The organism is Pseudomonas sp. HY7a-MNA-CIBAN-0227, assembly GCF_040310325.1.
In the GTDB taxonomy this organism is placed as follows: domain Bacteria; phylum Pseudomonadota; class Gammaproteobacteria; order Pseudomonadales; family Pseudomonadaceae; genus Aquipseudomonas.
Genome location: NZ_JBEOPT010000001.1, coordinates 399,605 through 455,251, shown reverse-complemented (window position 1 = coordinate 455,251; position 55,647 = coordinate 399,605). Strand labels below are relative to the sequence as shown.

Annotated in this window: 50 protein-coding genes, 4 tRNA genes and 1 pseudogene (2 of these 55 only partly in view); 36 read left to right on the top strand and 19 right to left on the bottom strand. The window is 58.1% G+C overall.

All coding sequences use genetic code 11. From position 1 onward, the window contains the following. On the bottom strand, nt 1-512 hold the 5' portion of the coding sequence (locus AAEZ06_RS02100; protein WP_149410775.1) for a helix-turn-helix transcriptional regulator. Its footprint begins 199 nt before the window's first position; only the first 512 of its 711 coding nucleotides appear in the window; it begins with the start codon at nt 510-512; the stop codon falls past the left edge of the window. A gap of 435 nt (nt 513-947) precedes the next feature. Here AAEZ06_RS02100 and AAEZ06_RS02095 point away from each other — a divergent pair, with 435 nt between their 5' ends. Continuing rightward, entirely contained in the window at nt 948-1,724 is a 777-nt protein-coding gene (locus tag AAEZ06_RS02095; RefSeq protein WP_149410776.1) for a ferredoxin--NADP reductase, read from the top strand. A 42-nt stretch (nt 1,725-1,766) separates the two neighbouring features. Here AAEZ06_RS02095 and mscL read toward each other — a convergent pair whose 3' ends face one another. Next, nucleotides 1,767-2,183 (bottom strand): large-conductance mechanosensitive channel protein MscL, encoded by a 417-nt coding sequence (gene mscL, locus AAEZ06_RS02090; RefSeq protein WP_149410777.1) that lies wholly within the window; start codon nt 2,181-2,183, stop codon nt 1,767-1,769. Between the two features lie 286 nt (nt 2,184-2,469). Between mscL and katB the strand changes: the two genes are divergently transcribed. The 3 genes from katB (at nt 2,470) to radA (ending at nt 6,031) form a co-directional block, all read left to right on the top strand. Further along, nucleotides 2,470-4,011 (top strand): catalase KatB, encoded by a 1,542-nt coding sequence (katB, locus tag AAEZ06_RS02085; protein ID WP_149410778.1) that lies wholly within the window; start codon nt 2,470-2,472, stop codon nt 4,009-4,011. Nucleotides 4,012-4,088: 77 nt separating this feature from the next. Continuing rightward, on the top strand, nt 4,089-4,628 hold the full coding sequence (locus AAEZ06_RS02080) for an ankyrin repeat domain-containing protein (RefSeq protein ID WP_149410779.1): 540 nt from the start codon (nt 4,089-4,091) through the stop codon (nt 4,626-4,628). Nucleotides 4,629-4,663: 35 nt separating this feature from the next. After that, entirely contained in the window at nt 4,664-6,031 is a 1,368-nt protein-coding gene (gene radA, locus AAEZ06_RS02075; RefSeq protein ID WP_149410780.1) for a DNA repair protein RadA, read from the top strand. 26 nt (nt 6,032-6,057) lie between these two features. Here the strand turns inward: radA and AAEZ06_RS02070 are convergent, their stop codons facing one another. Further along, nucleotides 6,058-6,429, bottom strand: coding sequence for a PilZ domain-containing protein (locus AAEZ06_RS02070; protein ID WP_149410781.1), 372 nt, complete (start codon nt 6,427-6,429; stop codon nt 6,058-6,060). A 174-nt stretch (nt 6,430-6,603) separates the two neighbouring features. Here AAEZ06_RS02070 and AAEZ06_RS02065 point away from each other — a divergent pair, with 174 nt between their 5' ends. Genes AAEZ06_RS02065 through yjiA form a run of 3 tightly spaced genes read left to right on the top strand, consistent with a single transcriptional unit; the run spans nt 6,604 to nt 9,921 of the window. Next, on the top strand, nt 6,604-8,670 hold the full coding sequence (locus tag AAEZ06_RS02065) for a carbon starvation CstA family protein (protein ID WP_149410782.1): 2,067 nt from the start codon (nt 6,604-6,606) through the stop codon (nt 8,668-8,670). A 15-nt stretch (nt 8,671-8,685) separates the two neighbouring features. Then, nucleotides 8,686-8,883 carry a YbdD/YjiX family protein gene (locus AAEZ06_RS02060; RefSeq protein WP_003182142.1) on the top strand — a complete coding sequence of 66 codons (198 nt, stop codon included), beginning with the start codon at nt 8,686-8,688 and terminating at the stop codon, nt 8,881-8,883. 33 nt (nt 8,884-8,916) lie between these two features. Further along, on the top strand, nt 8,917-9,921 hold the full coding sequence (gene yjiA / locus AAEZ06_RS02055; protein ID WP_178114378.1) for a GTPase: 1,005 nt from the start codon (nt 8,917-8,919) through the stop codon (nt 9,919-9,921). A gap of 138 nt (nt 9,922-10,059) precedes the next feature. On the opposite strand, the gene glyA is transcribed toward yjiA, so the two are convergent. Together glyA and AAEZ06_RS02045 are read right to left on the bottom strand one after the other, a co-directional pair. Further along, entirely contained in the window at nt 10,060-11,313 is a 1,254-nt protein-coding gene (gene glyA, locus AAEZ06_RS02050; RefSeq protein ID WP_149410784.1) for a serine hydroxymethyltransferase, read from the bottom strand. Between the two features lie 148 nt (nt 11,314-11,461). Then, on the bottom strand, nt 11,462-15,313 hold the full coding sequence (locus AAEZ06_RS02045; RefSeq protein WP_350612647.1) for a bifunctional diguanylate cyclase/phosphodiesterase: 3,852 nt from the start codon (nt 15,311-15,313) through the stop codon (nt 11,462-11,464). Between the two features lie 285 nt (nt 15,314-15,598). Here AAEZ06_RS02045 and ettA point away from each other — a divergent pair, with 285 nt between their 5' ends. Together ettA and gdhA are read left to right on the top strand one after the other, a co-directional pair. Then, the gene (gene ettA, locus AAEZ06_RS02040) at nt 15,599-17,263 is read left to right on the top strand and encodes an energy-dependent translational throttle protein EttA (protein ID WP_133099999.1); all 1,665 of its coding nucleotides are present in this window, start codon (nt 15,599-15,601) and stop codon (nt 17,261-17,263) included. 256 nt (nt 17,264-17,519) lie between these two features. Further along, complete coding sequence (gdhA, locus tag AAEZ06_RS02035; protein ID WP_149410786.1) at nt 17,520-18,857, top strand: NADP-specific glutamate dehydrogenase; 1,338 nt, start codon at nt 17,520-17,522, stop codon at nt 18,855-18,857. Here the strand turns inward: gdhA and AAEZ06_RS02030 are convergent. From AAEZ06_RS02030 to AAEZ06_RS02005, 6 genes and pseudogenes are all read right to left on the bottom strand, one after another. Beyond that, nucleotides 18,854-19,351 (bottom strand): GreA/GreB family elongation factor, encoded by a 498-nt coding sequence (locus AAEZ06_RS02030; protein WP_149410787.1) that lies wholly within the window; start codon nt 19,349-19,351, stop codon nt 18,854-18,856. The two genes, gdhA and AAEZ06_RS02030, sit on opposite strands and share 4 nt — an antisense overlap. A 70-nt stretch (nt 19,352-19,421) precedes the next feature. Further along, nucleotides 19,422-19,778 (bottom strand): hypothetical protein, encoded by a 357-nt coding sequence (locus AAEZ06_RS02025; protein WP_350612644.1) that lies wholly within the window; start codon nt 19,776-19,778, stop codon nt 19,422-19,424. A gap of 342 nt (nt 19,779-20,120) precedes the next feature. Next, nucleotides 20,121-21,206, bottom strand: a complete 1,086-nt coding sequence (locus tag AAEZ06_RS02020) for a type I restriction endonuclease (protein ID WP_350612642.1) — start codon at nt 21,204-21,206, stop codon at nt 20,121-20,123. 242 nt (nt 21,207-21,448) lie between these two features. Further along, the gene (locus AAEZ06_RS02015; protein ID WP_149410790.1) at nt 21,449-21,754 is read right to left on the bottom strand and encodes a chorismate mutase; all 306 of its coding nucleotides are present in this window, start codon (nt 21,752-21,754) and stop codon (nt 21,449-21,451) included. Between the two features lie 31 nt (nt 21,755-21,785). Then, a pseudogene (locus AAEZ06_RS02010) lies at nt 21,786-23,639 on the bottom strand (Lnb N-terminal periplasmic domain-containing protein). Between the two features lie 93 nt (nt 23,640-23,732). Further along, a complete protein-coding gene (locus AAEZ06_RS02005; protein WP_133099993.1) occupies nt 23,733-24,221 on the bottom strand; it encodes a DUF3015 domain-containing protein in 489 nt (162 codons plus the stop codon). A gap of 267 nt (nt 24,222-24,488) precedes the next feature. On the opposite strand from AAEZ06_RS02005, the gene AAEZ06_RS02000 reads away from it, so the two are divergent. Continuing rightward, nucleotides 24,489-26,927, top strand: coding sequence for a Lon protease family protein (locus AAEZ06_RS02000; protein ID WP_149410792.1), 2,439 nt, complete (start codon nt 24,489-24,491; stop codon nt 26,925-26,927). A gap of 201 nt (nt 26,928-27,128) precedes the next feature. Then, nucleotides 27,129-27,470, top strand: coding sequence for a PA4575 family protein (locus AAEZ06_RS01995; RefSeq protein WP_133099991.1), 342 nt, complete (start codon nt 27,129-27,131; stop codon nt 27,468-27,470). A 9-nt stretch (nt 27,471-27,479) separates the two neighbouring features. Here AAEZ06_RS01995 and AAEZ06_RS01990 read toward each other — a convergent pair whose 3' ends face one another. Continuing rightward, entirely contained in the window at nt 27,480-29,315 is a 1,836-nt protein-coding gene (locus AAEZ06_RS01990; protein WP_149410793.1) for a hypothetical protein, read from the bottom strand. A 166-nt stretch (nt 29,316-29,481) separates the two neighbouring features. Between AAEZ06_RS01990 and AAEZ06_RS01985 the strand changes: the two genes are divergently transcribed. Both AAEZ06_RS01985 and bamJ read left to right on the top strand, forming a co-directional pair. Beyond that, on the top strand, nt 29,482-29,970 hold the full coding sequence (locus AAEZ06_RS01985; RefSeq protein WP_133099989.1) for a TIGR00645 family protein: 489 nt from the start codon (nt 29,482-29,484) through the stop codon (nt 29,968-29,970). Between the two features lie 156 nt (nt 29,971-30,126). Next, nucleotides 30,127-30,744 (top strand): BamJ family beta-barrel-assembly machinery protein, encoded by a 618-nt coding sequence (gene bamJ, locus AAEZ06_RS01980; RefSeq protein ID WP_149410794.1) that lies wholly within the window; start codon nt 30,127-30,129, stop codon nt 30,742-30,744. Between the two features lie 151 nt (nt 30,745-30,895). Here the strand turns inward: bamJ and AAEZ06_RS01975 are convergent, their stop codons facing one another. The 3 genes from AAEZ06_RS01975 to AAEZ06_RS01965 form a co-directional block, all read right to left on the bottom strand. Continuing rightward, nucleotides 30,896-31,153, bottom strand: coding sequence for a PA4570 family protein (locus tag AAEZ06_RS01975; protein ID WP_003194088.1), 258 nt, complete (start codon nt 31,151-31,153; stop codon nt 30,896-30,898). A 197-nt stretch (nt 31,154-31,350) separates the two neighbouring features. After that, nucleotides 31,351-31,692, bottom strand: a complete 342-nt coding sequence (locus AAEZ06_RS01970; protein WP_149410795.1) for a zinc ribbon domain-containing protein YjdM — start codon at nt 31,690-31,692, stop codon at nt 31,351-31,353. A gap of 114 nt (nt 31,693-31,806) precedes the next feature. After that, nucleotides 31,807-32,775: a polyprenyl synthetase family protein gene (locus AAEZ06_RS01965; RefSeq protein WP_133099986.1), complete on the bottom strand. Its 969-nt coding sequence runs from the start codon at nt 32,773-32,775 to the stop codon at nt 31,807-31,809. 240 nt (nt 32,776-33,015) lie between these two features. Here AAEZ06_RS01965 and rplU point away from each other — a divergent pair, with 240 nt between their 5' ends. The 5 genes from rplU to AAEZ06_RS01940 all read left to right on the top strand — a co-directional run bounded on the left by rplU (nt 33,016) and on the right by AAEZ06_RS01940 (nt 36,778). After that, a complete protein-coding gene (rplU, locus tag AAEZ06_RS01960; RefSeq protein ID WP_133099985.1) occupies nt 33,016-33,330 on the top strand; it encodes a 50S ribosomal protein L21 in 315 nt (104 codons plus the stop codon). A gap of 34 nt (nt 33,331-33,364) precedes the next feature. Then, nucleotides 33,365-33,640 carry a 50S ribosomal protein L27 gene (gene rpmA, locus AAEZ06_RS01955; protein WP_133099984.1) on the top strand — a complete coding sequence of 92 codons (276 nt, stop codon included), beginning with the start codon at nt 33,365-33,367 and terminating at the stop codon, nt 33,638-33,640. A gap of 192 nt (nt 33,641-33,832) precedes the next feature. Further along, nucleotides 33,833-35,056, top strand: a complete 1,224-nt coding sequence (gene cgtA, locus AAEZ06_RS01950; protein WP_149410796.1) for an Obg family GTPase CgtA — start codon at nt 33,833-33,835, stop codon at nt 35,054-35,056. A gap of 123 nt (nt 35,057-35,179) precedes the next feature. Then, nucleotides 35,180-36,298 carry a glutamate 5-kinase gene (proB, locus tag AAEZ06_RS01945; protein ID WP_149411056.1) on the top strand — a complete coding sequence of 373 codons (1,119 nt, stop codon included), beginning with the start codon at nt 35,180-35,182 and terminating at the stop codon, nt 36,296-36,298. Nucleotides 36,299-36,313: 15 nt separating this feature from the next. After that, nucleotides 36,314-36,778, top strand: a complete 465-nt coding sequence (locus AAEZ06_RS01940; protein WP_350612635.1) for a CreA family protein — start codon at nt 36,314-36,316, stop codon at nt 36,776-36,778. Between the two features lie 204 nt (nt 36,779-36,982). On the opposite strand, the gene rpsT is transcribed toward AAEZ06_RS01940, so the two are convergent. Next, nucleotides 36,983-37,261: a 30S ribosomal protein S20 gene (gene rpsT / locus AAEZ06_RS01935; RefSeq protein ID WP_065836169.1), complete on the bottom strand. Its 279-nt coding sequence runs from the start codon at nt 37,259-37,261 to the stop codon at nt 36,983-36,985. Between the two features lie 254 nt (nt 37,262-37,515). On the opposite strand from rpsT, the gene murJ reads away from it, so the two are divergent. The 6 genes from murJ to ispH all read left to right on the top strand — a co-directional run bounded on the left by murJ (nt 37,516) and on the right by ispH (nt 44,938). Beyond that, nucleotides 37,516-39,054: a murein biosynthesis integral membrane protein MurJ gene (gene murJ, locus AAEZ06_RS01930; RefSeq protein WP_149410798.1), complete on the top strand. Its 1,539-nt coding sequence runs from the start codon at nt 37,516-37,518 to the stop codon at nt 39,052-39,054. Nucleotides 39,055-39,172: 118 nt separating this feature from the next. Beyond that, complete coding sequence (gene ribF, locus AAEZ06_RS01925) at nt 39,173-40,111, top strand: bifunctional riboflavin kinase/FAD synthetase (RefSeq protein WP_178114379.1); 939 nt, start codon at nt 39,173-39,175, stop codon at nt 40,109-40,111. Between the two features lie 13 nt (nt 40,112-40,124). Further along, entirely contained in the window at nt 40,125-42,956 is a 2,832-nt protein-coding gene (gene ileS, locus AAEZ06_RS01920; protein WP_149410800.1) for an isoleucine--tRNA ligase, read from the top strand. Next, entirely contained in the window at nt 42,949-43,476 is a 528-nt protein-coding gene (lspA, locus tag AAEZ06_RS01915; protein ID WP_149410801.1) for a signal peptidase II, read from the top strand. The genes ileS and lspA overlap by 8 nt, the downstream gene beginning before the upstream one ends. A gap of 7 nt (nt 43,477-43,483) precedes the next feature. Further along, nucleotides 43,484-43,921 carry an FKBP-type peptidyl-prolyl cis-trans isomerase gene (fkpB, locus tag AAEZ06_RS01910; RefSeq protein ID WP_178114384.1) on the top strand — a complete coding sequence of 146 codons (438 nt, stop codon included), beginning with the start codon at nt 43,484-43,486 and terminating at the stop codon, nt 43,919-43,921. A 69-nt stretch (nt 43,922-43,990) separates the two neighbouring features. After that, nucleotides 43,991-44,938 carry a 4-hydroxy-3-methylbut-2-enyl diphosphate reductase gene (gene ispH, locus AAEZ06_RS01905; protein ID WP_149410803.1) on the top strand — a complete coding sequence of 316 codons (948 nt, stop codon included), beginning with the start codon at nt 43,991-43,993 and terminating at the stop codon, nt 44,936-44,938. Here ispH and AAEZ06_RS01900 read toward each other — a convergent pair. Continuing rightward, the gene (locus AAEZ06_RS01900) at nt 44,892-45,476 is read right to left on the bottom strand and encodes a GspH/FimT family pseudopilin (RefSeq protein WP_149410804.1); all 585 of its coding nucleotides are present in this window, start codon (nt 45,474-45,476) and stop codon (nt 44,892-44,894) included. The two genes, ispH and AAEZ06_RS01900, sit on opposite strands and share 47 nt — an antisense overlap. Before the next feature lie 250 nt (nt 45,477-45,726). Between AAEZ06_RS01900 and pilV the strand changes: the two genes are divergently transcribed. The 5 genes from pilV to thiO are packed head-to-tail and all read left to right on the top strand — an operon-like array spanning nt 45,727 to nt 49,011. Next, a complete protein-coding gene (pilV, locus tag AAEZ06_RS01895) occupies nt 45,727-46,212 on the top strand; it encodes a type IV pilus modification protein PilV (RefSeq protein ID WP_149410805.1) in 486 nt (161 codons plus the stop codon). Beyond that, complete coding sequence (locus tag AAEZ06_RS01890; RefSeq protein ID WP_350612630.1) at nt 46,209-46,916, top strand: prepilin-type N-terminal cleavage/methylation domain-containing protein; 708 nt, start codon at nt 46,209-46,211, stop codon at nt 46,914-46,916. Before pilV ends, AAEZ06_RS01890 begins: the two co-directional genes overlap by 4 nt. 25 nt (nt 46,917-46,941) lie before the next feature. Beyond that, nucleotides 46,942-47,439, top strand: a complete 498-nt coding sequence (locus AAEZ06_RS01885) for a pilus assembly PilX family protein (RefSeq protein ID WP_256666100.1) — start codon at nt 46,942-46,944, stop codon at nt 47,437-47,439. Nucleotides 47,440-47,451: 12 nt separating this feature from the next. Continuing rightward, nucleotides 47,452-47,853 (top strand): type IV pilin protein, encoded by a 402-nt coding sequence (locus tag AAEZ06_RS01880; RefSeq protein ID WP_149410808.1) that lies wholly within the window; start codon nt 47,452-47,454, stop codon nt 47,851-47,853. 57 nt (nt 47,854-47,910) lie between these two features. Continuing rightward, nucleotides 47,911-49,011 (top strand): glycine oxidase ThiO, encoded by a 1,101-nt coding sequence (gene thiO / locus AAEZ06_RS01875; RefSeq protein ID WP_149410809.1) that lies wholly within the window; start codon nt 47,911-47,913, stop codon nt 49,009-49,011. Between the two features lie 48 nt (nt 49,012-49,059). On the opposite strand, the gene AAEZ06_RS01870 is transcribed toward thiO, so the two are convergent. Continuing rightward, nucleotides 49,060-49,293, bottom strand: coding sequence for a PP0621 family protein (locus AAEZ06_RS01870; RefSeq protein WP_133099969.1), 234 nt, complete (start codon nt 49,291-49,293; stop codon nt 49,060-49,062). Between the two features lie 123 nt (nt 49,294-49,416). Further along, nucleotides 49,417-50,442 (bottom strand): outer membrane protein assembly factor BamD, encoded by a 1,026-nt coding sequence (locus AAEZ06_RS01865; protein ID WP_149410810.1) that lies wholly within the window; start codon nt 50,440-50,442, stop codon nt 49,417-49,419. A gap of 149 nt (nt 50,443-50,591) precedes the next feature. Here AAEZ06_RS01865 and rluD point away from each other — a divergent pair, with 149 nt between their 5' ends. The 7 genes from rluD to AAEZ06_RS01830 all read left to right on the top strand — a co-directional run. Next, nucleotides 50,592-51,554: a 23S rRNA pseudouridine(1911/1915/1917) synthase RluD gene (rluD, locus tag AAEZ06_RS01860; RefSeq protein ID WP_149410811.1), complete on the top strand. Its 963-nt coding sequence runs from the start codon at nt 50,592-50,594 to the stop codon at nt 51,552-51,554. Next, nucleotides 51,551-52,276 carry a peptidoglycan editing factor PgeF gene (gene pgeF, locus AAEZ06_RS01855; RefSeq protein WP_149410812.1) on the top strand — a complete coding sequence of 242 codons (726 nt, stop codon included), beginning with the start codon at nt 51,551-51,553 and terminating at the stop codon, nt 52,274-52,276. The genes rluD and pgeF overlap by 4 nt, the downstream gene beginning before the upstream one ends. 131 nt (nt 52,277-52,407) lie before the next feature. Continuing rightward, the gene (gene clpB / locus AAEZ06_RS01850; protein ID WP_149410813.1) at nt 52,408-54,972 is read left to right on the top strand and encodes an ATP-dependent chaperone ClpB; all 2,565 of its coding nucleotides are present in this window, start codon (nt 52,408-52,410) and stop codon (nt 54,970-54,972) included. Between the two features lie 300 nt (nt 54,973-55,272). Next, nucleotides 55,273-55,348: transfer RNA gene (locus tag AAEZ06_RS01845), tRNA-Asn, on the top strand. Between the two features lie 9 nt (nt 55,349-55,357). Beyond that, nucleotides 55,358-55,434 (top strand) — tRNA-Pro (locus AAEZ06_RS01840). A 5-nt stretch (nt 55,435-55,439) separates the two neighbouring features. Beyond that, nucleotides 55,440-55,515, top strand: a tRNA-Lys gene (locus AAEZ06_RS01835). A gap of 95 nt (nt 55,516-55,610) precedes the next feature. Then, nucleotides 55,611-55,647: transfer RNA gene (locus AAEZ06_RS01830), tRNA-Pro, on the top strand (it continues 40 nt past the right edge of the window).

The following is a 55,647-nucleotide window of genomic DNA, read 5'->3' as shown; positions in this document are numbered from 1 at the left end:
TGAACGCGGGGGTTGGTCGAGTATTTTTGCGCCACCACCGTATGCAAGGCATGACAAAGCCAGAGGACTTGCCCGGCTTTGTCATAAAGCTCCTCCGGGCTTACAGGGCGTTCGCTGCGCCCCAGGCTTAGCATGCTGAAAACTCCCTGAAAATCATGGACGGGTTGGGTCCACCCGAAATTCAGACCGTAGGATTGCGCATGAACCCATAAGTCGGGAGCGCTGGAGAAGGTTTTTTCTTCCCAAACAACAGGTAGCACGCTGTGTTTGCAGTGGGAAATAATAGGGTCCATGTCGAAGTAGTTTTGTTGTTTGTAAAGTTGATTCCACTCATCTGGATAGTTATTGATAAAAATGGGTTTTGTTTGATTTTGTGGTAATTGAGAACTCATGCTAAAAGCACAGTATTGGAAGCCGAGTTCAAAGGTAATGTTAAGGGCTGCTTCAAACATGCTGGTTATTTCGTTCTCACCCTTCAGTTTGGGGAGACGGGTGTTGCGCCAATTGAGCATCGGTAACTCTCCTTGAGTATTGCTGTAGCTTGGGTACGTCCTAGACCCCAATGCGGCACGAAAATGAGTGTAGGGCATATCCTGCGAAGCGAAATAAAAGATTCGCTATCTTCAGTGGAGGCTTATGCGTTTTTTAAATGCGGTGCGTTAGTAGGCTTTACAAGTACTCGTCAGGAAATGGCGATTTTTTTTGATTTTTAATGAGTTACCGTTGCTCTCATTAGAATGGCAGGTGCCATGTAATAGCGCTCTTGTAACTTGCTCAATAGCTAAATGATTGGTGCAAAACTAAATTGCCACTACTGAGTGTTTTCTGCGCAAGGTGAAAATGACAGCATGGCTACTTTTGTCTCTGGGCGATGCCATTACAAACCACCGGTGTTTCCACGGGTCACTTTGAGGGACACTAGGGTCATCTGTGAAACGGAGTCCCTCATGACGGCCAGTGCTGAAAAATACACACGCCAGACCCTTCTCGATGTGCAGTCGCTGACCCCCAGCCTGTTTACCCTGCGTACCACCCGAGACCCAGGCTTTCGCTTTCGGGCTGGCCAGTTCGTCCGCCTGGGCGTGACCAAGGCCGATGGCAGTATCGTGTGGCGTGCCTACTCTGTGGCGTCTTCGCCCTTTGACGAACACCTCGATTTCTTCTCCATTGTGGTGCCTGGTGGCGAGTTCACCAGCGAACTGAGCCGACTGCGCGAGGGCGATATCTTGCTGGTGGAGCGTCAGGCCACCGGTTTCCTGACCCTGGACCGCTTTGTCGATGGCCGCGATCTGTGGTTGCTGGGTACCGGCACCGGAGTCGCGCCGTTCCTGTCGATCCTGCAGGACTTTGAAGTATGGGAGAAGTTCGAGCGGATTATCTTGGTCTACAGCGCCCGGGAGGCCAGGGAGCTGGCCTATCAGTCACTGATCAAGGAGCTGGGCGAGCGCGAGTACCTAGTGGAGCATGCCCATAAGCTCACCTATATTCCCATCGTCACTCGTGAGCAGCATACGGGGGCGCTGAATGGGCGGATCACTGCGCTGATCGAGAATGGCGAGCTGGAGCGTGCGGCCGGCGTCGATCTGACACCGGAGCATTCGCGGGTAATGATTTGCGGCAACCCGCAGATGATCGATGACACACGCCAGTTGCTTAAACAGCGGGACATGCAGTTGAGCCTGACCCGGCGGCCGGGGCAGGTGGCGGTGGAAAACTACTGGTAAAAAAACGGCGCCTGATAAAGGCGCCGTTTTTTCGCCCGCCGATTACTCGGGCTTGCTGTTCTGTGCCTTGAGTAGATCGCGGATCTCCCCCAGCAGCTCTTCTTCCTTGGTCGGTACCGGCGGCAGGCTAGGTGCCACGGCCTCCTCGCGTTTGAGGCGGTTGATGGCCTTAACGCCCATGAAGATCGCAAACGCCACAATCACGAAGTCGATCATGCTCTGGATAAACTTGCCATAGGCAAGGACCACTGCCGGGATGTCGCCCTGCGCGGCCTTGAGTGTCACGGCCAGATCACCGAAGTCCACGCCACCGATCAACAGACCGATAGGGGGCATCACCACGTCGCCTACAAAGGAGGAAACAATTTTGCCGAAGGCGGCGCCGATGATAATACCGACGGCCATATCGACCACATTACCTTTGACCGCGAAGGCCTTGAACTCATTTATCACGCCCATAGGTTATTCCTTGTTACAGATGAGGAGGGTAGAACCCAGTGTAAGTCAGTCCTGCACGGCTTGCGCGACACAACTGTTAACAGTGTTCGTTGTAATCGACACATTAAATCGTAAATAGTTTGCAAAGTGCCATCAATCGCGTGCGGAATACCCGCAATTTCAGTGCCTTACCACGCTATTTTTTCAATCGACCTGGTATGGTTTTTCTATTTATCTTCTGACTCTATGGTCACTAGCCTCTGGCAAGCACAACTGAATGTGCATTAAAAAACCAGAGGAAACCTTGATGAAAAACCCTATTAATCGCGGGCCTATTACTGCACGTCACGTGCTGTTCATAGTGACCGCCAGCCTGCTTTCGCTATCCGTACAAGCGGCCAACTTGACCCGCGATAATGGCGCTGCAGTAGGCGACAACCAGAACTCGCAAACTGCCGGCGCCACTGGCCCGGTGCTGCTGCAAGACGTGCAACTGATCCAGAAGCTGCAGCGTTTTGACCGTGAGCGTATTCCTGAGCGTGTCGTCCATGCCCGTGGCACTGGCGCCCACGGTACTTTCACCGTTATCGATAACCTCAGCGACCTGACCAAGGCTAAAGTTTTTGCCGCTGGTGAAGCCACCCCGGTGTTCGTGCGCTTCTCGGCTGTAGTACACGGCAACCACTCCCCGGAAACCTTGCGCGACCCTCGCGGCTTCGCCACCAAGTTCTATACCGCCGAAGGTAACTGGGACTTGGTAGGCAACAACTTCCCGACGTTTTTTATCCGCGATGCCATCAAGTTTCCGGACATGGTTCACGCCTTCAAACCAGACCCACGCACTAACCTGGACGATGACTCCCGTCGTTTCGACTTTTTCTCCCATGTTCCAGAGTCCACCCGCACCCTGACCGAGTTGTACTCCAACTCCGGAACCCCGGCCAGTTACCGGGAAATGGACGGCAACGGTGTACACGCCTACAAGTTGATCAATGCCAAGGGCGAAGTGCACTACGTCAAGTTCCACTGGAAGAGCCAGCAGGGCATCAAGAACCTTGAGCCCAAGCAGGTTGGCGAAGTCCAGGGTCGTGACTACAGCCATATGACCAATGACTTGGTCACGCATATCAATAAAGGCGACTTCCCCAAGTGGGATTTGTACGTGCAAGTGCTCAAACCGCAAGACCTCGCCAAGTTTGACTTCGATCCATTGGACGCCACCAAGATCTGGCCGAATGTTCCTGAGCGCAAAGTTGGGCAAATGGTCTTGAATCGTAACCCGGCCAACGTCTTCCAGGAAACCGAACAAGTAGCCATGGCCCCGGCCAATCTGGTACCGGGCATCGAGCCGTCGGAAGATCGTCTGCTGCAAGGCCGAGTGTTCTCCTACGCCGATACGCAAATGTACCGCCTGGGCGCCAATGCCTTGCAACTGCCGATCAATGCTCCACGGGTCACCGTCAACAACGGTAACCAGGATGGCGCGATGAACTTCGGCAAAAGCACCAGCGGCGTGAACTACCAGCCAAGCCGCCTGCTGCCACGGGAAGAGCCGCAAAGTGCGCGCTATAGCCAGATGGCGCTGTCAGGAACGACCCAGCAGGCGAAGATCCAGCGTGAGCAGAACTTCAAGCAGGCTGGTGATTTGTACCGTTCCTTCAGCAAGAAAGAGCGTCAGGACTTGATCGACAATTTCGGCGGCTCCCTGGCCACCACTGATGACGTGAGCAAGCACATCATCTTGTCGTTCCTCTACAAGGCTGACCCCGAGTACGGCACCGGCGTGGCCAAGGTCGCCAAGGGTGATCTGGCTCGCGTTAAGACATTGGCTGAGAAGCTGACCGACTAACCCGTTGTTTTGCTCCCCCTAGCCTCGTTCTACTCGGCAACTGCTACGGGGGGCATTACGTTACGAGGAGAGACTCCATGCGTATCTACATCGGTTTGCTGATGATATTGCTGGCATTTGCCGCACATGCCGAGCCGCCAGGCCCGGCGGCGGTCAAGGCGCAACTGCAGGATTACTACTTCGATGCCGCCCGCCGGGGCGACGTGGAAATGCTCGATACCTTTATTGAAGCCGGCTACTCCCTGAATACGGTCGACGAAAAGGGCTACACCGCGCTGATTCTCGCCGCCTACCACGGGCAAGGCCCTGCGGTGGACCGACTATTGGCGGTCGGCGCCGATGCCTGCGCCCAGGACAAGCGTGGCAACACCGCGCTAATGGGGGCGATTTTCAAGGGTGAACTGAAAATTGCCCAGCGTTTGCTGGCCACCGACTGTAACCCCGACCAGCGCAACGGCGCCGGCCAGACGGCGGCCATGTATGCGGGACTGTTCAAGCGGGTTGAACTGCTGGATGAACTGAAAGCTAAGGGCGCCGACCTGAACGCCGAAGACCCGGTCGGTAACAGCGCTTCACGGTTGGCCAGTGGTGAAATCCGTACCGCCGAGCCGCGCTGAGCTATCATCGCGTTTTTTCGGTTGGAGGTTCTCGGATGGCAAAGGCCAAGCGCATGTACGGCTGCACAGAGTGCGGCGCGACCTTTCCCAAGTGGGCCGGCCAGTGCGGTGAATGCGGCGCGTGGAACACCCTCACCGAAACCATGGTGGAAAGCGGTGGTGCTGCGCCTCCCAGCGGCCGTTCCGGCTGGACCGGGCAGCAGACCCAGATCAAGACCCTGGCCGAAGTCAGCGTCGAAGAGATCCCACGCTTCTCCACCGCTTCCGGCGAGCTGGACCGGGTGCTCGGTGGTGGCTTGGTGGACGGCTCGGTGGTGCTGATCGGCGGTGATCCGGGGATCGGCAAATCCACCATTCTGCTGCAAACCCTGTGCAGCATCGCCAGCCGCATGTCGGCGCTGTACGTCACCGGCGAAGAATCTCAGCAACAAGTGGCCATGCGCGCCCGTCGCCTGGGCTTACCTCAGGACAAGCTGCGGGTGATGACCGAAACCTGCATCGAAAGCATCATCGCCACCGCCCGCCTGGAAAAGCCCAAGGTCATGGTGATCGACTCGATCCAGACGATTTTCACTGAGCAACTGCAATCGGCGCCGGGTGGCGTATCCCAGGTTCGGGAAAGTGCCGCGCTGCTGGTGCGTTACGCGAAACAGAGCGGCACGGCGATTTTCCTGGTGGGGCATGTGACCAAAGAGGGCGCACTGGCCGGCCCACGGGTGCTGGAACACATGGTGGATACCGTGCTGTATTTCGAGGGTGAATCCGACGGTCGTTTACGTCTGCTACGGGCAGTGAAAAACCGTTTCGGTGCGGTCAACGAACTGGGTGTCTTCGCCATGACCGACCGGGGGCTAAAAGAAGTCTCCAACCCTTCGGCGATCTTTCTCACACGGGCTCAGGAGGAAGTCCCCGGCAGTGTGGTGATGGCAACGTGGGAAGGCACTCGGCCGATGCTGGTGGAAGTCCAGGCCTTGGTGGATGACAGCCACTTGGCCAATCCGCGTCGTGTCACGTTGGGTCTGGATCAAAATCGTCTGGCCATGTTACTGGCGGTGCTGCACCGCCATGGCGGCATTCCGACCCATGACCAGGATGTGTTTCTCAACGTGGTGGGCGGGGTCAAGGTGTTGGAAACCGCGTCCGACCTGGCATTGATGGCGGCGGTGATGTCCAGCCTGCGCAATCGACCTTTGCCCCATGATTTGCTGGTATTTGGTGAGATCGGTTTGTCGGGTGAAGTGCGCCCGGTACCCAGTGGCCAGGAGCGCTTGAAAGAAGCCGCCAAGCACGGCTTCAAGCGGGCCATCGTGCCCAAAGGCAATGCGCCAAAGGAATCGCCGCCGGGGTTGCAGGTGATTGGGGTAACGCGCCTGGAACAAGCGCTGGATGCGTTATTTGAGTAACCCGCAACACCACAAAATACTCGCTCCTACAACGGATCCAGCAACGCGGCCAACTCCCGCTCAAGCTCTTCCTGGTCGCCGAGGTTCAGCTCGATCAGTCGCCTCAGGTGGCTGATCGAGTCGAGGTCGATGTGTTCGCAGACGAACCCCAACTGCCCATGATCGTCATGGCTCAGGCGCACCTGCATTTTCACGTCGGTATCCTTGTCCAGATGAATATCGACATCGAATGGTTCGTCGCCATGGCCAAGCCAGGGTTCAGGCCGCTGCACCAGCAGGCCCTTGAGCGATAAATCCACTAACTGCACCGACCAAACCCGTCCGTTCTGCCCAAGCTCGGTTCTGGCATCGAAGGCAATCCGCCGGAAACGGCGTCGATCTGACGGCTGGTCGCTCATGGTGAAACCCTCTGGATATACGGGGATTGTAGCCCTGCGCCATTATGGCGCGGTTATTTTTGCTTTTTTCGTCCCTGCAAGGCTCTAGAACAACGTAAGGGGGGTGGCCTTTAGAGCCGGGCGCGCTAAACTCGCGATGGCTGTCTTTCTGTCCAACCTGGCTGGAATATCTAAATGAAAAATAATAATAGCCTGCTACGCCATCTACCTTGGCTGGTGCTGGCAATTGTAGGAGCATGCGCCCTGGGCGTAGTGGCCTTACGCCGCGGCGAGGCGATCAACGCCTTGTGGATTGTGGTTGCGGCAGTGGCCATTTATCTGGTGGCTTACCGTTACTACAGTTTGTTCATCGCTAACCACGTAATGCAGCTCGATCCACTGCGGGCCACCCCCGCCGTGGTCAACAACGACGGTCTGGACTATGTGCCGACCAACAAACACATTCTTTTCGGTCACCACTTCGCGGCGATTGCCGGCGCAGGGCCTTTGGTCGGCCCGGTATTGGCGGCGCAGATGGGCTATCTGCCCGGTACGCTATGGCTGATTGCTGGCGTAGTTCTGGCGGGTGCGGTACAGGATTTCATGATCCTGTTCCTTTCCACGCGTCGCAACGGCCGTTCCCTGGGGGACATGGTCCGCGAAGAAATGGGCCGCATTCCCGGGACCATCGCGCTGTTTGGCTGCTTCCTGATCATGATCATCATCCTCGCGGTGCTGGCGCTGATCGTGGTCAAGGCCCTGGCCGAAAGCCCGTGGGGCATCTTCACGGTAATGGCGACTATCCCGATCGCGATGTTCATGGGCATTTATATGCGCTACATCCGCCCGGGCCGCATTGGTGAAATCTCGGTCATCGGCGTGCTGTTGCTGCTGGGTTCGATTTGGCTGGGCGGGCAGATTGCTGCTGATCCAGTGTGGGCCAAGGCCTTCACCTTCAACGGGATTCAGATTACCGGGATGCTGATCGGCTACGGCTTCGTCGCAGCGGTACTGCCGGTGTGGCTGATCCTCGCGCCGCGTGACTACCTTTCTACCTTCCTGAAGATCGGTACCATCATCGCCCTGGCGATTGGCATCCTGGTCACCATGCCTGACCTGAAAATGCCGGCGTTGACCCAGTTCATCGATGGCACTGGCCCGGTGTGGAAGGGCGGTCTGTTCCCGTTCCTGTTCATCACCATTGCCTGTGGCGCAGTCTCGGGTTTCCACGCGCTGATCTCCTCGGGCACCACGCCCAAGTTGCTGGCAAATGAAGCTCATTCCCGCTATATCGGTTACGGCGGCATGTTGATGGAGTCGTTCGTGGCCATCATGGCCATGGTTGCCGCTTCGGTGATCGAGCCAGGCGTGTACTTCGCCATGAACAGCCCGGCTGCGATTGTCGGCTCTGACGTGGTGACCGTTGCGCAAACCGTCAGCAGCTGGGGTTTTGCAATTACTCCGGAAGCGCTGCAGGCGGTGGCCAAGGACATCGGTGAAACCACCATCCTGGCCCGTGCCGGCGGTGCGCCGACCCTGGCGGTCGGTATTGCGCAGATCCTGCACAGTGTCCTGCCGGGTGAAAACACCATGGCGTTCTGGTACCACTTTGCAATCCTGTTCGAAGCGCTGTTCATCCTTACCGCTGTAGACGCCGGCACCCGTGCCGGGCGCTTCATGCTCCAGGATTTGCTCGGCTCCTTCGTGCCGGCCCTCAAGCGTACCGAGTCGTGGACCGCTAACCTGATCGCCACCGCAGGCTGCGTGGCGATGTGGGGTTACTTGCTGTATCAGGGCGTAATCGATCCGCTGGGTGGCATCAACACCTTGTGGCCGCTGTTCGGCATCTCCAACCAGATGCTCGCCGGTATCGCGCTGATGCTCGCCACCGTTGTGCTGATCAAAATGAAGCGCCAGCGCTACATCTGGGTGACCATGTTGCCAGCGATCTGGTTGCTGATTTGCACCACCGCCGCGGGCTTCATCAAGCTGTTCGACGCCAACCCGGCGATTGGCTTCCTGGCGCTGGCCAAGAAGTACAGTGATGCGTTGGCAAACGGTCAAATCCTGGCTCCGGCCAAGAACATCGACCAGATGCAACACGTGATCTGGAACGCTTACACCAACGCAACGCTGACGGTACTGTTCCTGTTCGTGGTGTTCAGCATCCTGTTCTATGCGCTCAAGGTCGGTATTGCCGCCTGGGGCAACAAGGAACGCACGGATAAAGAATCGCCATTCCAGGCCGTACCGGACGCGTGATAGAGGATTGCAATCATGTTCAATGACCTGAGTCGCCTCGGTAAATACCTCGGTCAGGCCGCGCGCCTGATGGTCGGCATGCCCGACTACGACAACTATGTCGAGCATATGCAAACCAAACACCCGGACAAGCCGATGATGGACTACGAGGCGTTCTTCCGGGAACGCCAGGAAGCCCGTTACGGCGGCAAGGGTGGGCCAAAGTGCTGTTGACCTGCTAGCCAGGTCCGGTGGGAGCCCCTGTAAATGGGCTCCCATTTTTATTTCTGTGTATTGAAGGAGAATCGCGTTTTGTCCTCTCCCATCCCCGTCACCATCCTCAGTGGCTTTCTCGGCGCTGGCAAAACCACCTTGTTGCGCCACCTGCTCAAGGCCGAACACGGCTTGAAAATCGCCGTGATCGAAAACGAATTCAGTGACGCCGGTATCGACACCCAGCTATTGGGCAGCGAGCCGGTGCAAGTCATGACCCTGTCCAACGGCTGCGTGTGCTGCACCATCCACACCGACCTGACCAAGGCCCTCTACCTGTTGCTCGAACGCCTGGACAGCGGCGAGATCGCCTTCGATCGGCTGGTGATCGAATGCACCGGCCTGGCCGATCCGGCACCCGTGGCCCAGACCTTTTTCATCGATGAAGAACTGCGCGAGCGCTACATCCTCGACGGCATCATCACCCTGGTGGACGCGGCCCACGCCGAGCACCATCTCACCCAAACCATCGCCCAGGCGCAGATCGGTTTTGCCGACCGCCTGCTGGTGAGCAAGCGCGACCTGGTGGACGATGCCACCTTCGACGCCCTCAGCGAACGCCTGACCCGCATCAACCGCCGCGCGCCGATTCGCGTCGTGGAACACGGCAAGATCGACCTGGCTGAACTGCTGGATGTGCGCGGTTTCAATCTCAACGCCGGCATGAGTTTGCGCCCGGTGAGCAAGGCACCCTCCATCGATCGAATCTCCAGCCTGGTGCTACGCACCGATCAGCCGCTGGATATCGATAAGCTCAGCGAGTTCATGAACGAGCTGTTGGAAGATCATGGCAAGCAGTTGCTGCGTTACAAGGGCGTGCTGAACATCGCCGGGGAGGAACGGCGCATGGTCTTTCAGGGCGTGCTGAAGCTCTACGGGTTCGACTGGGACACCGAGTGGGCGGAAGGCGAAGCGCGAGAAAGTGTGATTGTGTTTATTGCTGACGAATTGCCGGAAGAGAAGATTCGCGCGGGTTTCCAGCGAATCTATCAGGCATAAAAAAGCCCACTTGTAGGAGCGAGCTTGCTCGCGAAGAACTCATAGGCACCGCGTGCATCCAGGATGCACGCGTTATCGTTGACGTTTTTCGCGAGCAAGCTCGCTCCTACAGTGGGCTTTTCAATCAAGCAACTGCAATCAAGCGCCGTATACCGGCAGCTTCTTGCAGATGGCCTTGACCTTCTCACGAACAGAATCAATCACGGCTGTGTTGGAAAGGTCCGCCAGGATGTCGCAGATCCAGCCAGCCAGTTCCTTGCACTCAGCCTCTTTGAAGCCACGAGTGGTCACCGCTGGGGTGCCGAAGCGCAGGCCCGAGGTGACGAACGGCGAACGTGGGTCGTTTGGCACCGAGTTCTTGTTCACGGTGATAAACGCCTTGCCCAGAGCTGCGTCAGCGTCTTTACCTGAGATGTCCTGCTTGATCAGCGACAGCAGGAACAGGTGGTTCTCAGTACCGCCGGAGACCACGTCAAAACCACGCTCGATGAACACGCCAGCCATGGCCTTGGCGTTTTTCACCACTTGTTGCTGGTAGGTCTTGAACTCAGGCTGCAGTGCTTCCTTGAAGCAGATCGCCTTGGCCGCAATCACGTGTTCCAGCGGGCCGCCCTGGGAACCCGGGAATACGGCGGAGTTCAGCTTCTTCTCGATGTCGGTGTTGGCGCGAGCCAGAATCAGGCCGCCACGTGGACCGCGCAGGGTCTTGTGGGTGGTGGTGGTCACCACGTCAGCGAAAGGTACCGGGTTCGGGTAGACGCCAGCGGCGACCAGACCGGCCACGTGGGCCATGTCGACGAACAGGTAAGCGCCAACCTTGTCGGCGATTTCACGGAAGCGTGGGAAATCGAGGATCTGCGAGTAGGCAGAGAAACCGGCCACGATCATTTTTGGCTTGTGCTCGACTGCCAGGCGCTCGACTTCGTCGTAGTCGATCAAGCCGTTGGTGTCGATGCCATATTGAACGGCGTTGTACAGCTTGCCAGAGGAGGAAACGCTGGCGCCGTGGGTCAGGTGACCGCCGTGGGCCAGGCTCATGCCCAGGATGGTGTCGCCGGCTTGCAGCAGGGCCAGGTAAACGGCGCTGTTGGCTTGGGAACCAGCGTGGGGCTGGACGTTGGCGTAATCGGCGCCGAACAGTTCCTTGGCGCGGTCGATGGCCAGTTGCTCAACCACGTCGACGAATTCGCAGCCGCCGTAGTAACGCTTGCCCGGATAACCTTCGGCGTACTTGTTGGTCAGAACCGAACCTTGAGCCTCCATGACCGCGGGGCTGGTGTAGTTTTCCGAAGCGATCAGCTCAATGTGCTCTTCCTGGCGCACAGCTTCTTGCTCCATGGCGGCAAAGAGATCGGCGTCGTACTTGGCAATAGTCAAATCACGGCTGAACATGGCGGTCCTCATGGATCGGGGGGCAGAAAAGGAGAGCATTCTAACCCAATGGGTTTTAGATGGCATATGAAAGGACATCATGTCGCGGACAAGTGGTGTTCATCTGGGGATGGACGACTCCCTCTTTCCGGCCACTCGGCCCCTCAGATCAATCGAACACAAACAGCGCATCATTGCTGAATTGCGCCTCGAACCGATTCGCCGGCATCGGCCGGCCGAACAGATAACCTTGTACCTCATCGCAACCATGCTCACGCAGGAAGTCCAGTTGCTCATGGGTTTCCACGCCCTCGGCGATCACCGCCAGGTTCAGGCTGTGGGCCATGGCAATAATGGCCCGGGCGATCTGCGCGTCCTGCTCGCCCGACGGTAGGCCGTCGACGAAGGTGCGGTCGATTTTCAGCACGTCGATAGGGAATTGCTTGAGGTAGTTCAACGAAGAATAACCAGTGCCGAAGTCATCCACCGCGATACTCAGGCCCAGGTTTTTCAGGCTGGCGAGGATCTGCATGGCTTCGTTGACTTCACGCATCAGGATACTTTCGGTCAACTCCAGCTCCAGGCACGCTGGCGGAAGGCCGGTGTCCTTGAGGATGGTGGCGATACGCGTGCCCAACTGACCGTCGGAGAACTGCCGGGCGGAAATATTCACCGAGACCTTGGGTACCCGCACCTTGTTCTGGTGCCAAGTCTTGAGTTGGCGACAGGCTTCGCTGATCACCCAGTCGCCCACATCCACCACCAACCCCAACTCCTCCAGCACCGGAATGAAATCCCCCGGTGGTACCAGCCCGCGTCGCGGATGGCGCCAGCGCAGCAGGGCTTCGGCGCCGGTCAAACGTTTGCCATCGCCACTGAACTGCGGTTGGTAATAGAGCACGAATTCATCCTGCTCCAGAGCGTGGCGCAAGTCGCTTTCCAGTTCCAGGCGTTCCAGGGCGCTGGCGTTCATATCGGCCTGGTAGAACTGGAAGTTGTTCTTGCCCCGTTCCTTGGCGTGATACATCGCCGTGTCGGCGTTTTTCATCAGTTGGCTCAGTTCATTGCCGTCCTGAGGGCTCAGCGCGATGCCGATACTGGCCGTGACGAAAAACTCGCGGCCCTCCAGCACGAACGGCTTCACCAGGCTGGCGAGGATCTGTTCGGCCACATGGATTGCCCGGTTCAGCGCCAGCTCGCGACTGACTCGCGGTTGTAGCAACAGGGTGAACTCGTCGCCGCCCATGCGCGCGACTGTGTCGTCTTCAGCCACGCAGCCCAGCAGGCGGGTGGCCATTTCCTTGAGCATGCGGTCGCCGGCGGCGTGGCCCAGGGAATCGTTGATCGGTTTGAAGCGGTCAAGGTCGAGGAACATCAGCACCACCCATGACTTCTGCCGTTCTGCCGACTGCAGCGCGGTGTGCAGGCGATCCTGGAACAGCGTGCGGTTAGGCAGGTGGGTCAGGGCGTCGTAGTAGGCCAGGCGGTGGATGCGCTGTTCGCTGGCCTTGCGCTCACTGATGTCGCTGAAGAAACACACGTAGCTGGCCAGGTCACCCTCGTCATCGAGCACGGCGGTGATGCCGACCCAGGCTGGGTAGTGCTCGCCGCTGCGGCGCTTGAGCCACACTTCACCTTCCCAGGTGCTGTGCTGGTGCAACTGCTTGAGTATGTAGCGCAGGTGCGCTTCCTGTTGTTCGTCGACGGTGAGCATGTTCGGCAACTGGTCGAGGACATCCGCCACGGCATAACCGCTGACCCGGCTGAACGCCTCGTTGGCCTGCACGATGTAACCGGCTGGGTCGGTAATCAGAATCGCCGAGGTGGAGTGTTCAAAGACCGTGGCCGCCATGCGCAGGTCTTTCTCGGCGCGGCGTTGCTGGCTGATGTCGCGACCGACACCGAGAATGCCTTCGAACGCGCCGTGCTCATCCCAGACCAGTACCAGCCGCAGTTCGATTGGCACCTTGCGCCCATCGGCCCGTAGGCAATCGAACAGGAACAGTTGGGTCTGCACTTCGTTGCGCAGCTGGGCCAGGGTCTCTGGATTGTCCAGGGCGCGGCTGACCCGTTCCACCAAGGTGTAGATGCCGGTCAGTTGCTGCGGGTTGGCAATGGTCGATTGCCAGCCGTTCTTGAAAATCCACTCGACCTCATAACCCAGCACCGCATGCACCGAGGGGCTGACGTAGTTGAGGGCCAGTTTGCTGTCGGTGGAAAAAATCACATCGCTGATGCTTTCCGCCAGCATGCGGTAGCGCTGCTCGCTGTCACGCAGGGACTCGCTGGCTTCGATCTGATCGGTAATGTCCTTGGCCACGCCGATGATCCGCGTGACTTGGTCGGACTTGTCCCGCGCCAGGGCTTGTTCGCGGATATCGAACCGACGCCATTGATTATTACGGTGGCGAAAGCGCAACTGGCATTGCAGTTGGGCCAGATAGCCGGCGGCACGCTGCTGTTGGCGCAGTTCGTGATAATGCTCGGCGTCTTCGGGGTGCAACAGGATTTCCCAGAAGTACTCGCCCATTTGCTGCAACTCGGGCTTGTTGTAGCCCAGGGTGTGCCCCAGATGGTGGTTGCTGAAAATCATCCGCTGGCTGATCACGTCCTGTACATAGAGGTGATCGGGCACGGTACGCACCACGTCCGACCAGAAGCCTTCGCGTTCCACCAGGGACAACTCGATCAGCTTGCGGCTGGTGATGTCGCTGATACTGAGGATCACCGCCTTATAGTCGTGCTGCTCTTCCGGTAGGCGCATGACCAGCCACAGATATTGTTCGTTACCTTCGACGTCGTTGAGCTGAATCTCTAGCTCAAGCTGCTTTCGCTGGGTGAGCACAGCTTCGAGCACTTGATAGCCGATGGCAGTGGTGTTCAGCGGGCAACCGTCGATTAGGCGCTCCCAGGCTTGTTCGCAGGACGCCACATTGAGCAGGCGCACGGCAACCTGGTTGACCTCGGTGATGCGCAGTTCCTTGAGCAGTTGCTGGCGTTGCTCCGGGCTGTTTTGCAGCCAGTCCTGCAGACGTTCACGGGTCTGCAAGTGGGCCTTGTCGAAAAACGCGCGTAAGCCGGACAGATCAAGAACGCACAAGGCCACGCCAGTGCCTTCGAAAATATCCTGGTAGCGCCGGCGGCCTTCATGGACCTGGCGCTGGCGGCGGCGCATGTTCAGCAGGACAATCACCGGGACCAGCGAGAAGGCCAGGCCCAGCAGGCATTTGCCGATAAACGCCGGCAGCAGTTGCTCCAGCATGGCGACGCGATCAAACAGACCGCGCAGTTGCCAGTCACTTTTGCTCAAGGGTGTGACCAGCACGCTTTTGTTCAGCTCGTCCGGGGTCAGCGCTGCCGCCCATTGGGCCGTCATGCCGCTGTCGCGGCTGACCACTCGGTGGTTCAGGCGGTTTTCAATGACCCACATCGGCCGCTGGCCCTGGCCATCCTGGCGGGTCAGGTTGGCCAGGTAGTTGGGTGCCAGGCGCAACGCCCAGTACATTTTGGCGCCGCCGCTGGGCTGATGCAGCAGCAGGTAAATGACTGTGCCCTCGTTGTTATTGCTCAAGTAATAAGACTGGGAATGGCTGCGCTTGACCAGTTCTGCCAGCCAGGCGCTGTCCTGGCTGTCTTTGGCGCTGTCACTGATCATCGCTCCGCTGGGGGCGAGCAGGGCGACGCTGCGTAGTTCCGGCAACGAGCGTTGCAGAGTGCGCATCAAGGCTTGTTGCTGTTCATCGTTGCGCGGCGGCTCGACGATCGGCAGCAGATTCAGGGCGATCTGTGCGCTCAAGGCCATGTTCAGGCTGATCTGTTCGGCGAGGTCTGCGCTGTAGTCGATGGTGTACTGCTGTTGGTCCTTCTGGTTCTGCTGCAATTGATCCAGCAGTTGCCAGAACAATAATGCGAGCAGCACGAGGACCAGCGTCGCCAATGCGCCCTTGAGGGTTCCGTGCAGGGGCGCTCCCGGCGCTATATGAGCAGCGCGCAGGGGAGTTGGCGGCGTGACGTTGGACAAACTGTGATCCTGCGGTTTGGCTGGACTGGCGCGCGACGTGCACTATAAGCCGGACGCCCGGAGGGCGGCTAGCATGCCTTGTGTTGTGGCAAAGTGCCAGCCCTGCTTGGCTGGACTGCCCACCCGCATTCAGGTAGCTTTGCCGGTTACGCGAGGGCGTCCCAGCCCCAGACAATCAGGCTTTTCCCGTACGCAGGCATTGATCAACATCAACGGCCCGCGCCGCGCATGGCCTGGCACGGGCTTCGCCCGCTTAATTCATCAGTCACTGACGCTAGGTTCACCATGGCTCAATACGTCTTCACCATGCATCGGCTGAGCAAAGTTGTTCCGCCGAAGCGGGAAATCCTGAAAAACATTTCTCTGTCCTTCTTCCCGGGCGCCAAGATCGGCGTGCTCGGCCTCAACGGTTCGGGTAAATCCACGCTGTTGAAAATCATGGCTGGCGTCGACACCGAGTTCGACGGCGAAGCCCGCCCGATGCCCGAGCTGAACATCGGCTACCTGCCGCAGGAACCCATCCTGGACCCAACCAAGACCGTGCGTGAAGTGGTCGAGGAAGCGGTCAGCGTGATCAAGAACGCCCAGGCTCGCCTGGACGAGGTCTACGCCGCCTACGCCGAGCCGGATGCCGACTTCGACAAGCTGGCCGCCGAACAGGCCAAGCTCGAAGCCATCCTGCAAGCCAGTGACGGTCACAACCTGGAGCGCCAGCTGGAAGTCGCCGCCGATGCGCTGCGCCTGCCGGCGTGGGACGCCAAGGTCGAACATCTGTCCGGTGGTGAAAAGCGCCGTGTGGCCCTGTGCCGCCTGCTGCTGTCGGCCCCCGACATGTTGCTGCTCGACGAACCCACCAACCACCTGGACGCCGATTCCGTCGCCTGGCTGGAGCATTTCCTCCACGACTTCCCGGGCACCGTGGTTGCGATCACGCACGACCGGTACTTCCTGGACAACGTCGCTGGTTGGATTCTGGAACTCGACCGTGGCGCTGGTATCCCTTACGAGGGCAACTACTCCGGTTGGCTGGAAGCGAAGTCCGACCGTCTGGCCGCTGAATCCAAGCAGCAGTCGGCCCATGAAAAGGCCATGAAAGACGAGCTGGAATGGGTACGAAAAGGTGCCAAGGCGCGTCAGTCAAAATCCAAGGCCCGTCTGCAACGCTTCGAGGAAATGCAATCCCAGGAATTCCAGAAGCGCAGCGAAACCAACGAAATCTACATCCCGGCCGGCCCGCGCCTGGGTGACAAGGTTATCGAATTCAAGAACGTTTCCAAGGGTTACGGCGATCGCGTGCTGATCGACAACCTGTCGTTCTCCATGCCCAAGGGCGCCATTGTCGGCGTGATCGGCGGTAACGGTGCGGGTAAATCCACCCTGTTCCGCATGCTGATGGGCAAGGAACAACCGGATTCGGGCACCATCGAAGTCGGCGAAACCGTGCAGCTTGCCTGCGTGGATCAGAGCCGCGACGACCTCGACGGCAGCAAGACCGTGTTCCAGCAGATTTCCGACGGTTCCGACCAGATCCGCATCGGCAACTATGAAATTCCGTCGCGCACCTATGTTGGCCGTTTCAACTTCAAGGGCGGCGACCAGCAGAAGTTCGTCAAGGACCTGTCCGGTGGTGAGCGCGGTCGCTTACACCTGGCCCTGACCTTGAAAGAGGGCGGCAACGTCCTGCTGCTCGACGAACCGTCCAACGACCTCGACGTGGAAACCCTGCGTTCCCTGGAAGAAGCCCTGCTGGACTTCCCGGGCGCCGCCATTGTGATCTCTCACGATCGGTGGTTCCTTGACCGCGTGGCCACTCATATCCTGGCGTACGAAGACGACTCCCAGGCCGTGTTCTTCGAAGGCAACTACACCGAGTACGAAGCCGATCGCAAGAAACGCCTCGGCGATGCGGCTGCCCAGCCGCATCGTGTACGGCACAAAAAACTGGCCTGATTCGGGCTGGTGGTTTGAAAAAGCGGAGCCTTCGGGCTCCGTTTTTTTTGCGCGTTACGAGGCGGTATCTGTTGGTGCGCGGCTTGGAACTGCACTCCCCCTTAAGGTGCAAAAAAACCTGTAAAGCTGGGTTATTTATATTAATCGCACCATTTAAATTCAAAAAGGCGACATTTTGCGCTGTTGCGGTGCGACATGAATTGTTAAAGTCAGGCTCAAATCTCCTTTAACGACAATAAATTTGCCGAGACTTTTCATGATCGAATCCGTTGAATCCTTCCTTTCCCGCCTAAAGAAACGCGACCCGGACCAGCCGGAATTCCACCAGGCCGTGGAAGAGGTCCTGCGCAGCCTGTGGCCGTTTCTTGAAGCCAATCCCCACTACCTGACCTCGGGCATCCTGGAGCGCATTTGCGAGCCGGAGCGCGCCATTACGTTTCGGGTGTCTTGGGTCGACGATCACGGCAAGGTCCAGGTCAATCGCGGGTTCCGCATCCAGATGAACAGCGCCATCGGCCCCTACAAGGGCGGCCTGCGCTTCCATCCTTCGGTAAACCTTGGCGTGCTGAAATTCCTCGCCTTCGAACAGACCTTCAAGAACTCCCTGACCTCGCTGCCCATGGGCGGCGGCAAGGGTGGGTCGGACTTTGATCCCAAGGGCAAGAGCGACGCCGAAGTCATGCGTTTCTGCCAGGCCTTCATGAGCGAGCTGTACCGTCATATCGGCTCGGACGTGGACGTTCCGGCCGGCGACATCGGTGTCGGCGCCCGGGAAATCGGGTTTTTGTTCGGCCAATACAAACGCCTGAGCAACCAGTTCACCTCCGTGCTGACCGGCAAGGGCATGAGCTACGGCGGTAGCCTGATCCGCCCGGAAGCCACCGGCTTTGGCTGCGTGTACTTCGCTGAAGAAATGCTCAAGCGCAACGGCCAGCGCGTCGAAGGCAAGCGTGTGGCGGTCTCAGGCTCCGGCAACGTCGCCCAGTACGCGGCACGCAAGGTCATGGACCTGGGCGGCAAGGTGATTTCCCTGTCCGACTCTGAAGGCACCTTGTACTGCGAAAGCGGGTTGACCGAGGAGCAATGGTCGGCACTGCTGGAGCTGAAAAACGTCCAGCGTGGTCGTATCAGCGAGTTGGCCGAGCGCTTCGGCCTGGAATTTCGCGCGGGCAAGACCCCGTGGGAGCTTGCCTGCGACATCGCCCTGCCATGCGCGACCCAGAACGAACTGGACGCCGACGCCGCGCGCGCATTGTTGCGCAATGGCTGCCTGTGCGTGGCCGAAGGCGCCAACATGCCCACCACTCTTGAGGCTGTGGATATCTTTATCGACGCAGGCGTCCTGTTCGCCCCAGGCAAGGCTTCCAATGCTGGCGGCGTAGCGGTGAGCGGCCTGGAAATGTCGCAAAACGCCATGCGCCTGCTGTGGACCGCTGGCGAAGTGGACAGCAAGCTGCACAGCATCATGCAGTCGATCCACCACGCTTGCGTGCACTACGGCGAAGAAAATGGCCGGGTCAACTACGTCAAGGGCGCGAATATCGCCGGTTTTGTCAAAGTGGCCGATGCAATGCTGGCCCAGGGCATCGTCTAAACCTGGGGTTCGATGCGTAGGATCTCGATCAACTGATTGCCGGCGGGGCGCTTCCACAGCACCTCGTCGCCTACCTGGGCACCCAGCAACGCCCGGCCCAGAGGCGACCCCCAGTTGATCAGGCCCACGCTTGCATCGGCCTGATCCTCACCCACTAACTGAATGCGTTGCTCCGCATCCTGTTCATTGGCAAAGGTCACCCAACTGCCGATCTGCACTTTATCGGTAGAGGTCGCCGGTGCTACCACCTGGGCGCTTTGTAGACGCTGGTTGAAGTAACGCAAATCCCGCTCAAGGTCAGCCTGGCGCTGTTTGTCGGCCTGCTCGCCCTTGGCAGACTCTTCACTGTACTGGTGCTGCAAATAGGCAACCTTGGCCTGCAACTGCGCCAGCCCCTGTGCAGTGAGGTGATTGGGTTGCGCGCTGACCTGGCGTTCCACCGGTTGGCTGGCCTGGGCCGCGGCGCTGTCTTCGTTGACGAAAGCTCGACTCATGAGATTCTCCTGTTATGGAGTTTGGGCCATGGTCGCAGGGGTTAAGTTTCGATGGATGTCTGAAAGCGACCTATTGCGAGCGATAAGCCTTGGCCGCGTCACGGTCCTTCTCCTGCTGCCAGGCCCGTTCCCGCTCGTCCCAGTGGCGGTCCTTATAGTCATTGAGGTCTTCGCTCTCGCGCATGGCCTTGCACTGGCGGAAGCCGTCGTCCCAGCCTTCGGCGTATGGCCGGTCTTTCAGATAGCGTGGGACGTTCTTGCGAAACTCTCCGGTGATCACACCAGCCGCCTGGCGGCCACTGCTGCAACCGTCGTCGAAACCATCGGCAAAGGCTGGTGGATAACCCTTGGCCAGCAAATCCTCGTGGGTTGACTGGCAACCGCTCAGCAACACCAACAGGCCCAGCGCTACTGCGAACCGCCACATCTCATACTCCCTGGCCGTTGAACGGCTGTTGAGGGAAGTTTAGAAGGGGATTCGTTGGGTGGGTGTGAAAGGCGTGTGAGAAATGTGTGGGATTGAAGGGCCATCAACCCCTTGTCCTTAATCATCATCCTCGGCGGCTACGGCGAGCAATCCCCCCATCCTGTGGCGAGCGGGCTTGCCCCCGTTGGGCTGCGCAGCAGCCCCAATCAGGCAAACGCGTTTTTCCAAAACGAACACCGTTGTCGGTTTTGGGGCCGCTGCGCAGCCCAACGGGGGCAAGCCCCCTCGCCACAAGTTTTAAGTCAGGCTGCAAAGGTATGTAGATGCATGGGGCCTCTTTCCTCAGTCGTAATACCCCACCGTTTTCTTCAGGTGGTCTGAGTATTCGTAAATCTCGTCAATGGACGATATGGCATGCCGGGTTTCATTTTTTTCTTCGTCAAAAATCCCGATGTACTTCTGGCTCCGGTTGAAATGAAGCCGGCAAATCGGTTTGCGGTTATTGTCGTCCAACAATATCCCGAAGTAGCTTTGCGTATCGCGCTGCACGATTCGCTTCGCATCGACTACTGAGCGTACGACAGCCCTTACGATGTGGTACCCCTCCAGTTCTTCCAGCGTCGTTAGAACCTTATCCTCTGACTCATCGCATTCTGTAATGTCCGTGTTGGCACTGGTAGAAACAGGTAATGAGGCCATGGTCGGCTGGATAGCACCACTCATAGCTGACTTGAGTCGATCATTGATTTGGTCGTTGAGGAACTGGCTTAACGCCTTTCGGGTTAACTCGTAGAACTGCTCACGGACTTTTTGTGTGATCACTCCCTCGTACACCCGAGACGCGAATACTTTGACGAAATCATCCTCAGGTTTACTGACTTGCAAGGCGATGATTTTTTTGATTTGGCTGACGTACTTCAGCTCCCCAGCTGCATTGATGATTGAATCTACGTCAAAGGCAGACTTCGTCAGCTTGGTCAGTTCTGGAGCCGAGTACTCATCGATGTTCAGCAGGTCTAACTCCAAAAACGGCTTTTCGTCCATCTTGTTAGGCGCATCCAAGTCAGTAAAAAACTTGTAGACCTGACCGTTGGTGAGGATTGAGATCCTTGCGCTAGTAACGTGGAAGTATCGAAACAACTGCGATGCATGATTGATGTTTAGCGGCTCGCCGATCTTTTTGCATTCGATGAGTATTTGAACCTCACCATTCTTCATGATTGCGTAATCGATTTTTTCACCCTTTTTCGTCCCGACATCGCAGACAAATTCAGGTGTCACTTCCTGTGGGTCAAACACGTCGTAGCCCAGGACCGTGTTGATAAAAGGCATTACAAAAGCATTTTTTGTGGCTTCTTCTGTTTGAATTGCGGGGCCTTGCAAGCGGACTTTAGTCGCTAGGCTGGTGAGCTTTTCAAAAAATTCCATATGTGCCTCTTACCCATTCAGATCCGTGTATAGACGTGGTGGCAATTTGATTGCCATCCGATACTAGACACAAATCCTCACAAAGAGAATCGAGTAAAAGCAGGTTTGTATCGACTGAGAAAAGCTAAAACTTCGTCTGATATTTTCTGAATATTTATCAATGAGTTGGGCGCGAACGAAAATTTTGTTTGTGCTGATGTGTATTTGAAAACCCTCACACTGAATGTATATGTCGGCCGGATCTACTGCTCCGGGGTAACCGAGAGAGCGGCGTGCTCTTCCAACTCCTGCTGGATAAAGGCCGAAATCATTGCCCGATAGACCTGCTCGGTGACCTCGGGATTGGCGCCAACCGCGTGGGACAAGCTCCGCACCTTGGCGATCACCTGTTCGACACGCTGCGGTGCCTTGACCCCATCGGTGTTTTTTTTGAACCGTGCGGCCTGGGAGACAAAGCCGCCCCGTTCGGCCAGCAGTGCAACGATCTGTCGATCGAGGCGGTCGATGTTTTCTCGGACTTGTTCAAGGCTGGTGCAAGTAACGGCCATGTAGGTTGAAATTCCTTGTTGGGCAGGCGATTTAGTAGTGATACCACTTCACCTCAAGCATCACCTCATTGACTGGCGTCGCCAGATGACTGAACTCCCGCTGCGCGCTCAAGCGCAAACCCAGATTGCGGGACAATTCCCACTGCTGATTCAGGCTGACACTGCGCCGCACTTCGCCGTTGGTGAAGAAGTCGCCCTTGGCTTCCAGGCTGAGGTTACCCAGCGGATTTTTCCAGAGTACGCCGGTATTGAATCCGGCAGCCGGAGAGATGAATTCGTCGAAGTCGCTGTTGTGTTCCACGCGCACGGTGCCGAGGGCGAAGCCGAGCATGTCGTCGCGCAGTTGCCAGGTGCCGCCGGCGCCGCCGTTGACGTGGCTGACCAGGGTTTCGTCGTCATGTTTGCCCGGCACGCGCTCAAGGCCTCCGGTGACTTGCCAGGACCAGGGTTGTAGCAGCTCGTTGCGCGGGGTTAGAGAGCGAATGGTCGCCAGGTCCAGTTGCTGCAACTGCCAGTGATTGCCTTCGTACTGGCGCAGTTTCATTTGCAGGATTTCAATCTGCGCACCCAGGGGGAAGCCTTCGGCGTTGTCATTGAGGTCGTGGTAGGCCATGCGCAGGCCGTATTCGCCGAAGGCCTTGTCGCCACGGGTGCCGATGCCGGCTTGCCATGTGCGGGATTCGTGGCCGTTTTCGGGCAGACCGGGGCGTTCTATTTTAAGGTCCGGCGCCGGGTTCTGGTTGATTGCCCGCAGTAATTCGAAGCTGCGCTGGGAGCGCTCGGTATCGCGCTCCAGGCCATTGGCGCGGTAGCGGCCCAGACGATAGGCTGCGTCGATGATCAGCGCCTGGCGATCCTTGGTGATGGCCTTGAAGGTTGGGTCCTGCAATTGTTTCTGGTCGTCGCTGATTTTCAGCACCCACTGCTGTTCATCGCCGTCCAGGGGCTTGGCGCGCTCCAGCAGTTCACGTTCGCGGGAGGGCCGGTAGTCGATTTTCTCCACCAGTCCGGCGTCCTTCACGGCTTTAACCGTGTCGGTGGGAATGGCTGTCAGCGGGAACTGTTCGGTCAGCCGCAGGCCCGGCCGTGCCACTTGCAGCAGTTCCAGCAGGCGGTAGGAGCAGTTTTCGTCGAAGAAGAAATAGTCGAACTGAATCTGCTTGAGTTCCCAGACGTGCTCGACCATGCGCTCGGTTTCGACCTGGGTCAGGTTCAGCCGGTATTCCTACAGGTCGCGGTTCTCAAGGCTCCGGTATTCGGAGAGTTTTTCCTGATAGGGCACCAGGGCAAAGAGGCCCGGATAGCCGCCCATCAAGCCTTTCCAGGCATAGAGGATGCTGTTGTCCGAGCCTTCGATATAGGCGCCGAAGTTGATCGCGTAGCTGAGCAGGGCGGTGTTGTTGCTTTGTACGTCAGCCTGGTCGATGCGCAGCAGGGTGTGGCCGAACATTGACGACGGGCTGTTGAGGTAGGCTGCCGGGAAGATCATCACCGCGCTGTGGGGGGCGACGTCCTTGAACCATTGCTTAAATTCTGTGCAGTCCACGGTTGGCAAGTCAGTCAGTTGCAACTGGTCCTTGAGCCAGCGGGTACGTGCCGGGTAAACGCATTGGGCGTGTTTTTCGCCTGCCGTCGCCGGGGCGTAGAGCGCCTGTACGGTGGCCTTGAGTTCTGCATCCGGGTGATGGGCGCCGTCGGCGGCGAGGAAAAACTTCTGGTCGCTGACATAACTGCGCCAGCCTTTTAGTTTGCCAGCTTCGTAATGGCCCAGTGATAGCCAGAATGGATCGTTGGCCAGTTGCTGCAAACGTTGATCATCAAGGTGCGGTGCCGCATGCAGCGGGGCGCAGGCGAAGAGTGCCAGGCAAACAAGGCGTTTGAGCATAGGGGCAACTTAAGTCGAAATAAAAAAGACCCAAAGTAGGGGCAGGTCCAAAAATATAAAATCCGCGCCTCGAAAGGCGCGGGCGGGTCGAGATTAAGCCTGGGTCGCGTATTTCGCCAGACGGGTGTCGCTTTTCAGTACAGCGATGGTGTTGGAGTGCACGTCTTCTGCGGTCACGTCAGCCTTGCTGAAGATCTGCTGGAAGTGTTCGTGAGTCACTGCTGCAAAGTGTTCACGATCTTCTGGAGCAACACCCAGTACCACGGCGTAGGTGGTCAGCGCTTCGCCATTGCCTTTGGCCATGTCTTCGGACAGCTCGTTCATCATGCCATTCATGGCAATCCACGATTTGCCGCCGTAAGTCAGGGCGCTGTTGGTGGCGCAGCCGTTGGTGCCTGAGGTCATGCCGAAGGTGGCGTTACCGGAGGTACCGTTGGTGGTGGACGCCAGGAAGTGAGCGGGAGTACCACGTTGGCCTTCGAACAGCAGGTTGCCCCAACCGCAGTTCGGGCCACCTGGCGCTTCAGCCATTGCATTGAGGGAGACGACGGTGAAGAGAGTACCGAGAAGGATCCGTTTCATAGCTTTATTCTCTTAGTGTGCAAACCAATGGACAAGGGTTTCAGGTGCCTCACAGCACCCTAGGGGCCGGTTATTAGTCCAACCCGCGCAGTTTGGAGTTTAGGCACGATCCAAGGGTTCCGTGACTTTTTGTAAAACAATTGAGAACACAGAGGTTTTTTGGCAAGGCCGATCCAGTGTCTATGCTTTCCCTAAGTCGTGCCTTGCCAGTCAGCCACGCACGGCGCCAGAATGCCGCCATTGCCCCGCCTGATGTAAGGAAGCCCAATGCCTGATCCTGTTGCTGCCAGCTTGCGTCTAGCGCCCGAAGCGCTGACTCGCCCTTTCTCCGCTGAACAGTTCAGCTTCTCGACCACCAATGATTTGGAGCCCTTTCGCGGCGTGCTAGGCCAGGAACGTGCGGTCGAAGCCTTGCAGTTTGGCGTGGCCATGCCACGCCCCGGTTACAACGTATTTGTCATGGGCGAGCCTGGAACCGGCCGCTTTTCGTTCGTCAAACGCTACCTCAAGGCCGAAGGCAAACGCCTGCAGACCCCGGCGGACTGGGTCTACGTCAATAACTTCGACGAGCCCCGCGAACCCCGCGCGTTGGAGCTGCCTGCGGGTGGCGCGGCGGCGTTTATCATCGATATCAACGGCCTGATTGATAACCTGGTGGCGACCTTCCCGGCGGTCTTTGAACACCCGACTTATCAACAGCGCAAAAGCGCTATCGACCGGGCCTTCAACCAGCGCTATGACCGCGCACTGGACGTGATCGAACGCCTGGCCCTGGAAAAGGACGTGGCGCTGTACCGCGACAGTACCAACATTGCCTTTACGCCGATGGCCGAAGGCAAGGCCCTGGATGAGGCCGAGTTCTCGCAGTTGCCGGAAGCCGATCGCGAGCGTTTCCACACTGATATTTCCGAACTGGAAGAACGCCTCAACGAAGAACTCGCCAGCCTGCCCCAGTGGAAGCGCGAGTCCAATAACCAGATGCGCCACTTCAACGAAGAAACCATCACCCTAGCCTTGCAGCCATTGTTGGCGCCTTTGTCCGAGAAGTACGCGGAAAACGCCGGCGTCTGCGGTTACCTGCAAGCGATGCAGGTCTACCTGCTGAAAACCGTGGTCGAGCAATTGGTGGACGACGCGAAGACCGACGCACAGGCCCGCAAGCTGCTGGAAGAGCAATACTGCCCGAGCCTGGTGGTCGGCCATCCGGCCAACGGTGGTGCGCCGGTGGTGTTCGAGCCTCATCCGACCTACGACAACCTGTTTGGTCGCATTGAATACAGCACCGACCAGGGCGCGCTCTACACCACCTACCGGCAGTTAAGGCCGGGTGCACTGCATCGAGCCAATGGTGGTTTCCTGATCCTGGAAGCGGAGAAAATGCTCAGCGAACCGTTTGTCTGGGACGCCCTCAAGCGTGCCCTGCAATCGCGCAAGTTGAAAATGGAATCGCCACTGGGCGAGTTGGGCCGCTTGGCCACGGTGACCCTGAACCCGCAAGTGATCCCGTTGCAGGTCAAGGTCGTTATCATTGGCTCCCGGCAGTTGTACTACACGCTGCAAGACCTGGACCCGGACTTCCAGGAGATATTCCGGGTGCTGGTGGACTTCGATGAAGACATCCCGATGGTCGACGAAAGCCTGGAGCAGTTCGCCCAGTTGCTGAAAACCCGCACCTCGGAAGAAGGCATGGCGCCGTTGACGTCGGATGCGGTGGCGCGTCTGGCCACCCATAGTGCGCGGCTGGCGGAACATCAGGGGCGTTTGTCGGCGCGGATCGGCGATCTGTTCCAGTTGGTCAGCGAGGCGGATTTCATTCGTCACCTGGCGGGCGATGAAATGACCGACGCCGGCCATATCGAACGTGCGCTCAAGGCCAAGGCCACGCGCACCGGGCGGGTCTCGGCGCGGATTCTCGACGACATGCTGGCGGGAGTCATCCTGATCGATACTGCCGGCGCTTCTGTCGGCAAGTGCAACGGCTTGACCGTGCTGGAAGTCGGTGATTCGGCCTTTGGTGTACCGGCGCGGATCTCGGCGACGGTGTACCCGGGCGGCAGTGGCATTGTCGATATCGAGCGCGAGGTCAACCTCGGTCAGCCGATTCACTCCAAGGGCGTGATGATCCTCACCGGTTACCTGGGCAGCCGTTATGCCCAGGAATTCCCGTTGGCGATCTCCGCGAGCATCGCCCTGGAGCAGTCCTACGGTTATGTCGACGGCGACAGCGCCTCCCTGGGCGAGGCCTGCACCTTGATCTCGGCGCTGTCGAAGACGCCGCTCAAGCAGTGTTTTGCCATCACCGGCTCGATCAACCAGTTTGGTGAAGTACAGGCGGTGGGCGGGGTCAACGAGAAGATCGAAGGTTTCTTCCGTCTATGCGAAGCCCGTGGCTTGACTGGCGAGCAAGGGGCGATCATTCCCCAGGCCAACGTCGCGACGCTGATGCTGGACGAGAAGGTATTGCAGGCTGTGCGGGCGGGGCAGTTCCATGTCTATGCGGTGCGCCAGGCTGACGAGGCCTTGAGTCTGCTGGTGGGCGAGCCGGCCGGTGAGCCGGATGAGGAGGGGCAATTCCCTGAAGGCAGCGTCAATGCGCGAGTGGTCGAGCGTTTGCGGGCGATTGCCGAGATGATCAGCGAGGAAGATCTCAAGGAAGCAGAGAAGGAATTGGCGCAGCAGTCGTTGGTTGAAACCAAACCGAGCTGATTGTGTTTGTGGCGGGGGAGCCGGCTTCCCCGCCACAATTTTGACTCGTTGAATCATGGCCGATTGCCCGTTGGTCTCGGCAACCTTGGTTTGTACGGGTTTTCTTCTATTCTCAGCTCAAGGGATATCCACAGGAGTCGCTGGATAGAGACAGTCTCGTCTTCTGGAGGCTGAACACAGGATCTACCGAGGGTCGCCGCCATGCCGCGCAGCCTTTGCCTCACCCGCCAGTGCCTAGGCCTGGTCACACGAATCGAATGCAGCATTCGCCCTCTTGCGGGGGATACCGGGATGTGGACCTTACTATTTGCCGCTGGAATGACCGGTGAGCAGCCCACAACGATCAAGGCCCAGGGCCCGTTTCATGGGCCGTTCGTGGCCGAAACCATCCTTGAGTCGATTGTTGAAAGCCTGACGCTGCACGGCTATCAACTGGCCGATGACCCGCAGATCTGGTGTCTGCACCTGCAGGCCCACCTGCGACAGCTCAATGGCGGGCGGTCGCGGGCGCTCACAGACATACAACTTCATCCTGAGCACTGAGCACTGAGCTTACGGCTTGGCAGGCACAGTAGCCTCAGGTTTGTTCAGCTTGACCTCAAACCCATACTGCACGGTGTTCAGTTCGGTGCGCTGGTAGGTTTCAAACTGCGTAGGCTGGCCATAAAAATAGTGCACATCAAAGAGCGCCGTGCCGTACTCCTCAGCGCGGTGGCTGACGCCGAGAACTTCCTTCAAGTAGTGTCCGCTGGCGTCCTTGGCAAAGAAGCGCCAGCTGTCGGAGGGAAAGAGCTGCTGGTCGACAATCAAGGCGTTGCCCTGCATTACCAGACCCTTTGGAAGCTGGCTGGCGGCGACGGTGGCTTTTTCGACGTTTGCCAGGAACAGCGGAATCGAACCCACGACAAACGTTGGGTTCTCGGGGAACAGGTTCAGGTCGTAGGTAATGACGCCGCGCCCTGGGTCAACTTCAAATGCCTCGGTAGGCAGCTCGATGGGCTTACCGCGCTGGCCGTCCTCATTGGCGGTAAAGAATGTCACGGGTGCATCGGCGCCACTGCGGGCTTCGCCCAGCAGGTCGTCGTTGAAGGTGTAGGGGTGGTCAAACACGATGTGTGCGGCACTGGCATCGTCGACTGACTGGTTGATGCTGATGCTGTTTTTAAGCTGGTCTTCGGAAAGTGTGGCGCCCTTGAGCCAGTCGGTGGCCTGGTCGTCGTACACCGTCACTGGCATCGGCAGGGGTTGTACGGTTTTTTCCAGGCTGTTCTTGTCGAAGCGCCGAATCGGCAGGTCCAGGTCTTTGCGGGTCACCGTGGCGGCGGAAAAATCGAGGACACTGACTTGCAGGTTATCGATCAGGCCGTTGAAGTACACCTTGGTGTAATGGCTGGTCTGCTTGTGTTCGAAAGCTTTTTGCTCGTCTTCCAACTGCTTTTCAAAGGCGTCGGACCAGCCTTTCTGCTTCTGCATCTCGGCCAATTGTTTCTCGTAGAACGCCAGTTGAGCGGCGCTCTCGTTGATCGAGCCTGCGCGGGATAGAAATTGCCCCGTGGTATCCCTGGCCTGCACCAGCAGCGCGTTGGGAGACGCGTCAGCGACTTGTGGCGCCAGGGGGGCATTGTTGGTCAGTTCTATTTCGGCGTAGTTTTTTTCCAGGGTCAGCAGCGTGACGGTGACGTTTTCTTCACTGCGTTTGTGGCCGACGTCTTGTTTAGTCAAGTCAAAGGTGAAGACCTTGCGTGGTGCGATGACTTCAACCTGGCCTTTGAGGGTGACGGGTTGCGGCTGGATTTTGTTCTCGGTCTCGATGCCTTCGATGAAGGGGTACGTGACCGTCAAGTCGTCCGGGTTGGTCAGGTTGGAGCTGGAGGGGCTCAACTGGATACCAGGGTCGGTTTCCGACCATTCCGGCTGGAAGGGGACAGTCTTGTTGTTGCTCAGCGTCACCGACTGCCATTCCAGGCCATGGGGAAAGGGGAACTGGTCGGGGCCGTTGAAGTTGAACGGGAACACCGGCTGCAGGTCCGTCAGATAGTCCGAATGGGAGTTTTTGCGCAGGACAAACAGACCGTTGATGTAAGTGTCCACCACGGCTTGTGGCGTCGGGTAGTGCTTGAGCAGCGCCAGGGTGTCTTCGACGTACTCGGCTTCGATAGGCTTGGTGCTGAGCTTGATTCGGGCGCGCTCCAGTAGTAGCAAGGAGCCACCAAGGTCGGCCACGGTATCCTTGAGCCTGGGGTCTTGGATAGTGTCCAGGGATTGCTCGAACTTGGCGGTTTTCTCTTCGAGGCTGGTTTGCTTGTGTTCGTCGCTGGGGGAACAGCCGCTGCCAGCCAGCAACGCCACACATAGGCCAAGGCTGGCCAAAGGGGATCGCACATCCATTATCTTCAGTTTTCCTGTCCGACATCATCGAGCCGAGTTGATGAGCCCGACACTAGCAGAAAAACTCTTTGACAGATGCCGTGCCGGTCAGTTTTCTCGGTGGTTCTGGCCTTTGTATGTGGCTGATATACTCGCCGCCATTTTTAGCCAAGCTGTGTGAGATTCAATGGAACGTTTTATCGGAAATGCAATGTACGCCTCACGCTGGCTGTTGGCACCGATCTATTTCGGCTTGTCCCTTGGGTTGCTGGCGCTGGCGCTGAAATTTTTCCAGGAAGTGGTTCACGTTCTCCCCAGCGTCTTTGCCATGACCGAGTCCGATTTGATCCTGGTGCTGCTGTCGTTGATCGACATGGCACTGGTTGGCGGCTTGCTAGTGATGGTGATGATCTCCGGCTACGAGAACTTCGTCGCCCAGCTGGACATCGACGACGACAAGGGCAAGCTCAACTGGCTGGGCACCATGGACTCCTCCTCGCTGAAGATGAAAGTGGCCGCTTCCATCGTGGCGATTTCGTCGATTCACTTGCTGCGGGTGTTCATGGACGCCAAGAATATCGATCCCGAGCATCTGAAGTGGTACGTGATCATCCACATGACCTTTGTGGTCTCGGCGTGTGCCATGGGCTACCTGGATAAGGTGACCAAGCACTAATTGGCTGACGGATAGCGTGATGAGCAGCAGGCAGGGCCTGAGGCTCATCAAATCCCGGTTTTCTATGCTAGTCTGCTCGCCCTTTTAGTTCGGATGACACGGGAAACGCTGCAGTTCTGTAGTGTTTCCAGTGCCTTCCTACAGCGGAGCAGTTCCATGTCCGAAGTCAATCTGTCCACCGACGAAACCCGCGTGAGCTACGGCATTGGCCGTCAGTTGGGCGACCAACTGCGCGACAATCCGCCACCTGGCGTGAGCCTGGACGCGGTCCTGGCTGGCCTGACCGATGCGTTCGCAGGCAAACCAAGCCGTGTGGACCAAGAGCAAATGGCTGACAGCTTCAAGGTCATCCGCGACATCATGCAAGCCGAAGCGGCCGCCAAGGCTGAAGCTGCAGCAGGCGAAGGCCTGGCCTTCCTGGCTGAAAATGCCAAGCGTGATGGCATCACCACTCTGGCTTCCGGTCTGCAGTTTGAAGTATTGACTGCGGGTGATGGCGCCAAGCCAACTCGTGAAGATCAAGTACGTACCCACTACCACGGCACCCTGATCGACGGCACTGTGTTCGACAGCTCCTACGAGCGTGGCCAGCCTGCAGAATTTCCGGTCGGTGGCGTGATTGCCGGCTGGACCGAAGCCCTGCAACTGATGAACGCCGGTAGTAAATGGCGTCTGTATGTGCCGAGCGAACTGGCTTACGGCGCACAAGGCGTTGGCAGCATTGCGCCGCATAGCGTTCTGGTGTTCGACGTCGAGCTGCTCGACGTTCTGTAAGGCCTGCTGGCTAAGTTGTAGGAGCGAGGGACGCTTAGTTCTTGCTCGCGATGGACGTCAACGATAACGCGGGCATCCTGGATGAACGCAGTGTCTTTGGGTTCTTCGCGAGCAAGAACCAGGCTCGCTCCTACACGGTTTTGCAGGTGTCTCATGGATGAAACTTGCCATTAAGCTCCGTCGCTGGGCGCAATGCTCGGGCATAGCAGAACAGAAACAGGTTACGCACCACCTCCTTCAGCACGCCCGGTTCACTGGAACTCAAGCCATTGACGTCCAGGTCGCCCTGATCCTGCAATTCATTCAAGGCTTCTTCTTCCAGCACGGCGCAGACTTCCCCGGTTTCCCGATGGAGTATCCGCAGGTAGGGGTGTGGGCGGTCCAGCCAGGCATCAATCAAATAAGTCATGGGTTGCTTCTCCTTGATGGGTTTCAATGAGAATAATTCTTATTCATTGAATAGCAAGTCCCTATTGGCGATTCACTGGTTTTTCTGTGTGGGCATTGTGTTCGATCAAAAGGACTGGTCTTTTGCTACTGGCGGGGCGTTGAGGCGGGGAGGGTGAAGCGCCATCCCGTGCAGGGCACGAGATGGAGACAGCAAAATCAAACCTTGCGGACAAACTCGGACTTGAGCTTCATCGGGCCGATGCCGTCGATCTTGCAGTCGATATCGTGGTCGCCGTCGCACAGGCGGATGTTCTTGACCTTGGTGCCGACCTTGACCACCAGCGACGTGCCTTTGACCTTGAGGTCCTTGATCACGGTGATGGTGTCGCCGTCCTGCAGGACGTTGCCGACGGAGTCTTTTTTCACGGCGTCATCACTGGCGGCCTCGACTTCGCCACCGACGGCCCACTCATGGGCGCATTCCGGGCAGATCAGCTGGGCGCCGTCTTCGTAGGTGTATTCGGAGTTGCATTTCGGGCAGGGTGGCAACGTGCTCACTAAGGCTCCTTGAGTTTCAGGATGGCTAAAAAGCGCACATTATATAGGGTTTTAGGGCGAGGCGGGGGATGCGGCTATTTGCAGGAGCCGCGGCGGCTCCTGCACAGCAATTAATCAGTGTGTCCGCGCGACCGCGAACTCACTCAGCTCTACCAGGGCGTCCCGGTATTCGCTGGCTGGAAGGGCTTCCAGGCATTTGATGGCGCGAGCCACGTAGTCACGGGCCAGTTGCGCGGTGTAATCGAGTGAGCCCGAAGCTTCCACGGCAGCGCGGATGCTTTCCAGGTCTTCAATTCCGCCTTTCTGGATCGCCTTGCGCACTAGGGCGGCCTGTTCGGGGGTGCCTTCGCGCATGGTGTAGATCAGCGGCAAGGTCGGTTTACCCTCGGCCAGATCATCACCGACGTTCTTGCCCAGGGTCTCGGCGTCGCCGCGATAATCGAGCAAATCATCCACCAGCTGGAAAGCCACGCCCAGATGATCACCGAAGGTGCGCAGGGCTTCGCGTTGTTCCGGCGTCGCTTCGCACAGGGCGGCGGCGCTGTGTGTCGAGGCTTCGAAGAGCATGGCAGTCTTGCCGCGAATGACTTCCATATAGGTTTCTTCGGTGGTGCTGGCGTCGCGTACTTTCGACAGCTGCAACACTTCGCCTTCGGCGATGATGCGTGTGGCTTGTGAAAGAATCTTCATCACCGGCATCGAGCCCAGTTCGACCATCATTTCGAACGAGCGTGAGTACAGGAAGTCGCCCACCAGCACGCTTGGTGCATTGCCCCACATGGCATTGGCGGTCTCGCGACCACGGCGCATCCCGGACATGTCGACCACGTCGTCGTGCAGCAGGGTGGCGGTGTGCAGGAATTCGATGGTGGCAGCCAGCAGGCGCAGGTCATCGCCTTCGCGGCCCAGCGCCTTGCCACACAGCAACACTAATAAAGGACGCAGGCGTTTGCCGCCCGCCGACGTAATATAGTCGCCAATTTTGGAGACCAGCGGCACTTTAGAAGTCAGCTGCTTCTTGATGATGTCGTCGACGGCGCTAAAATCGTCCGCTACCGCACGGTAGAAAGCTTGGGGTTGCATCAGCGACAGTCGCTCCAGAAGGGTTGCGCGGCATGCTAGGACCCACGTCCCGTAGTGTCAAGGCGCGATAGACGGCTACTTGCAAGCCTTCTGTAGCTTGCGTACAATCGCGCACCCTGAACTTCCTGGGCAGCACCTGCCTTACGCAATTGCATTTGGGGCGTTCCATCCCATGCAGCCATGCCAGCCAATACCTTTACCTATAAAGCGCTGGGTGAGCAGGATTATCGGAGAAATACCATGTCGTACGCAGTAATTGTTACTGGTGGCAAGCAATACAAGGTCGCCCCAGGTGAATACCTGAAGATCGAAAAACTGGAAATCGCTACCGGCGAATCCATTACTTTTGATCGCGTTCTGTTGGTCGCCAATGGCGATGACGTGAACATCGGCGCTCCAGTTGTTGTTGGCGCTACCGTTGTGGCTGAAGTGATTTCCCAAGGTCGTCACGATAAAATCCGCATCATCAAGTTCCGTCGTCGTAAGCACCACATGAAGCGTATGGGCCACCGCCAGTGGTACACCGAGATCAAAATCACCGGTATTCAGGCTTAATTTCAGCCTAATTCCTCACTAGGAGAATTGACTCATGGCACATAAAAAAGCTGGTGGTAGTACCCGTAACGGTCGCGACTCAGAAGCCAAGCGCCTTGGCGTGAAGATGTATGGCGGCCAGGTTATCATTCCGGGCAACATCATCGTGCGTCAGCGCGGCACCCAATTCCACGCCGGTTACGGTGTTGGCATGGGTAAAGATCACACTCTGTTTGCTAAAATCAACGGCGTGATCAAGTTCGAAGTAAAAGGCGCTTTCAATCGCCGTTACGTGAGCATTGTCCCGAAGACTGAAGTCGTCGCGGCATAATTACGTAGTTGCTGGAAAAGCCCTGTCTTGCGACGGGGCTTTTTCGTTTGTGGGGTGAGTCTCTTGCAAAGCTGTTTGTAATGGGCTCCAGCGCGGATTTTCGGTTGTTGATTGAGGTCGCTGCGCTCATTTTTGCAAGAGTCTTATGTCTTGGTTTCTTAAGCTCGTCCGTGCGACGAGAGGCGTTTTGTTATGAAGTTTGTTGATGAAGTTTCGATCCGAGTAAAAGCTGGCGACGGCGGTAATGGTTGCATGAGTTTCCGTCGGGAAAAATTCATCGAAAACGGTGGTCCGAACGGTGGTGATGGTGGTGATGGCGGCTCGGTCTACATGATCGCCGACGAAAACCTCAATACCCTGGTGGACTACCGTTACACCCGGCACTTCGATGCCGAGCGTGGCTCCAACGGTGGCAGCACTGATTGCACCGGTAAAAAAGGCGAGGAGATGGTCCTGCGGGTTCCTGTCGGCACCACCGTGATCGACTCCGCGACGCAGGAAGTTATCGGCGACCTGACCAAGGCTGGTCAGCGTCTGCTGGTGGCTCATGGCGGCTGGCACGGTCTGGGTAACACCCGTTTTAAATCCAGTACCAACCGCGCACCACGCCAGACCACGCCGGGCAAGCTAGGCGAGCAGCGTGACCTCAAGCTGGAAATGAAGGTTTTGGCTGACGTCGGCCTGCTGGGTCTGCCAAACGCCGGTAAAAGTACTCTCATTCGCTCGGTGTCTGCCGCCAAGCCGAAAGTGGCTGATTACCCGTTCACTACCCTGGTGCCAAACCTGGGTGTGGTCAGTGTCGACCGTTGGAAAAGCTTCGTGGTTGCGGACATTCCGGGCCTGATCGAGGGTGCTTCCGATGGCGCCGGCCTGGGGATTCGTTTCCTCAAGCATTTGTCCCGTACTCGCCTGCTGCTGCACCTCGTCGACATGGCTCCGCTGGATGACACTAGTGCGCCGGATGCTGCCGAAGTTATCGTCAGTGAGCTGACCAAGTTCAGCCCGTCCCTGGCCGAACGTGATCGCTGGCTGGTGCTGAACAAGTGCGACCAAATCCTTGAGGAGGAGCACGAAGAGCGCGTCAAGGAGATCGTTGATCGCCTGGAGTGGACCGGTCCGGTCTACGTGATCTCGGCCATTGCCAAAGAAGGCACTGAGCGTCTGACCCGTGACATCATGCGTTACCTGGAAGATCGTGCTGATCGCTTGGCCAATGACCCTGTGTTCAAGGCAGAGTTGGTTGACCTCGATCAGCGCATCGAGGACGAGGCGCGTGCCCAGTTGCAGGCCCTGGATGATCAGCGTGCCCTGCGTCGCAGCGGCGTCAAGTCGGTCCATGACATCGGTGACGATGATTGGGACGAGGAAGATGTGGATGATGAGGATGGTCCGGAAATCATTTACGTGCGCGACTGATTCGTTGCAGTAAACTTAAGCGCCGCTCAATCGAGCGGCGTTTTGGTATCTGGAAATCGGTAGTCACGAATAACGTTATGGGCAGCACTGGCTCGTGCTGTCCTCAATCTAAGGTTGAAGATGATGCGGAGTAAAGTGGCGGGTGCGCAGCGCTGGGTCGTAAAGATCGGTAGTGCGCTGCTGACGGCGGATGGCAAGGGGCTGGATCGTGCAGCCATGAGCGTCTGGGTTGAGCAGATGGTGGCCTTGCATGAGGCGGGTGTTGAGTTGGTGCTGGTGTCGTCCGGGGCGGTTGCTGCCGGGATGAGCCGCCTCGGCTGGACCGTGCGACCGAGTGCGATGCACGAGCTGCAAGCCGCTGCCGCCATCGGTCAGATGGGTTTGGTGCAGGCCTGGGAATCCAGCTTCGCCGAGCACGGTCGCCACACGGCGCAGATTCTGCTGACTCACGATGACTTGTCCGACCGCAAGCGCTACCTCAATGCCCGCAGCACCCTGCGTGCCCTGGTCGAGCTCAAGGTGATCCCGGTGATCAACGAGAACGACACGGTGGTCACTGACGAAATTCGTTTTGGCGACAACGACACCTTGGCTGCGCTGGTGGCCAACCTGGTGGAGGCTGACTTGCTGGTGATTCTCACGGATCGCGACGGCATGTTCGATGCTGATCCACGCAACAATCCCGATGCTCAGCTGATTTATGAAGCCCGCGCCGATGATCCGGCACTGGATGCGGTGGCTGGCAGTGCCGGTGGCGCTCTGGGGCGTGGTGGCATGCAGACCAAGCTTCGTGCGGCCCGGCTGGCGGCGCGTTCTGGTGCTCATACGATTATCGTGGGTGGGCGCCTGGAGCGGGTGCTGGATCGCCTCAAGGCGGGCGAGCGCATTGGTACGTTGCTGTCGCCCGAGCGCGGCCTGCTGGCGGCGCGCAAGCAGTGGTTGGCGGGGCATCTGCAGACTCGTGGCACTCTGGTGCTGGACGCCGGTGCGGTATCGGCGCTGTCCCAGGGCAATAAAAGCCTGCTGCCGGTGGGTGTCAAATTGGTCCAGGGCAGCTTTCGTCGTGGCGAGATGGTGGTGTGTGTGGCTCCGGACGGTCGTGAGATCGCTCGCGGCCTGGCCAACTACAGCGCCCTTGAGGCGCAGAAAATCATTGGGCAGTCGTCTGAAGCGATTGTTGGGTTGTTGGGTTATATGGCTGAGCCGGAGCTGGTTCACCGGGATAACCTGATTCTGGTTTAAGTGAAGGAAGTCTCGATGCGCGTAATGAAGGGATTGCTTGGCCTGTTGTTGGCTATGCCGTTGCTGGCGTCGGCTGAAGAAATTGGTCGCGTGTCGACGGTGTTCAAGTTCGTCGGCCCCAATGATCGGATTGTAGTCGAGGCTTTTGATGATCCGAAGGTCGATGGTGTGACGTGCTATTTGTCTCGGGCCAAGACGGGCGGGGTGAAGGGTGGTCTTGGTCTGGCTGAAGATCGTGCTGAGGCGTCGATAGCGTGTCGTCAGGTGGGGCCGATTCGCTTCAAGGGTGAGTTGAAGGGTGGTGATGAGGTGTTCAAGGAGCGCACGTCCCTAGTGTTCAAGACCATGCAGGTGGTGCGCTTCCTCGACAAGAGGCGCAATACCCTGGTGTATCTGGTCTATAGCGACCGTTTGATCGAGGGCAGTCCGCAGAATGCGGTGACGGCAATTCCGATCCTGCCGTGGCCGACGGCCCAATAAATTGGGTGGCGTTGTTTTGCTTGTGTGGGGGGTGGTTTGCCTGCGATGACTGGCTAGCATTCAATGATGATGTTGACTGTTGTGCCGCTATCGCAGGCAAGCCAGCTCCCACATTTGTTTGTGGTGTCTGGTAGCTCGCGGCATGCTCAAATCCGAGGCAATAAAAAACCGACCCTAGGGTCGGTTTTTTAACAAGCTTATCGCTTAGGCTGCAGCAGCAAGGTTCAGAGCCTTGATGTGGCCATTCAGACGACCTTTATGGCGAGCAGCTTTGTTCTTGTGGATGATGCCTTTATCGGCCATACGGTCGATAATTGGCACAGCCAGAACGTAAGCAGCTTGAGCTTTTTCAGCGTCTTTTGCGTCGATGGCCTTAACTACATTCTTGATGTAGGTACGAACCATGGAACGCAGGCTGGCGTTGTGGCTGCGACGCTTCTCAGCCTGTTTTGCACGTTTTTTGGCGGAAGGTGTGTTGGCCACCGTCGAGCTCCTCGAAAGACTTTTTAGGAAATAGCAAACAAAATAGGCCGCGAATCATGCCGATGAGTTGAAGTCTTGTCAAGGGCGGCTGATGCGAACTGCTGAGTGGTCGATCTGAAGAGGCGGGTGATTTATTTCCGGCGCTTGACCTGTAAACTCGCGAGCTTTGGCTCTGTGCTTGTTGCAGGCGCGGAGTATCGCATATGTGGGCGCATTGTTCGCCTGCTCTTTATCTATAGGCAAAAACTCTTTCAATGAATCTGCTCAAGTCGTTGGCCGCCGTCAGCTCTATCACAATGATCTCCCGGGTTTTGGGGTTTGTACGTGACACCCTTGTGGCGCGCTTTTTTGGCGCGAGCATGGCCACAGATGCGTTCTTTATTGCCTTCAAACTGCCCAATCTACTGCGGCGGATCTTCGCCGAGGGTGCGTTTTCCCAAGCGTTTGTGCCGATTCTGGCGGAATACAAGACCCAGCAAGGCGAAGAGGCGACCCGAACATTTATTGCCTATGTCTCGGGCTTGCTGACCCTGGTGCTGATGCTGGTAACGATTGCAGGCATGCTTGCTGCACCCTGGATTATCTGGGCTACAGCGCCCGGGTTTGCCAATACCCCGGAAAAATTCGCCCTCACTACCGATCTGCTGCGGGTGACATTTCCTTATATATTGCTGATTTCCCTGTCGTCCCTGGCGGGTGCAGTCCTTAACACGTGGAACCGTTTCTCGGTGCCAGCCTTCGTGCCGACCCTGCTTAACGTCAGCATGATTATTTTCGTTCTGTTTCTGACGCCGTATTTCGACCCGCCCGTCATGGCTCTGGGTTGGGCGGTGTTGGCCGGCGGCCTGGCGCAATTGTTGTATCAACTGCCGCACCTGAAAAAGATCGGCATGCTCGTGTTGCCACGCCTGAACCTCAAGGACACCGGGGTCTGGCGGGTGATGAAAAACATGCTGCCAGCAATCCTTGGCGTCTCGGTCAGTCAGATTTCCCTGATCATCAACACCGCCTTTGCTTCGTTGCTGGTCTCGGGCTCGGTGTCGTGGATGTACTACGCCGATCGTCTGATGGAGCTGCCGTCGGGCGTGCTGGGCGTGGCATTGGGCACCATTTTGCTGCCGACGCTCGCGCGTACCTATGCCAGCAAGGACCGCCACGAATACTCGCGAATACTCGACTGGGGTTTGCGCCTGTGCTTTGTGCTGGTGCTGCCGTGCTCGCTGGCCCTGGGGATTCTCGCTGAGCCGCTGACCGTTTCTTTGTTCCAGTACGGCCAGTTCAGCGCTTTTGATGCCTCAATGACCCAGCGCGCCCTGATTGCCTACTCCGTCGGCCTGCTGGGTATCATCGTGATCAAGGTTCTGGCCCCCGGCTTTTACGCCCAGCAAAACATTCGTACCCCGGTAAAGATTGCGATCTTCACCCTGGTGGTCACACAACTGCTCAACCTGGTATTCATCGGCCCGCTGGCTCACGCTGGCCTGGCCCTGGCTATCAGTGTTGGTGCCTGCATCAATGCCGGCCTGCTTTTTTATCAGCTGCGTAAGCAGCAAATGTTTCAGCCGCAGCCGGGATGGGGCATGTTTTCCCTCAAGCTGCTGGTGGCTGTGGCGGTGATGTCGGCCGTATTGCTGGTGCTGATGCAGTTGATGCCTGCCTGGGACCAGGGTCACATGCTGGAACGTTTCCTGCGTTTGGGCATGTTGGTGGTCGCCGGTGTGGTAGCGTATTTTGGCATGCTGCTGTTGATGGGATTCCGCTTGCGGGATTTCAATCGCAAGTCGCTGAGTTGATCGCAATCAACAATAAGGCGCCTGTTTTCTCGATTCGATCCATTTGGCCTGCGCTGTTGCCTGTCGTCCGGGGCCGGGTGTGGTTATAATCGACCACTTTATGAGCAAGAAGCGCGTTATGCAGCTGGTTCGAGGTCTCCACAACCTGCGCCCCCAGCATCGGGGCTGTGTCGCCACTATTGGCAACTTTGACGGTGTTCACCGTGGCCACCAGGCTATCCTGGCCCGTCTGCGTGAGCGTGCGGTTGAGTTGGGCGTGCCCAGCTGCGTGGTGATTTTTGAACCACAACCCCGCGAATTTTTCACCCCAGAGACGGCGCCGGCGCGTTTGGCCCGTCTGCGGGACAAATTGCAACTGCTGGCCGAAGAAGGTGTGGACCGCGTCCTCTGTCTGGCCTTCAACCAGCGCTTGCGCAAGCTCAGCGCCGCCGAGTTCGTCGACCGAATCCTGGTAGATGGCCTTGGCGTGCAGCACCTGGAAGTCGGTGACGACTTCCGCTTTGGTTGCGACCGGGTTGGGGATTTCGATTTCCTGCAACAAGCCGGCGTCACTCAGGGGTTTACCGTCGAAGCCGCGCAAACCGTCGAACTGGACGGCCTGCGTGTGAGCAGTACCCAGGTGCGTAATGCCCTGGCCGCTGCCGACTTCGCCTTGGCCGAGCGATTGCTCGGTCGCCCGTTCCGGATTGCCGGGCGGGTCCTGCACGGGCAGAAGCTGGCGCGCCAATTGGGCACGCCAACCGCCAACGTGCAACTCAAGCGCCGTCGCGTGCCACTGACCGGGGTTTACCTGGTCAGTGTCGACATCGACGGCCAGTCGTGGCCCGGAGTCGCCAACATAGGCGTCAGGCCCACGGTTGCAGGTGATGGCAAGGCCCACCTGGAGGTACACCTTTTGGATTTTTCCGGAGATTTATATGACCGGCGTTTGACGGTGGCTTTCCACCAAAAGCTGCGTGAAGAGCAGCGTTTCGCCTCTCTGGAGGCGCTGAAAACGGCGATCAATGCGGATGTCGCCGCCGCCCGTGCACTAGCCGCACCTAGCGCCAATCGCTAATGAAGAGCCTTAAATGACCGACTATAAAGCCACGCTAAACCTTCCGGACACCGCCTTCCCAATGAAGGCCGGCCTGCCACAGCGCGAACCGCAGATACTGCAGCGCTGGGACAGTATTGGCCTGTACGGAAAGTTGCGCGAGATTGGCAAGGACCGCCCGAAGTTCGTCCTGCACGACGGCCCTCCTTATGCCAACGGCACGATTCACATCGGTCATGCGCTGAATAAGATTCTCAAGGACATGATTATTCGTTCGAAAACCCTTTCGGGTTTCGACGCGCCTTATGTCCCAGGCTGGGATTGCCACGGCCTGCCAATCGAACACAAAGTCGAAGTGACCCACGGCAAGAACCTGGGCGCCGACAAGACCCGCGAACTGTGCCGTGCCTACGCCACCGAGCAGATCGAAGGGCAGAAGTCCGAGTTCATCCGCCTGGGTGTGTTGGGCGACTGGGCCAACCCGTACAAGACCATGGACTTCAAGAACGAGGCCGGTGAAATCCGTGCCTTGGCTGAAATCGTCAAGGGCGGTTTCGTGTTCAAGGGCCTCAAGCCGGTGAACTGGTGCTTCGACTGCGGCTCTGCCCTGGCTGAAGCGGAAGTCGAGTATGAAGACAAGAAGTCTTCAACCATCGACGTTGCCTTCCCGATTGCCGACGAAGCCAAGCTGGCTGAAGCCTTCGGGCTGGCGAGCCTGGCCAAGCCAGCCTCCATCGTGATCTGGACCACCACTCCGTGGACCATCCCGGCCAACCAGGCGCTCAACGTGCACTCGGAATTCACCTACGCCCTGGTGGACGTCGGTGACAAGCTGTTGGTGTTGGCCGAAGAACTGGTCGAGTCGTGCCTGACCCGCTACAACCTGCAAGGTTCGGTGATTGCCACCACTACCGGCTCCGCTCTGGAGCTGATCAACTTCCGTCACCCGTTCTATGACCGTCTGTCGCCAATCTACCTGGCTGACTACGTCGAGTTGGGTGCCGGCACCGGCGTGGTTCACTGCTCGCCCGCCTATGGCGTGGACGACTTCGTGATCTGCAAGCAATACGGCCTGGTCAACGACGACATCATCAGTCCAGTGCAAAGCAACGGTGTGTACTCGCCGTCCCTGGAGTTCTTCGGCGGCCAGTTCATCTTCAAGGCCAACCCGGCGATCATCGACAAGCTGGCGGAAGTTGGTGCGCTGTTGCACACCGAAACCATCAGCCACAGCTACATGCACTGCTGGCGCCACAAGACCCCGCTGATCTATCGCGCTACCGCGCAATGGTTCATCGGCATGGACAACGAGCCTACCAGCGGCGAAACCCTGCGCAAGCGTGCGCTCAAGGCCATCGAAGAGACTCAGTTCGTCCCGGCCTGGGGTCAGGCGCGCCTGCACTCGATGATCGCTAACCGTCCGGACTGGTGCATCTCTCGCCAGCGTAACTGGGGCGTGCCGATCCCGTTCTTCCTGAACAAGGAAAGCGGCGAGCTGCACCCGCGCACCGTCGAGCTGATGGAAGTCGTGGCCCAGCGTGTTGAAGAAGAGGGCATTGAAGCCTGGTTCAAGCTGGACGCCGCCGAGTTGCTGGGTGACGAGGCGCCGCTGTACGACAAGATCAGCGACACCCTCGACGTCTGGTTCGATTCGGGCACCACCCACTGGCACGTCCTTCGTGGTTCGCACTCGATGGGTCATGAGACCGGCCCGCGCGCCGACCTGTATCTGGAAGGCTCGGACCAGCATCGCGGCTGGTTCCACTCGTCGCTGCTGACCGGTTGCGCCATCGATAACCACGCGCCGTACCGCGAGCTGCTGACCCACGGCTTCACCGTCGACGAGAACGGCCGCAAGATGTCCAAGTCCCTGGGCAACGTGATCGCGCCGCAGAAGGTCAACGACACCCTGGGCGCCGACATCATGCGCCTTTGGGTCGCCTCGACCGATTACTCGGGCGAGATAGCCGTGTCCGAGCAGATTCTTGCACGCAGCGCCGACGCCTACCGCCGTATTCGCAATACCGCACGCTTCATGTTGTCGAACCTGACCGGTTTCAACCCGGCCACCGACATCCTGCCGGCCGAGGAAATGCTCGCCCTGGACCGTTGGGCTGTGGACCGTACCCTGTTGCTGCAGCGCGAGTTGCAGGAAAACTACGGCGAATACCGCTTCTGGAACGTCTACTCGAAAATTCACAACTTCTGCGTCCAGGAGTTGGGTGGCTTCTACCTCGATATCATCAAGGACCGCCAGTACACCACCGGCGCCAACAGCAAGGCGCGCCGCTCGGCGCAGACCGCGCTGTATCACATCTCTGAAGCGCTGGTGCGCTGGATCGCGCCGATCCTGGCGTTCACCGCCGACGAGCTGTGGGAGTACCTGCCGGGCGAGCGTAACGAATCGGTGATGCTCAACACTTGGTACGAAGGCCTGACCGAGCTGCCGGCCGATTTCGAGCTGGGCCGCGATTACTGGGAAGGGGTGATGGCGGTCAAGGTTGCCGTGAACAAGGAGCTGGAGGTTCAGCGCGCGGCCAAGGCCGTCGGTGGCAATCTGCAGGCCGAAGTAACGCTGTTTGCCGAGGAAGGCCTGACCGCCGACCTGGCCAAACTGAGCAATGAGCTGCGTTTCGTGCTGATCACCTCGACTGCCAGCCTGGCGCCATTCGTCCAGGCTCCGGCCGATGCAGTGGCCACTGAAGTGCCGGGCCTCAAACTCAAGGTGGTCAAGTCAGCCTTCACCAAGTGCGCTCGTTGCTGGCACTGCCGTGAAGACGTCGGCGTGAACCCGGAGCATCCGGAAATCTGTGGTCGTTGTGTCGACAACATCAGCGGCGCGGGCGAGGTTCGTCACTATGCCTAACCAAGCCGGGCCTAATACAGCCAGTCGTTTCGGACGTCTGGGCTGGCTCGTCCTGAGCTTGCTGGTCCTGGTCATTGACCAGGTCAGCAAGGCTCACTTCGAGGGCACCCTGGATATGTTCCAGCAGATCGTGGTTATTCCTGACTATTTCAGCTGGACCCTGGCCTACAACACCGGCGCAGCGTTCAGCTTCCTGGCCGACAGCTCCGGCTGGCAGCGCTGGCTGTTCGCGCTGATTGCCATCGTAGTCAGTGCGGTGCTGGTGGTTTGGCTCAAGCGCTTGGGGCGCGATGACACTTGGCTGGCCGTTGCGCTGGCCTTGGTGTTGGGCGGGGCGTTGGGTAACCTGTACGACCGCATTGCCCTGGGCCATGTAATCGACTTCATTCTGGTGCATTGGCAGAACCGCTGGTATTTCCCTGCGTTCAACTTTGCCGACAGCGCTATTACTGTCGGTGCCGTGATGCTGGCACTGGATATGTTCAAAAGTAAGAAAACCGGAGAAACCGTTCATGACTGAACAGGTATTGGCTGAGCAACGCATCAGCCAGAACACGGAAGTCACCTTGCATTTCGCACTGCGCCTGGAGAACGGCGACACGGTCGACAGCACTTTCGACAAGGCCCCGGCGACCTTCAAGGTCGGCGATGGCAACCTGCTTCCGGGTTTTGAAGCGGCGCTGTTCGGCTTCAAGGCCGGCGACAAGCGCAACTTGCAGATCCTGCCGGAAAACGCCTTTGGCCAGCCGAATCCGCAAAACGTGCAAATCATCCCGCGCTCGCAATTCAAGGACATGGAACTGTCTGAAGGCTTGTTGGTGATCTTCAACGATGCGGCGAATACCGAATTGCCGGGGGTGGTCAAAGCATTCGATGACGCCGAGGTGACTATCGACTTCAATCACCCGTTGGCCGGTAAAACCTTGACCTTTGATGTCGAAATCATCGACGTTAAGGCTCTGTAACTGACGAAGCCGGTTCCAGCGGGGACCGCAATGTTCCAATCTCTTGCGCTGCAAGACACGAGGCACAGCATGCAAATCAAACTCGCCAACCCCCGTGGCTTTTGCGCCGGCGTGGACCGGGCGATCGAAATCGTCAACCGTGCCCTGGAAGTCTTCGGGCCGCCGATTTATGTGCGCCATGAAGTGGTCCACAACAAATTCGTGGTCGAAGACCTGCGTGCTCGCGGCGCCATTTTTGTCGAAGAACTGGACCAGGTGCCGGATGACGTCATCGTGATCTTCAGTGCCCACGGTGTTTCCCAGGCGGTGCGTACCGAAGCTGCAGGCCGCGGCCTGAAAGTGTTCGATGCCACCTGCCCGCTGGTGACCAAGGTGCACATCGAAGTCGCGCGTTACAGTCGCGACGGTCGTGAATGCATCCTGATCGGCCATGCCGGCCACCCGGAAGTCGAAGGCACCATGGGTCAGTATGACGGCAGCAATGGTGGTGCCATCTACCTGGTGGAAGACGAAAAAGATGTCGCCGAGCTGCAAGTGCATAACCCTGACAAGCTGGCTTTCGTGACCCAGACCACCTTGTCCATGGATGACACCAGCCGCGTCATTGATGCTCTGCGCACGCGCTTCCCTGCCATTGGCGGGCCGCGCAAGGACGATATCTGCTACGCCACGCAAAACCGCCAGGATGCCGTCAAGCAGTTGGCCGATGAGTGCGACGTGGTGCTGGTCGTTGGCAGCCCCAACAGCTCCAACTCCAACCGCCTGCGGGAACTGGCCGAGCGCATGGCAACGCCGGCCTACCTGATCGATGGTGCCGAAGACATGCAGCGCAGCTGGTTTGATGGTGTCGAGCGTATTGGCATAACTGCCGGTGCCTCTGCCCCGGAAGTCCTGGTGCGCGGCGTGATTCAGCAATTGCAGGCCTGGGGCGCTACGGGCGCAGACGAGTTGGCCGGACGTGAAGAGAACATCACCTTCTCCATGCCCAAGGAGCTGCGGGTTCGTTCGCTGCTCTGAGTCCCGTGCTGCCCACGTAGCCACGGCACAGCGGCTGCTCGGTCTTGTTATTGCGCAGGCTGATGCGGCCGGTGGGCGCCAACACCACTTGATACAGGCTCAGTTGCTGGTCCGTGGCACATACATGCACGGTACCCGCACGAAAGCCTCCCGCCGCCGACAATAACGGTTCGCCCAAGCCGCTGAAGCGTATCTGGGTCCTGACCGGTGTATTGCCCACAATGGGTATGCGCCCGCTGTCCTGGCGCTCCAGCAGTACCGGGTTGCCTTCGTCCAGATGTCCACGGCCGTTCAGGTCGAGCACAACTCTCCAGCCCAGGCTCCAGTCATTGTCCAAGGCATGAATGACTACTGTCCGATTGCGTGTGATGGCCTCGGTGCGTGCGTAGCGCAGGCCTGCGGCCAGGGTTTCGGCGGCGCTCTGGCGCCGTTGTGACTCAAGCAGGCCCTTGAAGCTGGGCGCCGCCAGTTGAGCCAGGACGCTACTCAATATCAAACCGACCAGCAGCTCGATCAACGTGAAACCTCGTTGTTTCATGTCTCGTCCCTCCATGGACGTTCTCAGTTTGCCCATTCCTTGTCAGCGCCGGTCTGGGCCGGGGAGACGGGCTGCCAGATGGCAGACATAGTTATAGCGTCGACGTCGGTGTGCCGAATGGTGGCCTTCCTGTCCAAAGTATTTCGCTTTGTTCCCAGATGCAGCGCTGCTCGTGGAGCGACGCTAATCTTGGGCGCACAGGAGATTTACCGCTGCCTTTTGATGACCTTCGACATGGATGACGACGGTAATGAATGCTTGCCCAATAACGCCTTGCCCCCAGCCGATCAGTACCGGGCAAACCGGCATGACCCTGATCGAGGTGCTGGTTTCGGTGCTTATTCTCAGCGTCGGCCTGCTGGGTGCGGTGGTGATCCAGCTTAACGCGCTCAAGTACACCGACAGTTCGCGGATGACCAGCCAGGCCAGTTTTATCGCTTACGACATGCTGGACCGGATTCGCGCCAACTCAGGCGCAGATTACTCATGGTCACAAACGCAGAGCGGTTCCTCCAGGCCCTCAGGGGCCAGCGTTCGTGATTTGGACCTGCATGACTTTGAGGCCAATATCATCCGCTTTGCCGGGGAGAGCGCCAAAGGTTCGGTTGCCATCAATCAGCGGGAGGCGACCATCAGCATCAGTTGGGATGATTCTCGCGCTGCCAATGTCGGCAATACCCGTGAAACCTTCACTCTGGCCAGTCGAGTTGCCGTCGATCCGCGAGCCTTGCAATGAGGCGGCCCTGCCGTGGTTTTGGGCTGATTGAGCTGCTGCTGGCGCTGACCCTTGGATTGGTAGTGGTGATGACCGTTGTCCAGGTGTCCCTTGCCACGCGAAACACCTACGCCAGCCAACATGCGTCGACGTTATTGCAGGACGATGCCCGATTTGTCCTGAGCAAGATGATTCAGGAGATTCGTCTGGCAGGTATGTTCGGTTGCCTGTCCACTGCGTCGATCAGTGATGCCCCGGCTGAGTTTTCCAGGCCTGTTGGTTGGGCTGGTACTGGCAGCTCAAAGGTTCTGACGTTGGTCACGGGCGATGTGGGTAGTGAAGGCAGCAATCCAGATTGGACGGTGCTCTCCAATTGCGTCGAGAGTGCCCGGGCCTATGCTGGCGTGTCACCCAAGCCTGGCCCCGGACAGATCAGCTTTCCCATTCGCAAACTGACTTACACCTTTGAGTCCGGCCAGTTGAAACTCAGTACCCCTTCGACACCGGCCAAGGCAGTTCTGGTGGATAGCGTGCGAGCATTCGAGCTCAGCTTCGGGATGGCCGGCGCGGCAGGGTCTAGTGTTGTGACGCGGTATGACAGTAATCCGGACGATGAATCCCTGGTGCGTAGCATACGTATCCTTCTGACCCTCCAGGATCCTGGAGGTCGCGTACGGGACCAGACCTATAGCGTCGCCGCAGCCCTGCGTAATCGCCTTGAGTAGCCGTGGCATGTCGCGGCAGAGCGGTATGGTCCTGCTGATCAGTCTGGTGTTTCTGCTGTTGTTGACAGTCATCGGTCTGTCCTCGATGCAAGCGGCCACTTTGCAGGAAAAAATCGCCGGCAGCATCAGGCACCGCAACCAATCCTTTCAGGCCGCCGAAAGCGGGTTAAGGCTTGGGGAGTCCGCTGTGCAGGCTCCTGGATTTGCTTTGCAGCCATGTCCCTCGCTAGCCACCTGCGCACCGCCGAAAGAGTCGATTTCGGTGAGTGGGCCAGGAACAGATCCAGTCTCGGCCGTCACTTGGGTCGCTCTAAAGGGGGGCGTCTATGGCATTCAAAATCTGGGACGTGGCGTGGGCTTGGCTCATTTGCCGAACGGAACTTCGGCGACCGTATATCGGGTAACTGCCGCAGGTATCAGCGGCCATTCGCGCACCGTACTGGAGGCCGTGTATGCGCGGGTATCCGTGGGTGATTCTGCAGGGCCCAGGTTTCGACGAGTCATGTGGCGACAACTTCACTAGGTAAGAAGCACGATGAGCAGAGATATCAAAGGTTTTACACTGATCGAGTTACTGATCGCTGTTGCGATCATCGCCATCCTGGCCGGCATTGCCTATCCCGGTTATACCGCTCACCTGAAAAAGGTCTATCGCACGGAAATTGTCGGTCTGCTCACCGAGCAAGCCCAACATCTCGAGCGTTATTACGTGAGAAATGGCATTTTTATTGACGCCAGCGGCGTCAGCGCCGGTAATGATCGCTATAAAATCACGGTGACGTTGAACCCGCAGGATTTCAGCTTGATGGCCACGCCCCTCGCCGGTTCGGTGATGATGGGCGACTCCTGTGGTGACTTCAGCTTGATCAGTACCGGCGCGCGGAGCAATCCGGGTGCTGCGCCCGACATGACTCGTAAAGAGTGCTGGGGGCGATGAGGTAGATGGGCGTGGGGTGCCAGGTGCACTCTTTTCTTTTTATCGGCTGGATCGAAGATGGCTAAGCAACAGCAAGTAGTGGTGGTCGGTGGTGGCGTTATCGGCCTGTTGACGGCGTTCAACCTGGCAACCCAGGGACAGGCGGTGGTGCTGCTGGACCGTTCGGCGGTGGGGCAGGAGGCTTCCTGGGCGGGTGGTGGCATTGTTTCGCCGCTTTACCCGTGGCGCTACAGTCCTGCAGTGACCGCCCTGGCGCATTGGTCTCAGGATTTTTATCCTCAGTTGGCCGAGCGTCTTTTTGCAGCCACCGGAGTGGACCCTGAGGTTCATACCACTGGCTTGTATTGGTTGGATCTGGGCGATGAGGCTGAGGCCCTGGCTTGGGCGGCCCGTGAAGGACGACCACTGAGCAAGGTAGATATTTCGGCTGTCCGTGATGCTGTACCGGTGTTGGGTCCAGGGTTCTCACAAGCTATCTACATGGCGGGCGTGGCCAACGTGCGTAACCCACGATTGGTAAAGTCCCTCAAGGCTGCCCTGCTGGCGTTGCCTGGTGTCACCGTGCATGAGCACTGCGCGGTGGAGGGATTTATTTGTGAGGGTGGCAAAATTGTTGGTGTGAACACGGCGCTTAGTGAGTTTCGGGGTGACCACGTGGTACTCGCCGCCGGTGCCTGGAGTGGCGAGTTGCTGGGTAGCCTGGGGCTGGAGTTGCCCGTGGAGCCGATCAAGGGGCAGATGATTCTGTACAAGTGCGCGTCAGACTTCTTGCCGTGCATGGTACTAGCCAAGCGTCGCTATGCGATCCCGCGGCGAGATGGGCATATTCTGATTGGTAGCACCCTGGAGCATGACGGCTTCAATAAAACAACGACTGACAAGGCGCTGCAGAGCCTGAAAGCCTCAGCTGTGGAGCTGATACCGGCGCTGGCGGATGCTGAGGTCGTGGGGCATTGGGCCGGATTGCGGCCAGGGTCGCCGGAAGGCATTCCCTATATTGGCAAGGTGCCAGGGTTTGATGGGCTTTGGCTAAATTGCGGGCATTACCGTAATGGGCTGGTGCTGGCGCCGGCATCCTGTCAGTTGTTTGTCGATTTGTTGCTGGAGTGCGAGCCGATCATTGACCCCGCGCCGTATGCACCGACAGGGCGGATCTAGACGCAATCCAGGAGCGTGCAAGCCTGCTCCTGGATTATTGCGGCTGAATCAACGCCCGATAGACTTCGGCCCCTGCTCCAGATGCCCCTGAGTGCAATACCACTCCTGACGCGAGCTTAGGGCGTGATCTTGCGGCAAATGCACGCCACAGTGAGCGCAACGGACCATGGGCGCCGCACCTTGCTCGTGGGGCCGTTGTTGCGTCGGCACGGGGCGCTTGAACTTGCGCCATAACCATACCGCGGCAGCAATCAGAGCAATCCAGAACAGTAAACGAACCATGGTCAGTAGCTTCTCGACAAGGAATGCGGCAGTTTAGCCAAGGACGTGACCGGCGCACAGGGGAATAAAGTCGCGCCATAAAAAAGGAGCCCCTGGGGGCTCCTTTTGGCATCGCATCGACCGTTAGTCAAATACGCCAAGCGTCATGTAGCTGAACCACGAGCGGTCTTCGTTATTGCCCAGGGCTTCAGGGGTCTCTTCTTCGATCACGTCTCCGTTCTCGTCATGAGGCTTCAAGTCCGAAGGAATAGAATCCTTGGCATCCTGGTACTGCTTGATCACGTCCTGGTTGGCGCGGGTTTCGCCCGGCGGCAGCGGTGGGCGGGATTCGATCAGGCCCAAGGTGTACTTGCTCAACCACGAACGGTTGTCAGCTTCAGCCACTTGCGGCACGAACTGACCGTCTGTCAGGCTTGGGTGGTCCGGGTAGTTGAGCTTCAAGGTTTCCAAGCTAGTGGTCGCCAGGGCGTCCAGGTGCAGGCGCTGGTAAGCCTCGGTCATCACTGCCAGGCCATCACCCACGGATGGGGTTTCCTGGAAATTCTCCACTACATAGCGACCACGGTTAGCGGCAGCTACATAAGCCTGGCGGGTCAGGTAGTAGTGGGCCACGTGGATCTCGTAGGAAGCCAGCAGGTTGCGCAGGTAGATCATGCGCTGCTTGGCGTCCGGCGCGTAGCGGCTGTTGGGGTAGCGGCTGGTCAGCTGGGCGAACTCGTTGTAGGAGTCGCGCGCGGCACCTGGGTCACGCTTGGTCATGTCCAGCGGCAGGAAGCGCGCCAGCAGGCCAACGTCCTGGTCAAACGAGGTCAGGCCCTTGAGGTAGTAGGCGTAATCCACGTTTGGATGCTGCGGGTGCAGGCGGATAAAACGCTCGGCGGCGGACTTAGCAGCTTCCGGCTCGGCGTTCTTGTAGTTGGCGTAGATCAGTTCGAGCTGGGCCTGGTCGGCGTAGCGGCCGAACGGATACCGCGACTCCAGTGCCTTGAGCTTGGCCGTGGCGCTGGTGTAACTGTTGTTGTCCAGGTCGGCCTGAGCTTGCTGGTACAGCTCGACTTCGCTGAGGTTTTCGTCGACGACGTCCTTTGTTGACGAGCAAGCAGCAGTCATGGCGAGGATGGCGATCAGCAGCAGGTGTTTCACTTGCATGGCGGCTTGCGTCCCTATGACGGCCGCTGTCTTGGGCGGGGCCGTCCTGTTATGATGAGCGCCCCGTTGAAAGCCTCGGGGCAAAAGACGCCGTATTTAACCACAAGCGCGCAGCCGAAACCAAAGGCTGTGCCACGCCTAGTCTGAGCATGTCCGATAAAATTGAACTTAGCGCAGAGGTGCCGTCCGAATTGGGCGGCCAACGCCTCGATCAAGTCGCCGCACAATTATTCGCTGAGCACTCGCGCTCGCGCCTTTCCGCCTGGATCAAAGACGGCCGCCTGACTGTGGATGGAGCGGTTATCCGCCCGCGAGACATAGTCCATGGCGGTGCGATTCTTGAGCTGACTGCCGAGCAGGAAGCCCAGGGAGAATGGATCGCCCAGGACATTGAACTGGACATCGTCTATGAAGACGACGACATCCTGGTGATCAACAAACCCGCGGGCCTGGTGGTTCACCCGGCTGCCGGGCACGCTGATGGCACCCTGCTCAATGCTTTGTTGCACCATGTGCCGGACATCATCAATGTCCCGCGCTGCGGCATCGTGCATCGACTGGACAAGGACACCACCGGTCTTATGGTGGTGGCCAAGACCATTCAGGCGCAGACGCGGCTGGTTATACAATTGCAGAGCCGCAGCGTTAGCCGGATCTATGAATGCATTGTGATCGGTGTGGTAACGGCAGGTGGCAAGATCAACGCCCCTATCGGTCGCCACGGCCAGCAGCGCCAGCGCATGGCGGTGATGGAGGGCGGCAAGCAGGCCGTCAGCCATTATCGCGTGCTGGAGCGTTTCCGTTCCCACACTCATGTGCGGGTCAAGCTGGAAACCGGTCGTACTCACCAGATTCGGGTGCACATGGCCCACATCAACTTCCCGTTGGTCGGGGATCCGGCCTATGGCGGCCGCTTCCGTATTCCGCCGGCGGCCAGTGCGACCATGATTGAATCCCTGAAAACCTTCCCGCGTCAGGCGCTGCATGCACGCTTCCTGGAGCTGGATCATCCGACGAGCGGTAAGCGGATGAGCTGGGAATCGCCACTTCCGGACGACTTTGTCTGGTTGTTGTCGCTGCTCAAGCAGGATCGTGAGGCGTTTATCGGATGAGTGACTGGCTGATTCCTGACTGGCCCGCGCCGGCCGGGGTGAAAGCCTGTGTCACCACTCGTTCTGGCGGCGTCAGTCTGGCGCCGTTTGACAGCCTCAACCTTGGCGATCATGTCGAAGACAGCCCCGAGGCTGTCAGCGAAAATCGTCGACGCTTGACTGATGTCTTCTCTATTCAGCCGGCCTGGTTGCGCCAAGTCCACGGTGTGACTGTGGTCGAAGCCGATCCTGGCCGTATTGCCGAGGCCGATGGCAGTTGGACCAGCACCCCCGGCATCGCCTGCACTGCGATGACGGCTGATTGTTTGCCTGCCTTGTTTTGCAATCGCGCCGGTACTCGTGTCGCCGCAGCTCATGCCGGTTGGCGTGGCTTGGCGGCTGGTGTACTGGAAGCGGCCTTCGAAAGCCTGGAGGTTGCTCCTGCCGAAGTACTGGTCTGGTTGGGGCCGGCCATTGGTCCACAAGCTTTTGAGGTCGGCCCGCAAGTGCGCGAAGCCTTCATGCAGCAATTGCCTATAACGGCTGAAGCTTTCGTTCCCAGCCAAAATCCGGGCAAGTTCATGGCCGACATCTACCAGTTAGCTCGCCTGCGCTTGGCCGCACGCGGCATTACCGCGGTATACGGTGGTGGTTTTTGCACCGTGACTGACCCTCGCTTCTATTCTTACCGGCGCAGCCCTCGCACCGGTCGGTTTGCCTCCCTTGTCTGGCTCGAACGCTAGACTCTTCTGATCTACATCAATCCCGGGCAGCTTGAATCTTCCAGAATCGACCGCATCTATAGGGGTGTCTGGCAGGTTTCTTCATTCAGGATGTGTTTATAGCTCCGGCCTGCTCAAAAGGAAGGTGACTAATGCGTATTGATCGTTTAACCAGCAAATTGCAGTTGGCATTATCGGACTCTCAATCCCTGGCGGTTGGCCTTGATCATCCTGCCATCGAGCCTGCGCACTTGATGCAGGCGCTTCTGGAGCAGCAAGGCGGCTCCATCAAGCCGTTGCTGATGCAGGTAGGCTTTGACATCAACAGCCTACGCAAAGAGTTGAGCAAAGAGCTCGACCAACTGCCAAAAATCCAAAATCCTACCGGCGACGTGAATATGTCCCAGGATTTGGCGCGCCTGCTCAACCAGGCAGATCGCCTGGCCCAGCAGAAGGGCGACCAGTTCATCTCCAGCGAGCTGGTGTTGCTTGCCGCCATGGACGAGAACAGCAAACTCGGCAAATTGTTGCTGGGCCAGGGCGTGAGCAAGAAGGCCCTGGAAAATGCCATCAACAACCTGCGCGGTGGCGAGGCGGTGAATGACCCTAATCATGAGGAGTCCCGCCAAGCCCTGGATAAATACACCGTCGACCTGACCAAGCTCGCTGAAGAAGGCAAGCTCGATCCAGTGATTGGCCGTGACGACGAAATTCGCCGCACCATCCAGGTCCTGCAGCGTCGCACCAAGAACAATCCGGTGCTGATCGGTGAACCTGGCGTGGGTAAAACCGCCATTGCCGAAGGGCTGGCCCAGCGCATCATCAATGGTGAAGTGCCTGATGGCCTGAAGGGCAAGCGCCTGTTGTCCCTGGACATGGGCTCGCTGATTGCTGGCGCCAAGTTTCGTGGCGAGTTCGAAGAGCGTTTGAAATCTCTGCTTAACGAGCTGACGAAGCAGGAAGGGCAGATCATTCTATTTATCGACGAACTGCACACCATGGTCGGCGCCGGTAAAGGCGAAGGCGCCATGGATGCTGGCAACATGCTCAAGCCCGCCTTGGCACGGGGCGAGTTGCATTGCGTCGGCGCTACCACGCTCAACGAATACCGTCAGTACATTGAAAAGGATGCCGCGCTTGAGCGCCGCTTCCAGAAAGTTTTGGTGGAAGAGCCGAGCGAAGAGGACACCATCGCAATCCTGCGGGGCCTGAAAGAGCGTTATGAGGTTCACCACAGGGTGGCGATCACTGACGGCGCGATCATCGCGGCGGCCAAATTGAGCCATCGCTACATCACCGATCGTCAGTTGCCCGACAAGGCCATTGACCTGATCGACGAAGCGGCCAGCCGCATTCGCATGGAAATCGACTCCAAGCCGGAAGTGCTGGATCGCCTGGAGCGGCGCCTGATTCAACTTAAGGTTGAATCCCAGGCCCTGAAAAAAGAAAAGGATGAGGCGGCGATCAAGCGCCTGGAAAAACTCCAGGAAGAAATTGCCCGTCTGGAGCGTGAGTATTCGGATCTCGAAGAGATCTGGGCCGCGGAAAAAGCCGAAGTCCAGGGGTCTGCTCAGATTCAGCAAAAGATCGAGCAGTCCCGCCAGGAACTGGAATCCGCCCGCCGCAAGGGCGATCTGAATCGCATGGCCGAGTTGCAGTACGGGGTGATTCCTGACCTGGAACGCAGCCTGCAAATGGTCGACCAGCACGGCAAAAGCGAGAACCAGTTGCTGCGCAGCAAGGTGACCGAGGAAGAAATTGCCGAAGTCGTCTCCAAGTGGACGGGTATTCCTGTGTCGAAAATGCTCGAAGGCGAGCGCGACAAATTGATGAAAATGGAAAGCCTGTTGCACCAGCGTGTCATCGGCCAGGAAGAGGCGGTGGTCGCGGTGTCCAACGCGGTACGGCGTTCCCGAGCCGGGTTGTCCGACCCGGACCGTCCGAGCGGCTCGTTCATGTTCCTTGGCCCGACCGGTGTGGGTAAAACCGAACTGTGCAAGGCTTTGGCCGAGTTTCTCTTTGATACTGAAGAGGCCATGGTGCGGATCGATATGTCCGAGTTCATGGAGAAACATTCTGTGGCTCGCCTGATCGGGGCACCACCAGGCTACGTGGGATACGAAGAAGGCGGTTACCTGACCGAAGCGGTACGGCGTAAGCCTTACTCGGTGATCCTCCTGGACGAGGTCGAGAAGGCCCATCCGGATGTGTTCAACGTGTTGCTGCAAGTGCTGGAAGACGGCCGTCTGACGGACAGCCACGGACGTACCGTGGATTTTCGCAATACGGTGATCGTGATGACCTCCAACCTGGGCTCGGCGCAGATTCAGGAGCTGGTGGGCGATCGCGAAGCGCAGCGCGCAGCAGTGATGGATGCGGTATCGACGCACTTCCGGCCGGAGTTCATTAACCGGATCGATGAAGTGGTGATCTTCGAGCCATTGGCCCGAGATCAGATTGCCGGTATCGCCGAGATCCAGTTGGGTCGCCTGCGCAGTCGTCTGGCGGAGCGCGAGTTGGCGCTGGACCTGAGTGGCGAGGCGTTGGACAAACTGATCGCTGTGGGCTATGACCCGGTGTATGGCGCACGGCCGTTGAAGCGTGCGATCCAGCGCTGGATCGAGAACCCGTTGGCGCAGTTGATCTTGTCGGGCAGCTTTATGCCTGGTACCAGCGTCACGGCAACTGTGGAACACGACGAAATCGTCTTTCACTAAGCCCGGACTGCATGGCTATAAGAAGAGGCCCCGCACTGCGGGGCCTTTTTTTTCGATAGGGCGTTGAACTGTAAGGCAAAGGCTTGTAAAGTGCGCCCCGCAGTATGTCAGCCCAACGGTTTCTTCTCCCCAAGGAGAAATCTGAAACAAGTCGCAAATCATTGTCTTAAAAGCAATTTAAAGGGTTGACAGGGGTTTTTAAGATTGTAGAATAGCGCGCCTCGGAGGCACGAACGCAGCGATGCAATCGGGTCGAAGAGAAGGTAGTAAGCAGCAAAGTTTCACTTTGAAATATGTAGTTCCGTGATAGCTCAGTTGGTAGAGCAAATGACTGTTAATCATTGGGTCCCAGGTTCGAGTCCTGGTCACGGAGCCAATTTCAAGCCGGGGTATAGCGCAGTCCGGTAGCGCGCCTGCTTTGGGAGCAGGATGTCAGGAGTTCGAATCCCCTTACCCCGACCATATTTGGGTCGTTAGCTCAGTTGGTAGAGCAGTTGGCTTTTAACCAATTGGTCGTAGGTTCGAATCCCACACGACCCACCATTTTTGAACCCAGTTAACGCTGGAATCGAATCTTAAGATCAGAGGCCAAAAGCACTGATCGTAGAAGGCGACTTGTAAAGGTCGCCTTTTTTTACCGGGGTATAGCGCAGTCCGGTAGCGCGCCTGCTTTGG

Excerpts from the sequence above, each read along its gene's own strand:
- AAEZ06_RS01995 (WP_133099991.1), top strand. The coding sequence starts at position 27,129 with ATGCCGCGCAGCCTTTGCCTCACCCGCCAGTGCCTAGGCCTGGTCACA.
- AAEZ06_RS02025 (WP_350612644.1), bottom strand. The coding sequence starts at position 19,778 with ATGTGGCGGTTCGCAGTAGCGCTGGGCCTGTTGGTGTTGCTGAGCGGT.
- AAEZ06_RS02000 (WP_149410792.1), top strand. The coding sequence starts at position 24,489 with ATGCCTGATCCTGTTGCTGCCAGCTTGCGTCTAGCGCCCGAAGCGCTG.
- glyA (WP_149410784.1), bottom strand. The coding sequence starts at position 11,313 with ATGTTCAGCCGTGATTTGACTATTGCCAAGTACGACGCCGATCTCTTT.
- AAEZ06_RS01940 (WP_350612635.1), top strand. The coding sequence starts at position 36,314 with ATGCGCGTAATGAAGGGATTGCTTGGCCTGTTGTTGGCTATGCCGTTG.
- pgeF (WP_149410812.1), top strand. The coding sequence starts at position 51,551 with ATGAGTGACTGGCTGATTCCTGACTGGCCCGCGCCGGCCGGGGTGAAA.
- yjiA (WP_178114378.1), top strand. The coding sequence starts at position 8,917 with ATGGGCTCCCATTTTTATTTCTGTGTATTGAAGGAGAATCGCGTTTTG.
- bamJ (WP_149410794.1), top strand. The coding sequence starts at position 30,127 with ATGTCCGAAGTCAATCTGTCCACCGACGAAACCCGCGTGAGCTACGGC.
- ettA (WP_133099999.1), top strand. The coding sequence starts at position 15,599 with ATGGCTCAATACGTCTTCACCATGCATCGGCTGAGCAAAGTTGTTCCG.
- AAEZ06_RS01975 (WP_003194088.1), bottom strand. The coding sequence starts at position 31,153 with ATGACTTATTTGATTGATGCCTGGCTGGACCGCCCACACCCCTACCTG.
- radA (WP_149410780.1), top strand. The coding sequence starts at position 4,664 with ATGGCAAAGGCCAAGCGCATGTACGGCTGCACAGAGTGCGGCGCGACC.
- AAEZ06_RS01870 (WP_133099969.1), bottom strand. The coding sequence starts at position 49,293 with ATGGTTCGTTTACTGTTCTGGATTGCTCTGATTGCTGCCGCGGTATGG.
- rluD (WP_149410811.1), top strand. The coding sequence starts at position 50,592 with ATGTCCGATAAAATTGAACTTAGCGCAGAGGTGCCGTCCGAATTGGGC.
- ileS (WP_149410800.1), top strand. The coding sequence starts at position 40,125 with ATGACCGACTATAAAGCCACGCTAAACCTTCCGGACACCGCCTTCCCA.
- AAEZ06_RS02020 (WP_350612642.1), bottom strand. The coding sequence starts at position 21,206 with ATGGAATTTTTTGAAAAGCTCACCAGCCTAGCGACTAAAGTCCGCTTG.
- AAEZ06_RS01965 (WP_133099986.1), bottom strand. The coding sequence starts at position 32,775 with ATGCAACCCCAAGCTTTCTACCGTGCGGTAGCGGACGATTTTAGCGCC.
- AAEZ06_RS01985 (WP_133099989.1), top strand. The coding sequence starts at position 29,482 with ATGGAACGTTTTATCGGAAATGCAATGTACGCCTCACGCTGGCTGTTG.
- murJ (WP_149410798.1), top strand. The coding sequence starts at position 37,516 with ATGAATCTGCTCAAGTCGTTGGCCGCCGTCAGCTCTATCACAATGATC.
- AAEZ06_RS02030 (WP_149410787.1), bottom strand. The coding sequence starts at position 19,351 with ATGAGTCGAGCTTTCGTCAACGAAGACAGCGCCGCGGCCCAGGCCAGC.
- lspA (WP_149410801.1), top strand. The coding sequence starts at position 42,949 with ATGCCTAACCAAGCCGGGCCTAATACAGCCAGTCGTTTCGGACGTCTG.
- AAEZ06_RS02070 (WP_149410781.1), bottom strand. The coding sequence starts at position 6,429 with ATGAGCGACCAGCCGTCAGATCGACGCCGTTTCCGGCGGATTGCCTTC.
- AAEZ06_RS02005 (WP_133099993.1), bottom strand. The coding sequence starts at position 24,221 with ATGAAACGGATCCTTCTCGGTACTCTCTTCACCGTCGTCTCCCTCAAT.
- AAEZ06_RS01880 (WP_149410808.1), top strand. The coding sequence starts at position 47,452 with ATGAGCAGAGATATCAAAGGTTTTACACTGATCGAGTTACTGATCGCT.
- gdhA (WP_149410786.1), top strand. The coding sequence starts at position 17,520 with ATGATCGAATCCGTTGAATCCTTCCTTTCCCGCCTAAAGAAACGCGAC.
- cgtA (WP_149410796.1), top strand. The coding sequence starts at position 33,833 with ATGAAGTTTGTTGATGAAGTTTCGATCCGAGTAAAAGCTGGCGACGGC.
- proB (WP_149411056.1), top strand. The coding sequence starts at position 35,180 with ATGCGGAGTAAAGTGGCGGGTGCGCAGCGCTGGGTCGTAAAGATCGGT.
- AAEZ06_RS02080 (WP_149410779.1), top strand. The coding sequence starts at position 4,089 with ATGCGTATCTACATCGGTTTGCTGATGATATTGCTGGCATTTGCCGCA.
- AAEZ06_RS02065 (WP_149410782.1), top strand. The coding sequence starts at position 6,604 with ATGAAAAATAATAATAGCCTGCTACGCCATCTACCTTGGCTGGTGCTG.
- thiO (WP_149410809.1), top strand. The coding sequence starts at position 47,911 with ATGGCTAAGCAACAGCAAGTAGTGGTGGTCGGTGGTGGCGTTATCGGC.
- AAEZ06_RS02015 (WP_149410790.1), bottom strand. The coding sequence starts at position 21,754 with ATGGCCGTTACTTGCACCAGCCTTGAACAAGTCCGAGAAAACATCGAC.
- mscL (WP_149410777.1), bottom strand. The coding sequence starts at position 2,183 with ATGGGCGTGATAAATGAGTTCAAGGCCTTCGCGGTCAAAGGTAATGTG.
- AAEZ06_RS01900 (WP_149410804.1), bottom strand. The coding sequence starts at position 45,476 with ATGAAACAACGAGGTTTCACGTTGATCGAGCTGCTGGTCGGTTTGATA.
- rpmA (WP_133099984.1), top strand. The coding sequence starts at position 33,365 with ATGGCACATAAAAAAGCTGGTGGTAGTACCCGTAACGGTCGCGACTCA.
- AAEZ06_RS01890 (WP_350612630.1), top strand. The coding sequence starts at position 46,209 with ATGAGGCGGCCCTGCCGTGGTTTTGGGCTGATTGAGCTGCTGCTGGCG.
- pilV (WP_149410805.1), top strand. The coding sequence starts at position 45,727 with ATGAATGCTTGCCCAATAACGCCTTGCCCCCAGCCGATCAGTACCGGG.
- katB (WP_149410778.1), top strand. The coding sequence starts at position 2,470 with ATGAAAAACCCTATTAATCGCGGGCCTATTACTGCACGTCACGTGCTG.
- AAEZ06_RS01865 (WP_149410810.1), bottom strand. The coding sequence starts at position 50,442 with ATGCAAGTGAAACACCTGCTGCTGATCGCCATCCTCGCCATGACTGCT.
- ispH (WP_149410803.1), top strand. The coding sequence starts at position 43,991 with ATGCAAATCAAACTCGCCAACCCCCGTGGCTTTTGCGCCGGCGTGGAC.
- AAEZ06_RS01990 (WP_149410793.1), bottom strand. The coding sequence starts at position 29,315 with ATGGATGTGCGATCCCCTTTGGCCAGCCTTGGCCTATGTGTGGCGTTG.
- clpB (WP_149410813.1), top strand. The coding sequence starts at position 52,408 with ATGCGTATTGATCGTTTAACCAGCAAATTGCAGTTGGCATTATCGGAC.
- AAEZ06_RS02060 (WP_003182142.1), top strand. The coding sequence starts at position 8,686 with ATGTTCAATGACCTGAGTCGCCTCGGTAAATACCTCGGTCAGGCCGCG.
- rplU (WP_133099985.1), top strand. The coding sequence starts at position 33,016 with ATGTCGTACGCAGTAATTGTTACTGGTGGCAAGCAATACAAGGTCGCC.
- ribF (WP_178114379.1), top strand. The coding sequence starts at position 39,173 with ATGCAGCTGGTTCGAGGTCTCCACAACCTGCGCCCCCAGCATCGGGGC.
- AAEZ06_RS01885 (WP_256666100.1), top strand. The coding sequence starts at position 46,942 with ATGGTCCTGCTGATCAGTCTGGTGTTTCTGCTGTTGTTGACAGTCATC.
- AAEZ06_RS02095 (WP_149410776.1), top strand. The coding sequence starts at position 948 with ATGACGGCCAGTGCTGAAAAATACACACGCCAGACCCTTCTCGATGTG.